At 38.0% G+C, this 57,066-nt stretch carries 44 protein-coding genes, 22 tRNA genes and 2 rRNA genes (2 of these 68 only partly in view); 16 read left to right on the forward strand and 52 right to left on the reverse strand.

Going from position 1 to position 57,066, the window contains the following annotated elements; genetic code table 11:
• Window positions 1–1,464 carry the 5' portion of an ABC transporter permease gene (locus BGI23_RS23440; protein ID WP_070807044.1) on the reverse strand. 486 nt of this gene lie to the left of the window's left edge, so 1,464 of the gene's 1,950 nt are visible here — the first part of the coding sequence; it begins with the start codon at window positions 1,462–1,464; its stop codon lies off the left edge, out of view.
• The gene (locus tag BGI23_RS23445) at window positions 1,451–2,221 is read right to left on the reverse strand and encodes an ABC transporter ATP-binding protein (protein ID WP_000859654.1); all 771 of its coding nucleotides are present in this window, start codon (window positions 2,219–2,221) and stop codon (window positions 1,451–1,453) included. Before BGI23_RS23445 ends, BGI23_RS23440 begins: the two co-directional genes overlap by 14 nt.
• 305 nt (window positions 2,222–2,526) lie before the next feature.
• On the opposite strand from BGI23_RS23445, the gene BGI23_RS23450 reads away from it, so the two are divergent.
• A complete protein-coding gene (locus BGI23_RS23450) occupies window positions 2,527–3,399 on the forward strand; it encodes an AraC family transcriptional regulator (RefSeq protein WP_070807045.1) in 873 nt (290 codons plus the stop codon).
• Window positions 3,400–3,444: 45 nt separating this feature from the next.
• On the opposite strand, the gene BGI23_RS23455 is transcribed toward BGI23_RS23450, so the two are convergent.
• Genes BGI23_RS23455 through BGI23_RS23465 form a run of 3 tightly spaced genes read right to left on the reverse strand, consistent with a single transcriptional unit; the run spans window position 3,445 to window position 5,005 of the window.
• Window positions 3,445–4,074: an SdpI family protein gene (locus BGI23_RS23455; RefSeq protein ID WP_000820682.1), complete on the reverse strand. Its 630-nt coding sequence runs from the start codon at window positions 4,072–4,074 to the stop codon at window positions 3,445–3,447.
• A gap of 23 nt (window positions 4,075–4,097) precedes the next feature.
• A complete protein-coding gene (locus BGI23_RS23460) occupies window positions 4,098–4,736 on the reverse strand; it encodes an SdpI family protein (protein ID WP_070807046.1) in 639 nt (212 codons plus the stop codon).
• The gene (locus BGI23_RS23465; RefSeq protein ID WP_001070526.1) at window positions 4,733–5,005 is read right to left on the reverse strand and encodes an autorepressor SdpR family transcription factor; all 273 of its coding nucleotides are present in this window, start codon (window positions 5,003–5,005) and stop codon (window positions 4,733–4,735) included. Before BGI23_RS23465 ends, BGI23_RS23460 begins: the two co-directional genes overlap by 4 nt.
• A 208-nt stretch (window positions 5,006–5,213) precedes the next feature.
• Between BGI23_RS23465 and BGI23_RS23470 the strand changes: the two genes are divergently transcribed.
• From BGI23_RS23470 to BGI23_RS23495, 6 genes are all read left to right on the forward strand, one after another.
• Window positions 5,214–5,909 (forward strand): response regulator transcription factor, encoded by a 696-nt coding sequence (locus BGI23_RS23470; RefSeq protein WP_000276737.1) that lies wholly within the window; start codon window positions 5,214–5,216, stop codon window positions 5,907–5,909.
• Between the two features lie 2 nt (window positions 5,910–5,911).
• Window positions 5,912–6,934: a sensor histidine kinase gene (locus BGI23_RS23475; protein ID WP_000765332.1), complete on the forward strand. Its 1,023-nt coding sequence runs from the start codon at window positions 5,912–5,914 to the stop codon at window positions 6,932–6,934.
• Window positions 6,935–7,028: 94 nt separating this feature from the next.
• Window positions 7,029–9,002 (forward strand): FtsX-like permease family protein, encoded by a 1,974-nt coding sequence (locus BGI23_RS23480; RefSeq protein WP_000145041.1) that lies wholly within the window; start codon window positions 7,029–7,031, stop codon window positions 9,000–9,002.
• Window positions 9,003–9,076: 74 nt separating this feature from the next.
• The gene (locus tag BGI23_RS23485; RefSeq protein ID WP_000144899.1) at window positions 9,077–11,032 is read left to right on the forward strand and encodes an ABC transporter permease; all 1,956 of its coding nucleotides are present in this window, start codon (window positions 9,077–9,079) and stop codon (window positions 11,030–11,032) included.
• Window positions 11,033–11,052: 20 nt separating this feature from the next.
• Window positions 11,053–11,805: an ABC transporter ATP-binding protein gene (locus tag BGI23_RS23490; protein ID WP_000393244.1), complete on the forward strand. Its 753-nt coding sequence runs from the start codon at window positions 11,053–11,055 to the stop codon at window positions 11,803–11,805.
• Entirely contained in the window at window positions 11,802–13,775 is a 1,974-nt protein-coding gene (locus BGI23_RS23495) for an FtsX-like permease family protein (RefSeq protein ID WP_070807047.1), read from the forward strand. The genes BGI23_RS23490 and BGI23_RS23495 overlap by 4 nt, the downstream gene beginning before the upstream one ends.
• A 50-nt stretch (window positions 13,776–13,825) precedes the next feature.
• Here BGI23_RS23495 and BGI23_RS23500 read toward each other — a convergent pair whose 3' ends face one another.
• The gene (locus BGI23_RS23500) at window positions 13,826–14,017 is read right to left on the reverse strand and encodes a YjcZ family sporulation protein (protein WP_001290393.1); all 192 of its coding nucleotides are present in this window, start codon (window positions 14,015–14,017) and stop codon (window positions 13,826–13,828) included.
• A 277-nt stretch (window positions 14,018–14,294) separates the two neighbouring features.
• On the opposite strand from BGI23_RS23500, the gene BGI23_RS23505 reads away from it, so the two are divergent.
• Together BGI23_RS23505 and BGI23_RS23510 are read left to right on the forward strand one after the other, a co-directional pair.
• The gene (locus tag BGI23_RS23505) at window positions 14,295–14,888 is read left to right on the forward strand and encodes a TetR/AcrR family transcriptional regulator (RefSeq protein ID WP_070807048.1); all 594 of its coding nucleotides are present in this window, start codon (window positions 14,295–14,297) and stop codon (window positions 14,886–14,888) included.
• Between the two features lie 47 nt (window positions 14,889–14,935).
• Entirely contained in the window at window positions 14,936–15,607 is a 672-nt protein-coding gene (locus BGI23_RS23510; RefSeq protein WP_070807049.1) for a YqeB family protein, read from the forward strand.
• Window positions 15,608–15,695: 88 nt separating this feature from the next.
• Here BGI23_RS23510 and gntP read toward each other — a convergent pair whose 3' ends face one another.
• The 15 genes from gntP to BGI23_RS23590 all read right to left on the reverse strand — a co-directional run bounded on the left by gntP (window position 15,696) and on the right by BGI23_RS23590 (window position 32,879).
• Entirely contained in the window at window positions 15,696–17,021 is a 1,326-nt protein-coding gene (gene gntP, locus BGI23_RS23515) for a gluconate permease GntP (RefSeq protein WP_000356148.1), read from the reverse strand.
• A 48-nt stretch (window positions 17,022–17,069) separates the two neighbouring features.
• The gene (locus BGI23_RS23520; protein ID WP_000539272.1) at window positions 17,070–17,795 is read right to left on the reverse strand and encodes a GntR family transcriptional regulator; all 726 of its coding nucleotides are present in this window, start codon (window positions 17,793–17,795) and stop codon (window positions 17,070–17,072) included.
• Complete coding sequence (locus BGI23_RS23525; RefSeq protein ID WP_070807050.1) at window positions 17,795–18,811, reverse strand: sugar kinase; 1,017 nt, start codon at window positions 18,809–18,811, stop codon at window positions 17,795–17,797. The genes BGI23_RS23520 and BGI23_RS23525 overlap by 1 nt, the downstream gene beginning before the upstream one ends.
• A complete protein-coding gene (gene dagF / locus BGI23_RS23530; RefSeq protein WP_070807051.1) occupies window positions 18,804–19,559 on the reverse strand; it encodes a 2-dehydro-3-deoxy-phosphogluconate aldolase in 756 nt (251 codons plus the stop codon). The genes BGI23_RS23525 and dagF overlap by 8 nt, the downstream gene beginning before the upstream one ends.
• 1 nt (window position 19,560) lies before the next feature.
• A complete protein-coding gene (locus BGI23_RS23535; protein ID WP_070807052.1) occupies window positions 19,561–20,664 on the reverse strand; it encodes a DgaE family pyridoxal phosphate-dependent ammonia lyase in 1,104 nt (367 codons plus the stop codon).
• Window positions 20,642–21,742, reverse strand: coding sequence for an amidohydrolase/deacetylase family metallohydrolase (locus BGI23_RS23540; RefSeq protein WP_070807053.1), 1,101 nt, complete (start codon window positions 21,740–21,742; stop codon window positions 20,642–20,644). The genes BGI23_RS23535 and BGI23_RS23540 overlap by 23 nt, the downstream gene beginning before the upstream one ends.
• 276 nt (window positions 21,743–22,018) lie before the next feature.
• Window positions 22,019–22,879, reverse strand: a complete 861-nt coding sequence (locus BGI23_RS23545; RefSeq protein WP_070807054.1) for a M15 family metallopeptidase — start codon at window positions 22,877–22,879, stop codon at window positions 22,019–22,021.
• A gap of 82 nt (window positions 22,880–22,961) precedes the next feature.
• Complete coding sequence (locus BGI23_RS23550; protein ID WP_070807055.1) at window positions 22,962–24,068, reverse strand: sensor histidine kinase; 1,107 nt, start codon at window positions 24,066–24,068, stop codon at window positions 22,962–22,964.
• Window positions 24,061–24,759, reverse strand: coding sequence for a response regulator transcription factor (locus BGI23_RS23555; protein WP_070807056.1), 699 nt, complete (start codon window positions 24,757–24,759; stop codon window positions 24,061–24,063). Before BGI23_RS23555 ends, BGI23_RS23550 begins: the two co-directional genes overlap by 8 nt.
• Before the next feature lie 401 nt (window positions 24,760–25,160).
• Complete coding sequence (menC, locus tag BGI23_RS23560) at window positions 25,161–26,267, reverse strand: o-succinylbenzoate synthase (protein ID WP_070807057.1); 1,107 nt, start codon at window positions 26,265–26,267, stop codon at window positions 25,161–25,163.
• The gene (locus BGI23_RS23565; protein ID WP_070807058.1) at window positions 26,268–27,713 is read right to left on the reverse strand and encodes an o-succinylbenzoate--CoA ligase; all 1,446 of its coding nucleotides are present in this window, start codon (window positions 27,711–27,713) and stop codon (window positions 26,268–26,270) included. It abuts the gene before it with no gap.
• Window positions 27,714–28,036: 323 nt separating this feature from the next.
• On the reverse strand, window positions 28,037–28,855 hold the full coding sequence (menB, locus tag BGI23_RS23575; protein ID WP_000963874.1) for a 1,4-dihydroxy-2-naphthoyl-CoA synthase: 819 nt from the start codon (window positions 28,853–28,855) through the stop codon (window positions 28,037–28,039).
• 69 nt (window positions 28,856–28,924) lie between these two features.
• The gene (menH, locus tag BGI23_RS23580) at window positions 28,925–29,737 is read right to left on the reverse strand and encodes a 2-succinyl-6-hydroxy-2,4-cyclohexadiene-1-carboxylate synthase (RefSeq protein ID WP_070807060.1); all 813 of its coding nucleotides are present in this window, start codon (window positions 29,735–29,737) and stop codon (window positions 28,925–28,927) included.
• On the reverse strand, window positions 29,734–31,488 hold the full coding sequence (gene menD, locus BGI23_RS23585) for a 2-succinyl-5-enolpyruvyl-6-hydroxy-3-cyclohexene-1-carboxylic-acid synthase (RefSeq protein WP_070807061.1): 1,755 nt from the start codon (window positions 31,486–31,488) through the stop codon (window positions 29,734–29,736). The genes menH and menD overlap by 4 nt, the downstream gene beginning before the upstream one ends.
• Window positions 31,485–32,879 carry an isochorismate synthase gene (locus tag BGI23_RS23590; RefSeq protein WP_044793638.1) on the reverse strand — a complete coding sequence of 465 codons (1,395 nt, stop codon included), beginning with the start codon at window positions 32,877–32,879 and terminating at the stop codon, window positions 31,485–31,487. Before BGI23_RS23590 ends, menD begins: the two co-directional genes overlap by 4 nt.
• 194 nt (window positions 32,880–33,073) lie before the next feature.
• Here BGI23_RS23590 and BGI23_RS23595 point away from each other — a divergent pair, with 194 nt between their 5' ends.
• Window positions 33,074–34,027: a 1,4-dihydroxy-2-naphthoate polyprenyltransferase gene (locus BGI23_RS23595; RefSeq protein ID WP_000425747.1), complete on the forward strand. Its 954-nt coding sequence runs from the start codon at window positions 33,074–33,076 to the stop codon at window positions 34,025–34,027.
• Between the two features lie 109 nt (window positions 34,028–34,136).
• The gene (locus tag BGI23_RS23600; protein ID WP_070807062.1) at window positions 34,137–34,868 is read left to right on the forward strand and encodes a yteA family sporulation protein; all 732 of its coding nucleotides are present in this window, start codon (window positions 34,137–34,139) and stop codon (window positions 34,866–34,868) included.
• Window positions 34,869–34,912: 44 nt separating this feature from the next.
• On the opposite strand, the gene cspD is transcribed toward BGI23_RS23600, so the two are convergent.
• On the reverse strand, window positions 34,913–35,113 hold the full coding sequence (gene cspD / locus BGI23_RS23605; protein WP_001193054.1) for a cold-shock protein CspD: 201 nt from the start codon (window positions 35,111–35,113) through the stop codon (window positions 34,913–34,915).
• Between the two features lie 390 nt (window positions 35,114–35,503).
• On the opposite strand from cspD, the gene BGI23_RS23610 reads away from it, so the two are divergent.
• From BGI23_RS23610 to BGI23_RS28810, 3 genes are all read left to right on the forward strand, one after another.
• Window positions 35,504–36,286, forward strand: coding sequence for a TIGR00266 family protein (locus BGI23_RS23610; RefSeq protein ID WP_070807063.1), 783 nt, complete (start codon window positions 35,504–35,506; stop codon window positions 36,284–36,286).
• A gap of 167 nt (window positions 36,287–36,453) precedes the next feature.
• A complete protein-coding gene (locus tag BGI23_RS23615) occupies window positions 36,454–37,176 on the forward strand; it encodes a lipase family protein (RefSeq protein ID WP_001260122.1) in 723 nt (240 codons plus the stop codon).
• A 76-nt stretch (window positions 37,177–37,252) separates the two neighbouring features.
• Entirely contained in the window at window positions 37,253–37,387 is a 135-nt protein-coding gene (locus BGI23_RS28810) for a hypothetical protein (RefSeq protein WP_000911070.1), read from the forward strand.
• Between the two features lie 133 nt (window positions 37,388–37,520).
• On the opposite strand, the gene glgP is transcribed toward BGI23_RS28810, so the two are convergent.
• The 5 genes from glgP to glgB all read right to left on the reverse strand — a co-directional run bounded on the left by glgP (window position 37,521) and on the right by glgB (window position 45,559).
• A complete protein-coding gene (glgP, locus tag BGI23_RS23625) occupies window positions 37,521–39,929 on the reverse strand; it encodes a glycogen phosphorylase (RefSeq protein ID WP_070807064.1) in 2,409 nt (802 codons plus the stop codon).
• Between the two features lie 18 nt (window positions 39,930–39,947).
• Complete coding sequence (gene glgA / locus BGI23_RS23630; RefSeq protein ID WP_070807327.1) at window positions 39,948–41,378, reverse strand: glycogen synthase GlgA; 1,431 nt, start codon at window positions 41,376–41,378, stop codon at window positions 39,948–39,950.
• Between the two features lie 112 nt (window positions 41,379–41,490).
• Window positions 41,491–42,525, reverse strand: coding sequence for a glucose-1-phosphate adenylyltransferase subunit GlgD (glgD, locus tag BGI23_RS23635; RefSeq protein ID WP_000504147.1), 1,035 nt, complete (start codon window positions 42,523–42,525; stop codon window positions 41,491–41,493).
• An 18-nt stretch (window positions 42,526–42,543) separates the two neighbouring features.
• Window positions 42,544–43,674: a glucose-1-phosphate adenylyltransferase gene (glgC, locus tag BGI23_RS23640; RefSeq protein WP_000057612.1), complete on the reverse strand. Its 1,131-nt coding sequence runs from the start codon at window positions 43,672–43,674 to the stop codon at window positions 42,544–42,546.
• Window positions 43,622–45,559 carry a 1,4-alpha-glucan branching protein GlgB gene (glgB, locus tag BGI23_RS23645; protein ID WP_070807065.1) on the reverse strand — a complete coding sequence of 646 codons (1,938 nt, stop codon included), beginning with the start codon at window positions 45,557–45,559 and terminating at the stop codon, window positions 43,622–43,624. The genes glgC and glgB overlap by 53 nt, the downstream gene beginning before the upstream one ends.
• 469 nt (window positions 45,560–46,028) lie before the next feature.
• On the opposite strand from glgB, the gene BGI23_RS23650 reads away from it, so the two are divergent.
• Complete coding sequence (locus BGI23_RS23650) at window positions 46,029–46,634, forward strand: CalY family protein (protein ID WP_070807066.1); 606 nt, start codon at window positions 46,029–46,031, stop codon at window positions 46,632–46,634.
• A 32-nt stretch (window positions 46,635–46,666) separates the two neighbouring features.
• Complete coding sequence (locus tag BGI23_RS23655; protein ID WP_070807067.1) at window positions 46,667–50,890, forward strand: S8 family serine peptidase; 4,224 nt, start codon at window positions 46,667–46,669, stop codon at window positions 50,888–50,890.
• A 179-nt stretch (window positions 50,891–51,069) separates the two neighbouring features.
• Here BGI23_RS23655 and BGI23_RS23660 read toward each other — a convergent pair whose 3' ends face one another.
• The 25 genes from BGI23_RS23660 to BGI23_RS23780 form a co-directional block, all read right to left on the reverse strand.
• Window positions 51,070–52,014 (reverse strand): L-lactate dehydrogenase, encoded by a 945-nt coding sequence (locus BGI23_RS23660; protein ID WP_000715338.1) that lies wholly within the window; start codon window positions 52,012–52,014, stop codon window positions 51,070–51,072.
• 730 nt (window positions 52,015–52,744) lie between these two features.
• A tRNA-Glu gene (locus tag BGI23_RS23665) sits at window positions 52,745–52,816 on the reverse strand.
• A 6-nt stretch (window positions 52,817–52,822) separates the two neighbouring features.
• Window positions 52,823–52,913: transfer RNA gene (locus BGI23_RS23670), tRNA-Ser, on the reverse strand.
• 7 nt (window positions 52,914–52,920) lie between these two features.
• Window positions 52,921–52,995: transfer RNA gene (locus BGI23_RS23675), tRNA-Asn, on the reverse strand.
• Window positions 52,996–53,002: 7 nt separating this feature from the next.
• Window positions 53,003–53,079: transfer RNA gene (locus BGI23_RS23680), tRNA-Ile, on the reverse strand.
• A gap of 10 nt (window positions 53,080–53,089) precedes the next feature.
• A tRNA-Gly gene (locus BGI23_RS23685) sits at window positions 53,090–53,160 on the reverse strand.
• Between the two features lie 13 nt (window positions 53,161–53,173).
• Window positions 53,174–53,249 (reverse strand) — tRNA-Lys (locus BGI23_RS23690).
• 10 nt (window positions 53,250–53,259) lie between these two features.
• Window positions 53,260–53,335, reverse strand: a tRNA-Thr gene (locus tag BGI23_RS23695).
• Between the two features lie 14 nt (window positions 53,336–53,349).
• Window positions 53,350–53,425, reverse strand: a tRNA-Phe gene (locus tag BGI23_RS23700).
• 12 nt (window positions 53,426–53,437) lie between these two features.
• Window positions 53,438–53,513, reverse strand: a tRNA-Asp gene (locus tag BGI23_RS23705).
• A gap of 1 nt (window position 53,514) precedes the next feature.
• A tRNA-Met gene (locus BGI23_RS23710) sits at window positions 53,515–53,591 on the reverse strand.
• Between the two features lie 27 nt (window positions 53,592–53,618).
• A tRNA-Ser gene (locus tag BGI23_RS23715) sits at window positions 53,619–53,711 on the reverse strand.
• Between the two features lie 17 nt (window positions 53,712–53,728).
• Window positions 53,729–53,805: transfer RNA gene (locus tag BGI23_RS23720), tRNA-Ile, on the reverse strand.
• A 4-nt stretch (window positions 53,806–53,809) separates the two neighbouring features.
• A tRNA-Met gene (locus tag BGI23_RS23725) sits at window positions 53,810–53,886 on the reverse strand.
• 20 nt (window positions 53,887–53,906) lie between these two features.
• Window positions 53,907–53,979 (reverse strand) — tRNA-Ala (locus tag BGI23_RS23730).
• Between the two features lie 16 nt (window positions 53,980–53,995).
• A tRNA-Pro gene (locus tag BGI23_RS23735) sits at window positions 53,996–54,069 on the reverse strand.
• A 10-nt stretch (window positions 54,070–54,079) separates the two neighbouring features.
• A tRNA-Arg gene (locus tag BGI23_RS23740) sits at window positions 54,080–54,153 on the reverse strand.
• 3 nt (window positions 54,154–54,156) lie between these two features.
• A tRNA-Leu gene (locus tag BGI23_RS23745) sits at window positions 54,157–54,245 on the reverse strand.
• Window positions 54,246–54,261: 16 nt separating this feature from the next.
• A tRNA-Gly gene (locus BGI23_RS23750) sits at window positions 54,262–54,336 on the reverse strand.
• Between the two features lie 29 nt (window positions 54,337–54,365).
• Window positions 54,366–54,446 (reverse strand) — tRNA-Leu (locus BGI23_RS23755).
• A 22-nt stretch (window positions 54,447–54,468) separates the two neighbouring features.
• Window positions 54,469–54,544: transfer RNA gene (locus BGI23_RS23760), tRNA-His, on the reverse strand.
• Window positions 54,545–54,553: 9 nt separating this feature from the next.
• A tRNA-Thr gene (locus BGI23_RS23765) sits at window positions 54,554–54,629 on the reverse strand.
• Window positions 54,630–54,633: 4 nt separating this feature from the next.
• Window positions 54,634–54,709: transfer RNA gene (locus BGI23_RS23770), tRNA-Val, on the reverse strand.
• A 4-nt stretch (window positions 54,710–54,713) separates the two neighbouring features.
• A 5S ribosomal RNA gene (gene rrf / locus BGI23_RS23775) occupies window positions 54,714–54,829 on the reverse strand.
• 101 nt (window positions 54,830–54,930) lie between these two features.
• A 23S ribosomal RNA gene (locus BGI23_RS23780) occupies window positions 54,931–57,066 on the reverse strand (it continues 787 nt past the right edge of the window).

Consider the following 57,066-nt stretch of genomic DNA (forward strand, 5'->3'; position numbering starts at 1 on the left):
ACCTTTTACATCAATATTTTTTACAGTGCGCGTTTCGTTTACTTGTTTCACTTGCTCATATGTTTTATCAGGAACGATTACAAATAATTCATTTAAATTTGTAAGGCTTCTATTATTCACACCTTTAATTTTTAATTCTTTTGCCTCATTTCCAACAGGGATTACAGCTGTATTTCCTGTATAAAGAGGACCAAAATCCAGTTTCTCAATATATAAGCTATCATATACGAAAGCTTCATTCGCACTTAAATTTACAGGTTCTACATCTAAATGTTTCACCTGTTTATTAAAGCTTGATTGAGAAATAAGCTGGTACTGATTCGTAACATTATAGTGTGTGTTCAGAACTTGATCAGCTCTTTCACCTTTAAATGTTCCTTTCACAGGAATCATTTCAACTTCTGATTCATATGTGACTGGATGATTATTCTTCTCTCCAGCAAGTATTTCATTTACTTTTTTATCTAATGCTGCATCTTTTTTCTCATAGGAATAACTATACGGTGCAGCAACTTTTGATTGCGTAAATGTGTTGTAATACATCGTAACTGACGTACCAACCGCTGTTAATGTAACTGCACTTAAAATAGCGATTGTCGCCAGTGATTTCGCATTTCCTTTAATACGATATAGTAACTGCGATGTCGTTACCATATTCATACCATTATAAAATGCTGACTTATTATTTCTTGCACGTTTCAATACAAATACTGTGAAGAACATGAACAGTAAATAAGTCCCTGCTACTGTCGCTAATAAAATGTATAATGCAACGACCATAAAGTCTGCATACATAACTGCTTTCATGTACATTAGCGCTAAAAAATAACCTGAACCGATTAAGAAAACTGAAATGAATGCCATAATGACAGATCCTTTTGGCATTGTTTCTCCTTCACGTTCTGCACGGAAAAGTTCAATTAACTTAAAGCGATAAATTAAACGATATCCTTGAAGTGATGTATATAAAATAATCACAAAGAAAATAAGTGCTGTATCAATAATGGCAGCTATCGGTACTTCAAAATGAACATTTAAATTTAATCCCATCATATTTACTAATAACTCAAGGAATAATTTTGAAAGGACACTACCAATCGCAATCCCGATTACTAATGACATTAATCCCATTAACATATTTTCATAAAAGAGCATTTTACCAATTTGTCTTTTACGAATACCTAATAAGGAATAGAGTCCAACTTCTTTTTTACGTTTTCTTGTAAAGAAACCGTTCGAATATATAATAAACACCGCTACGAAAATAATAAGCATCACACTGGAAACTTGGAATGCCCCGCTAATTTTTTTAGAAGCTTCCGCTGCTTTTTCCATTTGTGAATTATATTGCAGTGCTTTAAATGTAAAGTAAATAACGATACTAAAAATCATAGATGCAAAATATACAAAGTAGTCTTTAAAGTTCCGCTGTATGTTGCGGAGGGCAATGCTAGATAAGGTCATCAGCCATACCTCCGGAAATAGAAGACATTACATCAACGACTTGTTGGAAGAACTGTTTACGCGTTAACTCGCCGCGGTGCAATTCTTTATATAACTCACCATCTTTAATGAAAATAACTCGTTTACAATAACTTGCCGCAAATGCATCGTGCGTTACCATTAAAATTGTAGAGTTATCATACTCATTTAACGACTTCATACTTTCAAGTAAATCTGTTGCTGATTTCGAATCAAGCGCTCCGGTTGGCTCGTCCCCGAAAATCATACTTGGGTTTGTAACGATTGCACGTGATGCCGCACAGCGCTGCTTCTGTCCGCCTGATACTTGATATGGGAACTGACTTAAAATATGATCAATACCGAATTTCTTTGAAATTTCAAGAACGCGGCGATCAATCTCACTCGCTTTCACTTTTGATAACGCAAGAGGTAACGCAATGTTCTCTTTTACAGTTAACGTATCTAATAAGTTATAATCTTGGAAGATGAAACCTAAATGATCGCGGCGGAATAACGCTAACTTATCATCATTCATTTTCACAATATCTTTTCCATCAATTAAAATTTCACCGTTCGTCGCATTATCAATTGTAGAAAGAACATTTAGTAAAGTCGTCTTACCAGAACCAGAAGGTCCCATAATTCCAACGAACTCACCTTCTTTTACTTGTAAGTTAATACCTTTTAACGCTGCAAATTTATTACCACCTGTGTCATATACTTTTTCAATATTTTTTGCTTCTAACACTGTTTTCATCTCGACATCCCTCATTTCATCTATTCTCTATTTTCACTATATACATTCTCTACTCTTGCCACTATCGATGTTTCTTACACAAACATGACAGTTATGTAAGACCAGTAAGCAAAGAAATCAAAATTTAACCTAATGAATCAAAGTACTTTGTTACTATAACATTGGGATATCATGCCATCCATTCATTCTCCTTACAGGAACATTACAATTTTGTAAGGTACAAAATGTACCCTACAAAGTTGTGCACGAAATGTCGGATGGAGCTATTTCGTTCCTGCTATTCTATGTACAGAGGAGGTCATCATATGGATTCACTTAAAAATATGAATGCTGCAATGCACTATATTGAAAACAACCTAACAAATGAAATTAATTTTAAAGAAGTTGCGAAGCTAGCTTACTGCTCGGAATATCATTTCAAAAGAGTGTTTTCTTTTCTAGCTGGCATATCACTATCAGAATATATTCGTTGTAGACGTCTTACTCTCGCTGCTTTTGAACTAAAAAATAGCGATGCAAAAGTCATTGATGTCGCTATCAAATATGGGTACAACTCACCAGATTCTTTTGCGCGTGCCTTTCAGAACTTGCACGGCATAACACCTTCAGAGGCCCGAAATAGTAGTCATTCCCTAAAAGCCTATTCACCAATGACCTTCCAATTATCCATTCAAGGAGGAAATGAAATGAACTATCGAATTGAAGAAAAAGAGCCATTTCGAATTATAGGTATTACAAAACGAGTACCGATCGTTTTTAACGGTGTAAATGAAGAAATCGCTTCTATGTGGAAAAGTTTAAACCCAGATTCTATTCAAACATTAAAGTCCCTTTCAAATATGGAACCTACTGGAATTATTAGTGCTTCTACTAATTTTTCTGAAGGAAGAATGGAGGAAAAAGGAGAACTCGATCATTATATTGGAGTAACCACAACAAAGGATTGTCCAGAGCAGTTTAAACAACTTGAAGTTGCTGCTTCAACGTGGGCTATATTCGAAGCTGTCGGTCCATTTCCTGATGCACTACAAAATGTATGGGGACGTATTTATTCTGAATGGTTCCCTTCTTCGAACTATGAACTAGCGGAAGGACCGGAGATATTGTGGAATGAACAGAAAGATACATCCTCTCCAAACTTTAAAAGTGAAATTTGGATACCGGTTTTGAAGAAGTGATAAAAAAACAAAGCTGCTCTTCCCTAAAAGGAAAAGCAGCTTTATTTACATTTTCAACTCTTCTTTATAAATGCTATATGACTTTATTGTTGATACGATAATACATATTAATATGATTCCAATCCCCATAAAAATATTAAATGGATCTGGAAGCAAAGCCCCGGCATATATACAAAGTGAACCTATTACAAATACCCTCGAAGCAAATCTATGTGTTTTTCTCCAAACTACAGGATTTTCTAATGTCCAGTCCATTCGAATGCCTACTAACCCGTTCGGCTTCGTTTGTTGCATGTAATTACCTAATACAAGAAACAATGTTCCAAGTCCAAAATTAAATGCAATTGAGCCCGATGCAATATAATTAGACGCTGCTAATAGTGCAAATATGTTACATCCAAATCCGATAAAGAGAATAGCATAATTAATCGCTGAAAGAACTTTGGATTGCTGTATAGACTTATCTTTTATGAATCCAAAAACTAGCCATATCATATAGAGCACTACCATACTACCTATCGAGAATGAACTTGCTTCTATTTTAGAAAAATATCCATCTACTACTCCTGCAGCATTATAATGGCGTGGAATTTGTTTTGGTAAATATGGCCATACAATATACCATCCAATTGCAATGCCACTAATTAAACTCCATGGTAATACGTGTCTTTTCATCCTCTCTCCCCCATAATTTTTTATTAGGCCCCTATTTCTTTTTTATAAGCAACATATGAATATCCCATCGTTAATCCTACTGCCCCGACAATAATTCCAATGATTAGGAAACCTTTCCACGCTACGGGGGCAAAAATACTTAAAATCATAATAACCCCTAATACAACAAACACTTTTCCGCTAAAACGGTGTGTCTTTCTCCATACTTCTTCGTTACTTAACGTCCACGGTGTTTTTATGCCTACAAAATAATTCGGTTTACATTGTGGTAAATAGTTGCCTATAACTATAAATAAAAGACCAACAAGAATATGCGGTGTACTATTCATTGGAATGTCATAGCCTAATCCAGCTCCAATTCCAATGATATTTACTAAAAATAATAAGATTAATACACTATAATTTATTACATTATACCCCTTAGAAAACTTATCATAATTCTTATACTTCGGATCTATCTTAGGCAATACAGTCAATAAAGCATATATAAAAACCATAATTGCCACATCAAAAATCATACCTCCCATTTTAGACATATGTCCATCTACTTCACCCGAAACATTCCAGTGACTCGGAACTTCTTCTGGTAAATTCGGCCAAGCAACGCACCATGCAATAATCGTTAAAGCAATTAATAATAACGGAAATATATGCTTCCTCATTTCCCCTCTTCCCCCTTATTCGTAAACGTAAACACCCAAGTTAATAAATCTTGAAATACAGTTGTGTTTAAAGAGTACACAACGAATTGCCCTTTCTTTTCATCTTGAATAAGTTCAGCATTTTTAAGTGCGTTTAAGTGGTGTGAAATACTTGGTTTTGTCATATTGAAATGTTCAGCGATCTCACCAGCGGTTAGATCACCTTCTTTTAACAAGTCTAAAATTTTTCGCCTTGTTGGATCTGCTAATGCTTTGAACGCTTGATTCAATGTCTTTCTTCCTTTCGATAATTAGACATTTAGATATTTATCTAAATGTTAAAATGATTTCAGTTGATTGTCAATTATATACGAGGCCCTTTTTACTTTTTACGCTTTTGCCCTATACTGTTTATTAGCTTATCTTTCAACATAATGAAAAGACTTGAAACACATGATACACTATAGCTACAATTGTTTTTTTAGGAGGAATATACATATGTATAAAATTTTAATCGTTGAAGACGATCCAAATATTTCATCATTACTGCAATCTCACATTCAAAAGTATGGCTATGAGGCTGTTGTTGCGGAGAATTTCGATGATATTATGGAATCGTTTAACGCAGTGAAACCACATCTTGTGTTACTTGATGTAAACTTACCGAAATTCGATGGGTTCTACTGGTGCCGCCAAATTCGTCATGAATCTACTTGTCCAATTATTTTCATTTCAGCTCGTGCTGGTGAGATGGAACAAATTATGGCGATTGAAAGCGGTGCGGATGATTATATTACAAAACCGTTCCACTATGACGTTGTAATGGCAAAAATTAAAGGTCAATTACGCCGTATTTACGGTGATTATGCGCCAAATATTTCTGAACGTATCGTTGAAGTAGAAGGTTTAAAACTATTCCCAGAACGTCCTGAAATTCACTTCGGATCTGAGCAAGTTCTTTTAACGAAGAAAGAAGCTATTTTAGCAGAAATGTTATTATCTAAATTCCCTCGTACAGCGAGCCGTGAAGATTTACTAGCTGCCCTTTGGGATGACGAGAGCTTCGTTGAAGAAAACACATTAAACGTAAACATTACGCGTCTTCGTAAAAAGTTCAATGAGCTTGGTATTGAAAATGCTATTGAAACAGTGCGCGGACTTGGGTATCGTTTTAACGCAACTTGGAGTGAATAAGCATGAAGCTATTTTTACGTGATCATTTTGCATTTTTTCTACTGTACATATTAAACTTCGGTATCATCTTCGTTCTTTATGATGCAGTAGATGGATTCCAAAACAATAAATTTTACTTCGTCGTTTTAAGCTTATATTTATTTATTTGTTTCCTCGCTTATCGTTACGTTCGCAATCGTAGAATGTACCATAGATTAAGTGAACAACCAGAAAAAATGGAAGATGCGTTTATTGAAAGAGCAACTGCTCCGATGCCTCACGGTGTAAATGAACTTGTGCGCACGCAGTATCGTCTCTTCCAAAAAGAACTACAATCGTATGAAGTAAAACAACAAGAACATCAATTATTCATTAATCACTGGGTGCATCAAATGAAAACGCCCGTTTCTGTTATGCAACTTATGGTACTCGAAATGGAAGATGAACATTTAATTCCGAAATTCAAAAAAGAATTAGAACGTCTAAACCAAGGACTGGATATGGCTTTATACATGGCAAGGTTAAATAACTTCCATGAAGACTTCCATGTTGAGACGATTTCATTAAAAGATACGGTAACGAAAAACATTAATGGATTAAAAGAACTATTTATCCGAAACGGAGTCTTCCCTGTTTTAGAAGTTCATTCTGATTTACAGGTTGCTTCTGATGCGAAATGGCTAAAATTTATCATCTATCAGTTAATGACAAATGCCGTTCGTTACTCTGGTGAGCGCGGAAAGAAAGTATTCTTATCCGCTTATCGAAACGGAAAAGATATTATTTTAGAAGTTCGTGATGAAGGTGTTGGTATTCCGCAAGAAGATATTCGACGAGTATTCGAACCGTTTTACACTGGGAAAAATGGTCGTACATTCGGAGAATCTACTGGTATGGGACTTTATATCGTAAGTAAAATTTGTGATTATTTAGGTCACTCTGTCAAACTAGATTCTGAAGTTGGGAAAGGAACGACGATTAAAATCATCTTCCACAACGCTGCAAATAATCAATCAGAACATACGGAGAAGGTGACCGAAGCATGATCGTAACATATGCAAGCAAAATGTATGAGAACTCACTCTCATACATTTTTTGCAATAAAACTACTTCTATATCTTCTAACCGGAGGTATAATTTATGACCTTTTGGCAATTTGCATTTAAAAACGTCACGCGCAACTCGAGAGCTTATTTTGCTTACTTTGTAAGTAGTTCTTTTTCGATTGCCGTTTTCTTTTCATTTGCTGTTTACTTATTCCATCCGAAATTACAAAAATTTGGCATGGTCTCTGAAATTTCAGGATTAATGATATTTTCAGAAGTAGTAATTGTATTTTTCTCTTTCTTCTTTTTACTATATTCCATTGGTACTTTTTTAAAAGTTAGAAAAAAACAATTCGGCGTCTTGACCGTTTTAGGAATATCTAGAAAACAATTACACCGTCTCGTCTTCATGGAAAATATGTTAATCGGTATTTTATCTATCTTTTTCGGCATGCAGTTTGGACTTGTCTTCTCGCAATTTTTCTTATTAGTGACAGCAAAAATTACGCACGTACCGGGCATATATTTATACTTGCCTATTAACGCGTTTATTTTAACGACAATCGTCTTCCTTAGTCTTTTTATCGTTGTATCTACATTGACACCGATGCTCATTCGTACAAAAAAAGCGGTACACCTTTTAAAAATAAATAGTAAAAAACGAAAAGAAAGAAAACCGTCCATACTTATTTCTTTATTTGGTGCGATTTGTTTATTTGGTGGCTATGCGTTAGCTGGAAATCCTAAATATTTCGTATCAGTAAGCCCACAAATAGGTGTTATATATATGGTTTCAAGTATTTTCGTCATTCCAACGCTCGTTACAATCGGTACATATTTCTTCTTTTCACAAATTAGTTTCTTACTTATTTATATTTTAAAGAAAAGAAGAAAGTTTTATATGAAACAGATTAATATGCTTTGGATTTCTGATTTAGCAAACCGTATTCGAACGAATATTAATATGCTTTTTATTGTAGCAATGCTATCTACTATCGCTTTCACAATGATTACGTTCCTATATGGGTTCGGAAAATTTATTAAGCTAGACGTTAATAGAACTTCGCCTTTCCCAATTTCTTATTTTTCTTATGATGCGAATCCTTTTGTTACAGAGCATTTAAATTGGCTTGAGCAACAATTACAAAAAGAACATTTTCCCTATAAGAAAATAAAAGCTGATATATATAAAACACCACTAAAAGAAGATAAAGATGTAGCTATTTATGATGATGTATACGCAATTAAGCAAAGTGACTATAACAAGCTTGCGAATTCTTTACGAATGAAACAACTATTTATAAATGATAACGAAGCATATGTTTTAACGGGGACGTCTTATATCACTATATTCAATGAATTTGAGCAAAGCTATAAAAGAGATTACATTACACTCTCTAGTACAAATACGAAATTAAAAGTAAAAGGCTATGAACATATCAGTGCAATTCCATCTGACTTTTCATATCAAACGATCGTATTGCCTGATATTGTCGTGAACAACTTACCTAACACGGTAAAGCATATATCAGCATATAATTACAAAATTCAAAACTGGGAACAGACGTATGAGATTGCTGATAATTTTATAGAAAAAGTGCAAAAAGATCGAAACAAATTCCAGTATGAAGGACCTCTTATTCGATCCTTTGAATCAGCAGGATCGTTATATAGAATAACATCTGGTAGTGCTGCATACTTCTTAATCGGTACATTTTTAGGAGTTATTTTCTTCATTGGTGCTGGTAGTGTTCTTTATTTTAGAATGTATACCGATTTAACGAACGAACAAGAGAAATATATAACAATTTCTAAGATCGGTGTGACAGATAAAGAGATGAAACGATCTGCAACCATTCAGCTTAGTATTTTATTTTTCGTTCCGTACATTATGGCATCCATTCATACAATGTTCGCAACGAAAATGCTGCAAGATGTAATTGGCTTATCGTTGTTCAAAGAAATTTCAGCCGTTCTTATTATTTTTGGATTCGTTGAAATCGTATTTTTCTTATTCATTCGTTCACTTTATATGCAAAAGCTATCACAATATACTAATACACATTAAAAAGGTTATTACATAAAAAAGGTGGGATCTCTTCCCTCCTTTTTCATGCTCATTATATTAGGAGGTTTAGGTGAATGACATTTTGGCAGTTTGCATTTAAAAACGTCTCGCGGAACGCCAGAGCTTATTTCGCCTATTTTGTAAGCAGTGCGTTTTCCATTGCTATTTTTTTCTCATTTGCAGTTTACTTATTTCATCCTAAATTGCATATGACAGACGTAAATTATGCTCTGAACATATTAATGACAATTTCAGAAGTTGTCATCGTATTCTTTTCATTTTTCTTTTTACTATATTCAATCGGTACTTTCTTAAAAGTACGAAAAAAGCAATTTGGGATTTTAACAGTACTTGGCATCTCTCAAAAACAATTAAAACGACTCATATTTATAGAAAACATGTTAATTGGTGTTCTTTCTATATTTTTTGGCATTCAACTTGGACTTGTCTTTTCACAGTTCTTTTTATTAGTTACCGCCAAGATTACACATGTACCTGGCTTATATTTATATTGGCCTACAAGCGCCATTATTTTAACTATCATCATCTTTCTCGGACTCTTTATTCTCGTATCATCTTTTACACCGATGCTCATTCGTACGAGAAAAGCTGTACGTCTTTTAAAAGAAGGAACAAAACAAAAAGAAAGAAAAGCATCTGTGCTCATCTCTCTATTTGGTGCAACATGTTTAATATCTGGATATGCATTAGCCGCAAATCCATTATATTTTCTGTCGCTAGGTGATATCATTGGACTTTTATATGCCGTCTCTAGTATATTTGTCATCCCATCGCTTATTGCAGCTGGAACATATTTTTTCTTCTCGCAAATTAGCTTTTTACTCATTCGTATATTAAAAGCGCGAAGAACGTTTTATATGAAACGCATTAATATGCTTTGGATTTCTGATTTAGCATCACGTATTCGGACAAACATTAACATGCTTTTTATTGTAGCGATGCTATCAACACTCGCTTTTACAATGATTACATTCTTATACGGTTTTGGGAAATTTACAAAGTTTGATGCGATAAGGGAAAACCCTTTTCCTTTTACATATTTATCACATACTGAAAATACGTTAGCGGATGAGCATTTAAACTGGTTAGAGCAGAAGTTTAATGAAGAACACTTTACTTATACAAAATTTAAAACGGATATATATGAAGTATCTTCAGCTGAAAATAATACGCAACTCTATTACGCAATTAAACAAAGTGACTATAATGTACTTGCTAAAGCATTAAATTGGGAAAAACTCACGGTGAATAAGAATGAATCTTATATTCTTATGAAAGACTTAGATGATCAAGTTATTGGAACACTTCACAATAAAGAACAGAAAAATACTCTTACACTTACTCAAAACAATTTACAACTACACGTGAAAGAATATAAAAGTTATAGTCCATTCCCAAACAGCTTAATATACCAATTACTTATACTATCTGATGAAAATGTAGAAGCCTTATCGACCGTTTCCAAGCAAATGAGTGTATATAACTTCAAAGTTACAGATTGGGAAAAAGCACATAATATCGGTTCATCGTTTATAACAAAAATCCATAACGACAATGCAGCAATTCAAGCAGAGCACCCGCCTTTCCATGCAAGTGAAGCGAGCGATTCTCTATATAAAACAAAACTAAATGTCGCTTCATTTTTCTTAATTGGTACTTTCTTAGGTGTTATTTTCTTTATCGGAGCTGGCAGTGTTCTTTACTTCCGGATGTATACAGATTTAACAAATGAGCAAGAAAAATATATAACGATTACGAAAATTGGTTTAACGGAAACTGAAATGAAACGTTCAGCGACAATTCAGCTTGCGATTCTTTTCTTCGTGCCTTACATTATGGCATCCATCCATACGATGTTCGCGACAAAGATGTTACAAGAAGTTTTACATCTCTCGTTCTTCGCTGAGATTACAGTCGTACTTATGATTTTTGGAACAGTTGAAATTTTATTTTTCCTTTTAATTCGTTCCTTTTATATGCAAAAATTATCACAACACATTAAGTTTTAAAAGATAGAAAGGTGATTACTATGGAAGAAGTATTACACATAAAAAACGTCTCAAAAGTATATGAGGGAAAAGTCCCTCATACAGCTTTAAAAAATATAAATTTACATGTAGATAAAGGTGAATTTGTCGCTATCATGGGACCATCTGGTAGCGGGAAATCTACGTTTTTAAACGTTATTTCTACAATTGATTCTCCGACTGCTGGTGATGTCGTGATTAACGGAAAAAAACCACACACATTTCGTAGAGAGAAGTTAGCTATTTTCCGCCGCCAAGAGTTAGGATTTGTTTTCCAAAACTTTAACCTACTAGATACACTAACAATCGGTGAAAATATCGTACTACCTTTAACATTAGATAATGTTCCATTAAAGGAGATGGATGAAAAGCTTGATAACATTTCCAAGAAACTTGGAATTGATCATATTTTGGATAAACGTATTTTTGAAGTTTCTGGCGGACAAGCACAGCGTACCGCAGTAGCTCGTGCTGTTATTCATCACCCTTCACTTCTACTTGCAGATGAACCAACAGGAAACTTGGATTCAAAAGCGGCAATTGACGTAATGGAGCTATTTACAAAATTAAATAAAGAAGAAGATGCAACAATTTTAATGGTTACTCACGATCCATTCGCAGCGAGTTATTGTAACCGCGTCATTTTCATTAAAGATGGCGAGCTTTACAACGAACTACACCGCGGGCTATATCGCGAGAAGTTTTATCAAGAAATATTAGATGTTTTAGCATTATTAGGAGGAAGACGTGGATGACATTTTGGCAGTTCGCATTTAAAAATGTCTCGCGTAATTCTAAAGCATATTTCGCTTATTTTGTAAGTAGTGCGTTTTCGATAATGGTTTTCTTTTCATTTACTGTATACGCGTATCATCCGCGCTTACAAAGTGTACAAGGCTTTCAAGATCGGGATCCTCTAATGAACTTAGCTAGTACAGCACAGCTTGTGATCGTTATGTTCTCGTTCTTCTTTCTCTTATATTCAATTGGAACATTTTTAAATGTTCGGAAACAGCAATTTGGGATACTCACGATTCTCGGTATCTCACAGAGACAATTAAAAAAACTTTTATTTACTGAAAACATGATAATCGGGCTATTATCTATTTTCATCGGCATTCAAGGTGGTCTTGTATTTTCTAACTTTTTCTTATTAGTCACTTCAAAATTAACAAGTGCGAAAGGCCTTTATTTATATTGGCCAACAGAAGCGATTATCGTTACAACCGTAACGTTTATCATTTTATTTTTAATCGTTTCTACGTTTACACCAATGTTTATTCGTACTCGAAAAACAACGAAGCTTATTAAGGGCGTTAACAAAGAAAAGAGCGAAAAGAAACCATCTATACTCATTTCACTATTTGCTGTAATTTGTTTAGGGCTATGCTATTATATCGCTGGTTATCCGCGAGGCTACGTAACGGAAAAAAATGTGCAAAATGGATCTGTCTTTTTTATTATGTTATCTATTTTACCACTCGTAATAGTCGGGACATATTTATTCTTTTCACAAACATTTCTTCTTTTTATCTATATTTTAAAGAAGCGTAGAAAGTTTTATTTAAAACAAATAAATATGTTATGGATTTCAGATTTAGTTTCTCGTACCCGCAGTAATATTAATGTACTCTTTATCGTTTCTATGCTATCTGCACTTGCATTTACGATTATTATTGGATTATTTGCTGCTAATAACAATACGAAAGCATCAGTACTAGAGCGACATCCTGTCCCCTTCACTTATACGTCAGAAGGTGACAATTCCCTTGAACAAAAGCATATTACTACAATTGAAACTGAACTTACAAATAATAATTTTCCTTACAGAAAATATAAGTTTACAGTATTAAAAGATACAGCTTCAAAAGAAGACATTATGCTTATGAAGATGAGTGATTATAACGCAATTGCTAAACAATTGAAAAGGTCGGAAATAACAATCGATTCTACAGAAGTGTATATTATTTCTCGCCACTCACCAGAACTTCTCGATCTTGTATCTAATCCATTTGCAAAGCAAAATACGATTACACTCGGGTCTAATAAAAAAGAATTTTATATTAAAGGGTTTATTAATAAGGGGATCGAACCATCCTTTGCATTCCCACATTTAGTTGTCGTACAAGATTATGTATTTGATAATATGATTCCTCATATTGAAACAACCGTAATCTACAACTACTTCGTAGAAAACTGGGAAAATGCAATAGTTCCAACCAAAAATATGTTACGTGTTATTAGTAGTGATGCACGTACGTTCTACGAAAAGCATACAGAAGAGAACGCTCAAGCTCCTTTCTTCATACATACGGCTACGGATGAACTCATTTACGGTAAAGGAAATGCGGTCGCTCAATTCTTTATTTGGGCATTTCTCGGTTTTATTTTCTTTATCGGTGCAGCTAGTGTTTTATACTTCCGTATGTATAACGACTTAACAAATGAAAAACAAAAATACATTACCATTACAAAGCTTGGTTTAACAGAATCAGAAATGTTTCGCTCCGCAACGATTCAATTAGGAATTTTATTTTTCGTTCCTTACATCGTTGCTGGTATTCACACATTATTTGCGGTTAAATTTTTACAAAGCATGTTCGCTTTTTCTTTACTAAAAGAGTTATTAATTGTACTCACCTTTTTCGGGATTATCGAGATCATTTTCTTCTTCTTAATCCGTTCTCTGTACATTAATAAGTTATCACAGCATATCAAAATATGAATAAAATGGCCTTGTGCGTATTGCACAAGGCCATTTTCAATAGTTTTTAATTAGCAGCAATATCCGCCGTAGCCGCCGCCATAACCGCCGTAACCACCATAACCACAACCGCCGCCTCCGCCGAAGCAGCTAGCACCGATGATAATTAATAAAATAAACAATACGATTAGAAGCGCAAAACCGCCTCCGCATCCATGTCTGCGGTTACAATCATCATGTCTGTGTTCACACTTTTCGCTCATTACTCTATTCCTCCTTTAGTATCATTCATAACAAGTTCACCTTGCTCTAAATGAGGGGATTCCATTTATAGTATGTTTTCAGGGCGAATCGGAAGCTTGGCTTACTTAAAAACGGGCTTGTTTTAGGGATTAGGCTTGATCAATAGGCGAATTACCCTTATCAAGATGTAAGCATAAAGCATTTGACATACTTCTAATTTCTTACTAAAATTTAATTGAACGACCAATCAATTTTTTGATTATACATTCAAATTTTAAAAATCAGGAGTTGAATAGCGTGACTGATTCTTTTATTGCAGAGGCTAGACGTGAACAAATTATTCTTGCATGTATTGATACATTAGAAGAAGTTGGATATAACAACTTAAGCTTAACGAAGGTAGCAAAAAAAGCTAAGATTAGCACTGGACTTATTTCTTATCATTTCAACGATAAGCTTTATCTTATGAATCGGACATTACAATTTTTAGTTGAGAAACAACATGAATTTATTAGCAATCGAGTACTATTAGCCCAATCTGAAATAAACAAACTAGAGGCTTTTATTGAAGCACATTTGGCTTATCAAGAAACTCATTACAAAAATAATATTGCCTTAATTGAGATTGTCTTTAATGCAAGAAATGAAGAGAATATTCCTTATTACAGAATCGAAGACGACGAAGAAGATGATGCTCTTAGAACGATGTTATTCGATATTTTGAAGACTGGTCAACAAAATGGAGTCTTTTCTAACTCTTTCCGAATTGACACATTGGCTTCATTTATTTTAGGAGCAATCGAAGAAAGAATGCTAAAGGCGAATTCATCTATATCTATAGAAAATTACTCAGATGAGCTCATAAAAATGGTGAAGAAACTCACTATTTAAATGCCCTGATTTTGAAAAAATATATATTTAGAAAGGATGAACTACAAATGAAAAAGGTATCTGTCATTGGATTAGGTTTTTTAGAAAAATTACTTGCTATAGTAAGTCCAATCCTTTTAGGCGTTATTGGATATTTTTCACCTAAATTAATAGAGATTATAAAAAAGATTCCTCTCTTTTCTGATTCAAAAATTATAGAACTTTTACATTCTATTAACCCTTTCTGGCTTTCAATTATCCTCATGTCAATTGGCGCTATTGCAGGGATTTTCTTTTCTTTAATTATTTATAGTGAAGCTTTAAAGATGAAAATCAATTCAGAAGGTATTCATATGAGTAAAGATGAGCAAGAAAAACAAATTACAAAGGCGAATGTAAAAGTCGTTTTTGTAGAGAATCGTCAAGTGGTGGTCATTGATCAAGAAGACCGAGAATGGCTACGTGAAACATCTGATATAAATCCACGTAAAATTAAAGATATTTTCTTGCTGCACGGTTTTCCATGGGTGGAACAAGATCCTTATAAACAGGACTATAGTCTATGGAAATTAGAGGATGGGCGATTTAGTAAAAGTGTAAATACGATTTTATATAAAAGACGAAATGCCCTTCGAGAAGGAAACTCGAAAAAAAAGAAGCATTTACGCAAAGATTTGAATGAGCTAGGAGTCTTTGTCAAAGACGATGGAGAAGATCAGTATGTCCGTTCCATTAAGTAATAGAACGATAGAAAGCATAAAAAAACGAATAAAGCACGCAGAGAAATTACATTTTCTCTGTGTGCTCTATTCGTTTAAATCGGCTCTTCTAAATAAACATATTCAATAAAAGCGCAAAACCAAATGCAATAAATGATAACAATGTCTCGAGTACCGTCCACGTTTTAAACGTTTCCTTCACCGTCAAACCTAAATACTCTTTTACAAGCCAGAACCCTGCATCATTTACGTGAGAAAACATTAATGAACCTGCTCCGGTTGCAATAACAAGCAACTCTAAATTTACACCAGACATGTGCTGAATAACCGGTGAAACAATCCCTGCCGCTGTCGTTAATGCTACTGTCGCTGAACCTGTTGCAATTCGAATTAATCCAGCTACCATGAAAGCTAATACGATTGGTGATAACGATATATGTTCTGCCATTTGCGCGATCGCCGTTCCAACGCCGCTTTCAATTAATATTTGTTTAAATCCACCGCCTGCACCGATAATTAAAATAATGGAACCGACCGGTAATAAACTTTCGTCTGTTAATTTTTTAATCATCTTTTTATTAATTCCTTGTCTTATTCCAAGTAAATAAAATGCTGCGAAACATGAAATAAGTAAAGCAATTACTGGACTTCCAATAAACACAAAAAATTCAGTCATCTTTTTCGGTAATGAAATATATGGTGCAACGACCGATAAAATCATCAATACAACTGGTAATAAAATAATAAAGAATGAAACTTTACGACTCGGTAAATCAGTTGAGACAGTCGTAACTCGAATAAGCTCTGGTTCATTTTCAGGTATAACCCTTTTATGTACCCACTTTGCAAATATCGGTCCTGCGATAATGGCTGTTGGTAACGCGATAAGTAATGAATATAAAAGTACCTTTCCTAAGTTCGCGTTATAAATACCGATTGCTGTCATCGCCCCTGGATGTGGTGGCACGAGCCCGTGAACAATAGATAACCCAGCAATAACAGGTAAAGCAATTAATAATATGTTTTGCTTCGTTGTTTTTCGAATTGAAATAACAAGTGGTAATAAAATGACAATCCCTACTTCAAAAAAGACGGGAATCCCTATAACAAACCCTGCAAATAACATAGCCCAAGGTAATTTTTTTACGCCGAAAAATCGAATAAAGAAATCTGCAACTTGCATGCCTGCCCCTGAATCAGACATCATTTTCCCTAAAATTGTTCCGAGAGCTAAAATACCAACTAAATGCCCTAGTACACTACCAACACCAGTTTCATAGGCAGCCACTATTTTCGTTAAGTTCAGTCCAGACATAATAGCTAAAAATAAACTCGCAACTGTTAAACTAATAAATGCATGCCATTTCCACCATGATACCCCTAAAATAACAATCGCAATTGCAAGTAACGTGACGATTAATAAGTATATATCCATCTCTCATTCCCCTTACTTTATAAAAAAAGAGGGAACATCCCCTCTTTTTTATACGTCATAATTCACTACATAATGCTGCATTTCTGTATTGTAGTAGCCTTCGCTATATTCAATTACTTCGCCAACTTCATCGTAAGAATAGCGCATTCGTTTTAATAACGCTGTGCCCTCTTTTTCACCTAATGCTTCTGCAACGAAACTAGGCGCAAGTCCAACAGCGAATTCATCTCTGAAGTTTTCTAAATGAATGCCTCGGTCTTCAACTAAATCATAAAGCGATTGCAAGTCAAAGTCCGATAAATCTGTACTTGCCATTTTCGCTGAGAAATAGTGCGTATAATGAATGTACGGTGCATCATTTAACGTATATAAACGTTCAATGCGAAAACTCTCCTTACCGAATAATTGAAATGGCACTGTTCCTTCTTCATTCTGAACGATTTCTGCTTTTAGCAATTTCTTCTGTACTTTATATCCTTCTTCCACTAACACTTCAGTAAATTTCTTACCCTTTGACAGTTTTGTCGCAGAAGTGTTACGGATGACTTTCGTTCCTTTACCGCTTTTCTTTTCTAAATACCCTTCTTGAGCGAGTTCTTTAATCGCATTTCGTACTGTAATTTTACTCACTTTGAACTCTTCTTCTAACTGCGGTTCGGAAGGAATATTCGTATGAATCGCATATACACCATGCAATATTCGATCACGAATAATGTTTTTTATTTGTAAATATAATGGTCCTTTTTTCCTCGTTACGTTCACCGTTACACCCACTACCTTTCTACATCACCTACTGATGCCGTCATTGCCCGAAGTATATCCTTCTCTGATGACATTGGCGTATCACCGACGATTGTATGTGCAAGCATTCCAGCTGCTGACGCAAATGAAACAGCTTTCTCTGGTGCAAACTCTTCTATCTCGCCATGAATAATCCCGCTCGTATAAGCATCTCCAGCACCTATTCTATCATATACAGAAAACGTAAGTGTTTTTGCAAAAGTGAACGCACCATCTTTACATATAAATCCACGCAGCGAGTGTGTATTATCGCTATTAATAGAGCGATGTGTACCAGCAATTGTAGTGATATGATATGTTTCAGCTACTTGTGGAATAAGATCAACAAGTTGAGCTTCTCGCTCTGTCTCTTCTGTTTTCATTCCAAGAACGAACATTGCATCTTTTTCATTCATCATTACAATATCAGCTAGCCCTAACATTTCTTCATAATGCGGTTTCGCCTGTTTATATCCGTCTTCTCCCCAAAGTGATGGACGATAATTGCAATCCAAAACGACAGTGCCTCCGTTTTGTTTAACTGCTTTCGCTAAAGATTTCATATGATGGCGCACAGTATCATTCATCGCAAGTGTAATCCCGCAAAAATGAACGATATCAATTTCCTTCGCGATTTCTTCAAATTGATACATTTCTTCACATGCCGTATTAAAGCTACTTTCTAATCGATTCGAATATGTAACGCGGCTTGCACGTGCGCCAAATCCATTTTCTAAAAAGTACATGCCGACATATTTACCGCCTCTTGAAACAAGCGAGGTTTGCACGCCTAATTTTTGAATGTAAGATAATGCAGCATCTCCAACCGAATTTTCCGGTAAAGTTGAAATAAGAAGCCCTTCATGCCCTAGATGAGAAAGTGCTGCTGCCACGTTCACACCTGTACCAGAAAATGAGTAATTTAATGTGTTAGCTTGCGACAACAATTCATATCCTGGTACTTGCAAGCGCATCATTACTTCACCGAACGCTGCAATTTTCTTACGCATATTGATCAACTAACTTCTTCACGACTGCTAATAATTCACGAACATCTTCTGTTTTCGTATTGCCAGTTTCTTTATCAATAATAGAAGAGTACACGTGCGGAATAACTTGCTCTACATTTGCTTCAAGCGCGATACGTAAAATTGTTTCAAAGTTTTCTTTATCAATTCCGCCTGTTGGCTCTAATGCGAATCCTTCTTCCGCACAAGCTTTCGCAACTGCACGATATTCTTCTTCATGAGCTAGCCCTTTCATTGGGAAGTATTTCAATGAATTTCCGCCCATATCACGTACAAGTGCAATCGCTGTTTTAATTGGAACGATTGCTTTTTCTTCTCCAGCTGCACTAATTGGACCAGTAGAAATATTTACGTACCCTACTTTTCCTGTTGGCGATACTAAACTATTAATCCAGCTATTTTTTCCGCCAAGATTTGCACGTGTCGCTCCAACTGAAGGGAACACTTGGTTAATATGGCTACCAGGATAATGTTTCGCAATTTCAGCTACAACTGCTGCTTGGCGATTATCTCCTGCTCCTAGTCCGATCGATACAGCGTCATCAATTTCTTTTCCGTATGCTTTCATCGCTGTAACTGCTTCTTCTACTGTTGGATAATCTTTTGATAACACTCCCACTACTACATAACCTTCTGCTGCTTCAAAAATATCTTTTGCATTTTCGATATTGTTCGCTAATACATTTAATGCTACGCGGCCTTTATAAAAACGTTTTTGAATGTTTGTCATTTTAGTTTCCCCCTACAATTTCTCTCAATTTTTCTTCAATCACATGTATATCATCACCTTGAAGTGGACGTGGATCAATATCAAAGAATCCTTGTCTTACTCCGTAATCACGTGTGTAAATTGCGATTTCCCCTTTGCGTAATGCTGTCACAACGTCTTTTGCCGATTTATTTAATTCATTCTCGTTAATATGAATACGTGCTCTAAAGATTGCTCTTCCCGCTTCATCTTGAACGATCGTTACATTTACACCGTTTAATTCTTTTAGCGGCATAAGTACTTGTAACAACTCTTTTTCTTGCTCACTCTTATCTTCTTTTACTCCGTACTCATCAAGCGCTTGAAGTAAGCCAAATGTTGTTTCTTTCCCAACTTTCATACTTCTTCCGATGCAATGCAATTGCACTTTCAGCCACTCAATATATTTTCGTTTCCCGCCAACAATACCAGAAGTAGGTCCTTCAATTGCTTTTGAACCGCTATAAATGGCAAGGTCTGAATACTTCACATATTTTTGAATATCTTCTTCAGCTGCCGCATCGACGATAAGTGGTACGTTATTTCGCTGCGCAACTTCCCATGCTTCTTCAACAGAAATCATATTTTTTTGCACGGCATGATGTGATTTTACATACAGAATCGCTGCTGTATTTTCACCAATCGCATCTTCAATATGCTCTGCTTTCCCTTCATTTGCGTAGCCAACTTCTACAAGTTTTCCTCCGCCTAAGTAAATCATCGTTTCAACAGGAGCACCATACTGAACGTTATGACCTTTTAACATGATCACTTCATTTTTCGCGATGACCTCTTGATGAAGTCTTTCACTTTTACGGCGATTTCCTTCTGTCACGATACCAGCAATAGAAAGTGCAATTCCGCTCGATGCTGAATTCACAACAACAGCTGCCTCTGAATCTAGAATTCTCGCAATATGGTCTCCCGCTTTATCTACTAAATCAGCAATTTCCACATAATTTTGTCCCCCATGTTTCATCGCATCCATAACTGTATCTGTCGGAGCGGATACACCTAAAATACTCATTCTACCGCTCGCATTTATTACTCTTTTTAATCCGTACTTAGCATTCAATGAATGACCCATTGACTACAACCCCTTTCGTATCAATTCTTCTTTCAGCAATGCGCTGATCCCCTTCTGAATCTATTAACGTAATCTTCTCATCTTTCACCGTAAATAAAGTTAAATTTGCAATATCACCTTCTTGAATACGGCCAAGCTCAGGTTTCTTAAGCCATTCTGCCGCATGTTTCGTCACCGCATCAATCACTTCTTCTAGCGGATAACCTAAGTAAAGGAATTTCGAAAGAACATGAGCCATACTATACACTGGACCGTGCACGCGATTCTTCCGGTAAATATCTGTACTAATTGTATTAAAGGCAATACCGTGACGCTTTGCCGCCTCTGCTACTTTAAAAGAAAAACTAGCATTACCATGCCCAACATCTAAATGAACACCGCGCTTCACTGCATCTAGTAATACAGGTAGCGGTTTGCCTTCTTCATCAAATAAATTATTTTCTTTCCCGTTTAAGTAATGTGTAATCACATCGTCTTTTTCTAAAAGAGGTACAACTTCCTCAATGCGAGGAGGTGCTGAACCGATATGTACCATAATCGGTAATGATGTTTCACGGGATAAAGAGCGCGCTACATGTAGCGGTTCAATTCCACTATCACAAACGACGCTTTTACTCATTCTCGCCTTTAACCCAACGACTACATCTTTATACTTTTCTACTGCTTCTATTACTTTCTCTTTATCTATCCATTCCATGTTGGATAATTCATCAATTCGTTTCAAACCGATGCGAGAAATATTTAAAAAGGCAAATAAATTCGTTTTTGCCTGTTCTCTACTTTTTACTAAATCTGCAATGCGATCAGCACCGCAGCTACCTGCATCAACAATTGTCGTTACCCCTTGCTTAACGCCAATTTCATCCACCTCATCGCCATACGGATCAAACTCTGGAAAAGCATGAACGTGCAAATCAATCCAACCACTCGATACGTAAGTACCTGAGTAATCAAGAACCTTTCCACCCTCGCCAGCACCAGCTTTCGTCACCTGTGCGATTTTATTATTTTCAATTACAATGTCAATCTCTTCCCCGTTCACACGTTTCACATTACGTAGTACGAATCGTTCTGTCATTGTACTTCCACCCTTTTCTATAAGAAGCCATAAGAATACGCTTACATTAAAGTTTCATTTTATATCTCTTTCACACGTTTAGCGTAACACAAAAAAAGGGAGAAGTAAATATAACGTTATAATGTTTAAAATTAAATAAAAAGATGCACCTCAAAAATGCTGATAGTACAAGAAATTATATCAACGATTCGACAAGGAATATTGATTTACCGACAAAAATGTCCATCCCTTTCTTATATACGAAAAGGCTGCTCCAAATCGGAACAACCTCTTTATCTATTCCTGAACCGTCACAATAACCCCATCCATATTATTCCCTGAAATTTCATACTGCTTATTCGCTGGAACATTCACTTTCCTATTCCCGGACACTTTATAATAAGAAACCGTATATTTCTTACCTTCCACATCCGTTGTTATTTCTTTTTTCTCTTTTAAGAAGTCCAAATATTCCTCTAATGTAATTTTCTCCTTTTGCATAATAGCACTATGCGGTAATCCTACATAACGTATATGCCACGGCTCATATTGAATGCCTGTAATATGACTTTTATTCTTCGGATAACGTAATACAAAACCGTGCTTCCATACATTCTCTGCAACCCACTTACCTTCAGGCGCTTTCTCCATTTTCTTTTGCGTTGATCCAACGTCCAGTGATAATCCTAAATTATGTTCACTGTATCCTGCTGGGAGTGCGTAATCAGATCCCATTTCTTTATATAATTTACTTTGCTCTTTAAAATCTCGATACCCACTACTCATTAAAAAATGCTGTACTCCGTCTTTTCCAGCCGCATCGACCACGTTCAAAAACTTTTTTACAACTCCCTTTGATAAGCGAAGGTTTCTATCAAATATGACGTAACCTCTTACTAATTCACTATTGTGATTTACATTTATAATATCAGACCTAATACTATCTTTTTTAACTGGGTAGTCTTTATTAACTAATAATAGATCCCCTTTATAAATTTGTTCTTTTGTAACCTCTACCTTTTTCATATTTTCATTCTTTACTGCACTATTTTCCCCGCCGATTTTCACATCAATTTCTTTTTGAAATAACGGTGATATATAAACGCCTACACAGATTGTGCATGCGATAAAAAAAGAAATAAATACCCACTTTTTCATTTCTAGTTCCTCCTTAACGTAACTTACGTCTAGAATAGAAAAAACTATTAAAATAAAAAGTGGGGTAAAGTTTAAATTTTTATTAAATTGTTACGTTCTCGTCTTTTGGCAATCGCACTTCAAACATTGTTCTAACTACATTACTTTCAGCAGAAATCATACCGTTATGCTGTTCAACAATATTTTTCGCAATAAATAGCCCAAGGCCTGTCCCGCCACGGTTCTCTGACCTCGATTTATCACCTGTATAAAACATATCAAAAAGATACGGTAAGTCTTCTTCTGGAATGCTATCTCCGTAATTCATAACTTGTACGACAACTTCTCCATTATCGATATACCCATTCAGATCAACAAATTGCCCATCATATCCGTAACGAACGGCATTTGTTAACAAGTTTTCAAATACTCTAGCTAACAATTTTCCATCACCGTTAATCGGCAAATGAGGATCAACATTCAATCTAGCTTCTAAATGATGTTTTTCTAATAACGGATACAATTCCTCCTCTAACTGTATAAGTAGCTCACTTATATCAATCGGCTTTTTATCCAGCTTTAACATGCCATAATTCATACGTGTAATTTCAAATAACTCATCAATTAAACTTTCCAGCCTTTGCGATTTCGTATACGCAATTGTGGAGAAATGTTTAATTTGTTCTTTTGTTAAATTCTCATCTTTAAGAATTAAATCTAAATACCCTAACACGGATGTTAATGGCGTTCTTAAATCATGAGCTAAGTTTACAACGAGCTGGTCTTTACTACTTTCAGCAAAGTCTCCTCTTTCCACCGCTTCTTTTAACTTTTCACTCGCAACATTTATTTCACGTGCGATCTCTCCAAACTCATCGTTTGATGAAATGCGCACTTCATTTGAAAAATCTCCGTTCGCCAAATGATGAATCCCGCTTGAAATCTCATCAAAGTATTTTAAGTATGGTTTAGTAAGGAAGAAGAAAAATATAATGGATAGCGGGATGAAAATAATTAAAAAGAAATTAACATCCCCAATTTGTTTTATCATGAAACGCACTTGAGCTAACGGATCCTCATAACGAACGACTAATTTGTAATAAATCCGTAACCCTTGATAAATGATATACGTTACGCCACCAGCAAATATCATACTTAACGCAAATAGCATAACCATCTTCGAGCGAAAGCTTCTCATCTTTTTAGCCATTGAAAGTATAACCTACTCCCCACACTGTTTTGATTAACTTGTTCTTTCTTTTATCTTCCCCAAGTTTTTTCCGTAACGTACGAATATGTACCATAACTGTATTTCCGCCTTCATAATAATCATCTGCCCATACTTGCTGAAAAATATTTTCTACATTGTACACTTTCTTCGGATGGCTCGCTAATAAATATAAAATATCAAACTCTTTCGGTGTTAATTCAACTTGTTCTCCGTACACATTTACCGTTCTTCGCTCAGGATCAATAGTAACTCCGCCTACCTGTAAAGCAGATTTATTCTCTGCTACTTTCGGCTGATTCAATGTAAGAAATCGGCGTAATTGTGCATTTACACGTGCGACTAATTCAATCGGTGTAAAAGGTTTCGTCATATAATCATCTGCACCTAATACAAGACCTGTCACTTTATCAAAATCCGAAGTTTTCGCACTCAAGAAAATAATTGGCATATGATGCTTCGCGCGAATTTGACGCGTCACCTCATACCCATCCATTTTCGGCATCATAATATCTAAAACCACTAAGTCGATTGGTTGCGTTTCAATAATATGAACAGCCTCTTCTCCATCAGCTGCTTTCACGACGTGGTACCCTTCTTTTTCTAAATGTATCTCAATTAAATCAGCAATTTCTTCCTCATCATCCGCTATTAAAATGGAAATGCGCTTCATTTTACTCCCCCTTTTCCCCCGCTATTTGCGGGCAGTAAGACTCCCACCTCAAAATTCGGGTGAATCAAATAAGTTAGGTGGAAGATCAACTGCCCATAAAAGCCCGATTGGTGCGGGCTAATAATCAGTGGGGATGCCCCACTGATTAAAGTTTCACTTTATACGCTCGATTGTAAACTAGTCTATCCAATTTGTACAATACGAAAAGGTTACTCGTGGGAGTAACCTTAGTAAATGAAATTTATATCGGTGATTTTCGAAATATATCGACCACAACCTGAATTATATCAGCGATTATTGAAATATATCGACCGTAACTCGAATTATATCAGCGATTATTGAAATATATCGACTTACCGACAATTAACGACGAAATTCGCCCGCTATTTGAAAGACTCAACCTACCGCTCCAAAACAATTCGCTGCTTCGTAATTTCAGCCAACCTTCCGTGGTCTACTTCATACTCAGTATCAACGCTTTGCGGTACAATCACTTTCCCTCCCTCAAGCGTCACTTCTGGTGAAATAATATCCTTCTCCCAATGTCTACTAGAAGCGGATATATCTCCTGGAATCGTAAAGTTCGGCAATGAGGCAAGCGCAACATTTTGCGCTCGTGAAATTCCCATCTCCACCATACCTCCGCACCAAACGGGTATGTTATGTTCCATACAATAATTATGAATTTGGATGGATTCTGTTAATCCGCCCACTCGTCCCGGCTTAATATTAACGATTTGGCAACTGCCAAGTGTAATCGCAACGCGTGCGTCTTCTACACTATGGATACTTTCGTCTAAACAAATCGGCGTTTCAATCTTCTTCTGCAGCTGTGCATGATCAAGAAAATCGTAATCCGCTAGCGGTTGCTCAATCATCATCAATTGAAATTCATCTAATCGTTTCAATTTCTCCGTATCCGCTAATGTATAGGCTGAATTTGCATCAGCCATTAACGGGATGTGCGGGAACTCTTTACGAATTTCTTTCAATAACTCATAATCATGCTCTGGCTTTATTTTCACTTTAAAACGCTCGTATCCTTCTTCTGCATACTTCTCGATTTGTTTTAACATAACCGGTATTGTATTGATACCAATCACAACACCAACTTCAATTTCATCCCTGGTTCCGCCAAGTAACGTCGCTAACGACTTCTTTTGTCGCTTCGCATATAAATCCCAAACAGCTCCTTCAATTCCGGCCTTTGCCATTCGGTTTCTCTTTATATGCTGGAACAAACCAGGTACTTCATTCGGGTGGGAAATTTCAGCTTTCAATAAATCAGGTAATAAAAAATCCTGAAGTACATGAAGCGCTGTCTTCACTGTTTCTTCCGTATACCACGGTTCAGAGAAGGCAACGACTTCACCAAATCCAATATGTCCATCCGTATCTTCTAATTCAATAACGATGCTCTCACGCTTTTCATAAGTTCCGTAGCTTGCAGCAAACGGGATTACGAGTGGCATTTCTGTTATATGAAGTGCCGCTTTTTTTATTTCCACCTACATCTCCTCCACTAATTGTCTTAACTCTCGTCTTAACAATTTTTTCGAAGCATTTCGTGGTAATTCCTCTAAGAAACATGCTTTTTTCGGCACTTTGTATTTCGCTAATTTCCCCTCGCAAAAATGAAGAATTTCCTCTTCTGTTACTTCTCCATTTTTTACAACAAAAGCAGCCGGTACTTGTCCCCATTTATCGTCAGTCATCCCGACGACACCTGCTTCCGCTACCATCGGATGAGAAAGCAACACTTCTTCAATTTGAGCCGGATATATATTTTCCCCGCCAGAAATAATTAAATCACTGCGGCGATCTAATACGTATAAAAATCCTTCTTCATCTAAATAACCGAGGTCACCAGTATGAAGCCATCCGTTTTGAATAGTTTCGCGCGTCGCATCTTCACGGTTAAAGTAACCGCCTGTTACATTTGGTCCTTTTACTACGATTTCGCCTTCCGCAAATGGCGGTACTACGACGCCATCTTTTTCGATACGAAGTTGGCACTGAAATAGTGGTTTTCCGGCTGAACCTACTTTTGTTAACATGTAATCCGCGGATAACGTACAAATTTGCGAAGACGTTTCTGTCATACCGTACGTTTGATATACAGGAATCCCTTTATCTACACACGTTTCTAATAACGGTTTCGGCGCTGGTCCTCCGCCAAGTAACATACATCGTAAAGAAGATGGATATGTTCCTTCTCCAAGTCTCTCTAATAAATCAGTTAACATTTTAGAAACGACAGAAATAATCGTTACGCCTCTCGTTTGAAGTGCTTTATGAATAAAATCCGCATCATATTTCGGAACGAGTAAAATGCGCATGCCGTACATAATGTTTTTCATTAAAAGAGATAAGCCGCCAACGTGGAACATCGGCATACAAGCTAACCAGCAATCATCATCACGAAGCCCTAAATTAAGCGAAGAGCCAACCGCGCTTGCCCAATGATTGCCGTACGTTAAAATAACGCCTTTCGGTTTGCCTGTCGTCCCAGACGTATAAATAATTGTCATCGCTTCTTTTAAAGAGAATTCTTCTTGTATAGAGGCTTCCTCTTTTGGTCCATTCATCATTTCGGCGAATGAATAGACAGGAATATCTTTAGCGTCAAAATCTTGATCCGTCACTAAACAAATAACTTCAGCATCATCCATTTGCCAAAGTAGCTCTTCTCTTGAAAGACGCGTATTTAAAAGCACAGCTACTGCACCTACGTACGATAGGGCGTGAATAACTGTAATCATCTCCATACCATTTTTCATCAGAACAGCCACCTTTTGCCCACGCTTCACTCCTATATGTGTGAGGTGTTCACAAACAGATACTACTTTTTCATGTAGCTGCATAAAAGTAACTTTCTCTTCCTCTATTTCAATTGCAGTGCGATCTGGTGTTAAAAATGCACGTTGCATTAACCAATTTGGCATCGTCTCCATCACTCATTCTCCTTTCATGAAAGAAAGAGACTTGATATGACATCAAGTCTCTTAGTTGTTTTGTTTCCGGTTTGATCTTATCCAGCTGCGCCTCCTAGCCCCTTCCGTCTAAGAACCTTCCGCACGAGAAAGTAAAAAACACTTTCTGTGCGAAAGAACCTTAGCCAACGGAGCTAAACAGTCGGCTCCGCTTTTAAAACATCCAGCTACAGCAGCTAGAATGTTCGGTGGCTTCACTTCTTCCTACGAGGCAAAAAGCGCCTCTACGTCAGAAGCTCCATCCCCCTCACATTCTGAACGAGCTGCTTCCGCTTTTAGTTTGATCACGGGAAACGAGGGAATTGACCGAAGTCTGGACGGCGTTTTTCTTTGAACGCGTCGCGACCTTCTTTTGCTTCGTCAGTTGTGTAGTACAATAACGTTGCATCTCCAGCTAGTTGTTGAATACCAGCTAGACCGTCTGTGTCTGCGTTGAATGCAGCTTTTAGGAAACGAAGTGCCATTGGGCTGTTTGCTAAGATTTCTTCTGCCCATTGTACTGTTTCTGCTTCAAGTTGTTCTAATGGTACTACTGTATTTACTAAGCCCATATCAAGCGCTTCTTGCGCGTTGTATTGACGGCATAGGTACCAAATTTCGCGAGCTTTCTTGTGGCCTACCATACGAGCTAAGTAACCAGCTCCGTATCCACCGTCAAAGCTTCCTACTTTAGGACCTGTTTGTCCAAATACTGCGTTGTCTGCAGCGATTGTTAAGTCACATACGATATGAAGTACGTGTCCTCCACCGATTGCATAACCTGCTACCATTGCGATAACTGGTTTAGGAATTGCGCGAATTAGACGTTGTAAGTCTAATACGTTTAGACGTGGGATTTGGTCGTCACCTACATATCCACCATGACCGCGAACTTTTTGGTCGCCGCCAGAACAGAATGCACGTCCACCTTCACCTGTTAAAATGATAACGCCAACATTTGCATCATCACGAGCATGTGCAAAAGCGTCGATTAACTCCATTACCGTTTTAGGACGGAATGCGTTATGTACTTCAGGGCGGTTAATCGAAATCTTTGCGATACCATTGTATGTTGAATAAATAATATCTTCGTAATTGCCTTCTTTTACCCATTCAATAGCCATTACAACTACCTCCTTGTATATTTCTGATCTCCTCTATAAGTGTAACTTCATTCTTAACTGAAAAAAGCATCACTGCATAGTTTTTAGAAATCCCTTTACTATTGTATCAAACTTTTCCGGTTGTTCCACATGAATTGCATGGCCAGCACCATCAATTTTGACAAATTTCGCGTCAGAGACGCATTTTTCGATATTTTTTAATATGCGAAAGAACTTTTCATCATGCTCACCGTTCATTAAAAGAACAGGCATTTTTAAATTTTTCAGCTCATTCCACCATGAAGGCTGAGCCCCTGTTCCCATGCCGCGCAAGCTATTTGCAAGCCCTTTTTGATTGTTAGCAAGTCGCTCTTTTCGTACTGCTTCTTGTACGTTTTGTGCTAAACGTTTTTGCGTTTCAAACAGCGGAATACTTTCCCACATCGATACAAAACTTTCGATGCCTTCTCGCTCAATTTTCTGAGCAAGTCGCTCATCTTTTTCACAGCGTTCTTTTCGCTCACCTTCACTTTCAAGTCCAGCTGTACAGTTTTCTAATAAAAGAGAACATACATATTCTGGATATAGACACGCCATCGTAATCGCCAGTCTACCGCCCATTGAATAGCCAAGTATGTGCGCTTTTTCAATATGAAGATAATCTAGTAGTTCTTTCATTTGCAACGCTACATTTTGAATATTATAATGCGTCACATCTTCAGGGCTTTCCGTTTTTCCGTGCCCAACAATATCTACTAAAATAACTTGAAATTGCTCACTCCAAGAAGGAACGAAGGAACGCCACGTCTCCATGCTTCCCGTAAAACCATGAAGAAGTAGAAGTGGTTCCCCGCTTCCGACTACTTCATATTCATACGATACACCTTGCAGCGTTACGTTCATTTTGATTCACCTTGCAACGATGTAGTAATTACATCCTGTGTTTTTGCCCATAACGTACGGTGCAATGTTAAGTTTTCATCACGGTTCGTACAAATTTCTACAACGTGTAAACCTTCTTTCGTTGCACCCTTTTGTACTTCTTCTCGGAACTGCTCCCAGCCATTTACACGGCTAAATGAACCACCGTACATTGTAACAACATGCTCATAATCAAGCCCAATTGGAGTTCCAAATAATGATTCGAAATGTTCCTTTTTCTCATACTGTGGTAAGAATGAGAAAATACCACCACCGTCATTATTTACAACGACAATCGTTATGTTTAATTCATGTAATTTTGCGGCTAGTAGTCCATTTAAATCGTGATAGAATGATAAATCACCAATCACTAATACGAGCGGATCGCAAATCATGCTCGCTCCTAAAGCTGTCGAAATGATTCCATCAATCCCATTTACACCGCGATTTGCCATTACTTGAATATCTTTATCCGATGTGAAGAAGAAAGAATCTGTATCACGAATTGGCATACTATTACTTGCAAATAACGTTGCCCCTTCTGGTAATACGCGGACAATATCTGTAATGACTCTTCCTTCAAATGCCGTATCATATGTTTCCATTTCACGAAGTGTTTCCTTCGTTTTTTCGTTTATATGTTGCCACATTTGGGACCAATCATTCTTTTTCATAACTGGCATTTTTTCTATTAGTGCACTGCAAAATGCAATATCACTCGCTTGGACAACTTCTGTTGCAACGAGAGCTGGATCTCTCCATTGTCCTGATTCGTCAACAACGATATGAACAGCTTTCGTCTGTTTTTTAATGAATTGCGTTAATGCTTTCGAAACAGGCATACCACCGAAGCGAATTATAACGTCCGGCTTCCACGTTTCTTTTAACAATTCATTTCGTAAAAATGTATCGTAACAGTCAATTACCATCGTTTTGTCGTGGTGCCCGCTACGAATGTTAGAAAGTGGATCCGCTAATATTGGATATCCCGTTTTTTCAGCTAGTTGCGTTGCAAACGTTGCGATTTCTGAATGACTATCATCTCCACAAATAATAAGCCCCTTTTCCATATGTGAAAGGCGCCCTACAAGAGAATCTACATATTCACTCGGCATCACCGCGTTCCCTCGCTGAACTACTCCTGTATATTCTCCGCGTCCTTTATCCCATAAACTTTCTAATGAGAAGTCCGGGATAAGCGGTTCGCGAACCGGAAAATTAAGATGAACAGGTCCTTGCGGTGCTAAAAGCGCGCTTGCTATCGTGCGCTGCGTTGTCATGCGAGCGTAATGATACATCGCCTCATTCGCTTCTGGAAGTGCCATCTCTGTAAATTGCTTCACAAACGTGCCGTATAAATTAATTTGATTCATCGCTTGTGGTGCACCGACATCTCTTAATTCATGCGGTCTATCTGCCGTTAAGACGATAAGCGGCACTCGCGAATGAAAAGCTTCACATACAGCTGGATAGTAGTTCGCTGCAGCCGTTCCTGACGTACATAATAATGCAACAGGACGTTTTTTCGCTTTTGCAATACCGAGCGCAAAAAATCCTGCAGATCTTTCATCTACATGTAAATATGTGTTCATTCCTTCATGTTGTTCCATTAGTAGAGCAATCGGCGTTGACCGTGAGCCTGGACTAATGACAACATCACATACATTTAGACGCGTCAGTTCATCCACGAACGCGCCTAAATAATATGATAATGCTTCTATATGATTGTTCATTTCATTAATTCCTCCAAAGCACCAAGCATCGGTCTAAACTTCAAACTTGTTTCTTCATATTCAAGTTGCGGTACTGAATCAATTACAATCCCGCAACCGGCAAATAAGGATGCTTTCTCTCCATTTAATAATCCGCAGCGAAGTGCAACCGCAAATTCACCATTTCCTTCATCATCTATCCAGCCAATCGGTGCACCATATAATCCTCTGTCTAACAATTCAACATCACGAATTAGTTTCATCGCTTCTAAACGAGGTGTCCCGCCAAGAGCTGGTGTTGGATGTAATTCTTCTACCATCGTTAAAAGACTCGCGTCGCCTTTTGCCTCTACAGGCGTATATAAATGAATTAAGTTTTTCGTTGTTAATAGACCGGGACTCTCCGGAATATTAACGGATTCGCAGTGCTCATTTAATACCGACCTGATCATGTTCACAACATAACCGTGTTCAGCTAAATTCTTTTCATCATGAAGAAGCGCATCACTATTTCGCTTACTTTCTTCTATAGATTGACCATGACCAGTTGAACCAGCAAGACACATTGAAGTAAACTTCTCATCTTCTTTACGAATTAATCTCTCTGGCGTCGCTCCTAAGAAGCATGCTCCTTTATAATCAAAAGAAAATACGTAACAATCTGGTTGCCCAATGCGAAGTGCTTCTAAAACAAGCGCAGAATCAATATGATGATCCATCTCTACTTTTAGCTCCCTCGCTAATACAACCTTCTGCACGTTCCCCTGCTTCATCTCATCTTGCACTTTCTCAATGGACTTCATCCAGCCTTTCGGATCCACTTCTACTTTAGAAGTAACTGTTAATTTCGATCCTTCTAGTGCACATTTACTCTCCTCAAAAATTTTCTCTTCTAAAGAAACAATTTCGTTATAAAGAGTTTCTGCACAATCTGTTGCTGAAACAAATGTATTCATTGTTAACCATGCTTTTTCATTTTTTACAGTTAATAAAAATGCCGGTAGTGAAAATGTCGTATCATCAAATTCTTTCCATAAATCTGTTTTCTCTTTTTCTTGGTCAAATGAAAATCCACCAAATAAAAGAGGACCTGTTCCAAATTCGTATCTTTCTCTTTGTACAAATGCTTTCTCTTTTACTTTATCCCACTCGTCACGAGCAGTTTGAAAGCGTTTGTGAGAAGCAGTTGCTATAGTGAAAACAGAACCAATTCCAGCAAATATTACATGCTGAGCTGGGTCTGCAAAATAACATCTATTTTCGAATGAGATCCTTTTTCCTGCTGCATAAAACAGAAGTGGATCCATCCAGTCTATTTTTTTAACAAAACTAACCAATATTTTTTCATCAGTTGCATGCTTAATGGCTGCACTTAGAACTTCCTGCAAGCCTTTTTGTTTCGTTTGAATCACAATTGTCTCCCCCCTATGGGCGAAAAATAGTCATAATTACGCTTGATTTTAAGATACACCTCAAACGAAAGGCCTGTCAACGTTTAGCATTTCTGAGAAATTCACCTTCTCTTCCTAGAAAATAAACGTTGACACTAAATGATGCTTTTTCTACACTTAGTTGTGTACAATATGTGACCAAAGGAGGATTCAACATGGAAATGAACGTCGAAACGAATTCCTCTCCTACGGCGCCAAAGCCAAGCAAGCAAACAGGCTGGCGCATTTGGTGGAGTTTACTACGTCCCCATACATTAACAGCAGCTTTCGTTCCTGTTTTCATCGGAACAGCCTATGCAATGCAGGTCGGAGGTATAAATCAAATACATCTCCCTCTTTTCCTTATAATGCTTCTTGCTTGTCTTCTCATTCAGGCAGCAACAAACATGTTTAATGAATACTTTGATTATAAAAGAGGACTTGATCACGAAGGTTCAGTTGGTATCGGCGGCGCTATCGTTCGCGATGGCATTCAGCCAAAAACAGTACTTAACTTAGCATTTGGATTTTTCGGTATCGCAATACTATTAGGTGTTTATATTTGTATGAATTCTAGCTGGTGGCTTGCTGCAATCGGTCTTGTTTGTATGGCCGTTGCTTACCTTTATACAGGCGGTCCACTTCCAATTGCATATACACCATTTGGAGAGTTAACAGCCGGATTATTTATGGGTGTCATTATTATTGGGATTTCATTCTTTATCCAAACTGGAACTGTAACATCAGAAGTCGTTTTACTATCTATTCCAAGCTCGATTTTAATTGGTGCCATTTTACTAGCTAATAACATCCGTGACTTAGATGGCGATAAAGAAAACGGTCGTAAAACGTTAGCCATTCTCGTTGGACGCGAGCGAGCGGTCGGTGTACTTGCTTCTATGTTCATCGTTTCCTACATTTGGACAATTGCTTTAATTATCGTGGGCATCGTATCACCATGGATGCTGATCGTATTTTTAAGTGCACCGAAAGCATTTAAAGCGACGAAAGGCTTTATCGGCAAAAGCATTCCAATGGAAATGGTACCTGCGATGATAGCAACAGCAAAAACAAATACAATCTTCGGTCTCCTCATGGGAATCGGATTATTGCTTGGATATTTCCTTTAAAAGGAGCTGCTAATGCGGCTCCTTTTTCATATACCAATTTCAGCTCATAATTCCTACTCGCAACGCTCATACTATGTAAAGAAACTGAATTGTAGGAAGGTGGACGACTATGTTAACTCCACAACAAATAAATCAATTTAAATCCGTTTTAGAAAAACAAAAACAAGAACTAGAGCAAACGATACAAACACACGAAAATGAAGATCGTGCATCTGAACGTGAATCTGTTGGAGAATTATCTAGCTACGATAACCATCCGGCTGATATGGCAACAGAGCTATATGAGCGTGAAAAAGACTTCGGGCTTATTGAACTTTGGCATAAACAGCTAGAGGATACGAAACATGCCCTGCAAAAAATAGAAGCGGGTACGTACGGCATTTGCGAAGTATCTGGTGAAGAAATTCCATTTGAAAGATTAGAAGCAATGCCGACTGCTACAACATGCGTTCAGCACGCAACAAATAAGTTAAATATGAATACACGACCAGTCGAAGAAGAAGTGTTGTCTCCTTCTTTTCACAAACATGACGAAGATCGTTCTGTTGAATATGATGCAGAAGATGCATGGCAAGATGTTGCCAATTATGGAACATCCGAAACGCCGTCCGATTTAGAAAGACAAGATTCAAAAAACTACAATGGCATGTACGTAAATAGCGAAGAAAATGTAGGCTACGTAGAGGATTTCGAAAACTTTATCGGTACAGATATGCATGGGAAAAATCTGCAAGTTTTCGCTACAGAAGAGCATGAAGAATATGAACAAATGCTTGATGACTTTGAAGACCGCACCTTTAAGGGCGAATTATCTTCAAATGAGTCGAGTTCCAAAGAATAAAAAAAAGCATTCCGAAAATCGGAATGCTTTTTATCGCTAGCTAATTAGTTTTTTGTAACGTTAGCAGCTTGTGGTCCACGGTTACCTTCAACGATTTCGAAAGAAACTTCTTGACCTTCTTCTAAAGTTTTGAATCCGTCACCTTGGATAGCTGAGAAGTGAACGAATACATCGTCTCCACCTTCAACTTCGATGAAACCGAAACCTTTTTCGCTGTTGAACCATTTAACTTTACCTGTTTGCATGTCATGTACCTCCTAAATAAAAATGAAACTATGAATCCACATGAAAAGGTGGATATAAAGGACATGAATGTATAACAAGCTTACAGCCTTTAATTCAACGTGCTTTATTTCCGTACCACATTATGTAGCTCAATAGTGATTTCACTATATCACGCTATATCCAAAACGTCAAATGAGAACACTTTCATTCCATTATTTTTTTATAATTTTAATATAATGTTGAACTTCCATATTCATATTTTATCTCGCTATTTGCGGACTGCTCGATTGGTGAGAGCTGACAACCAATTTTGGGTGCTCCCACTTTATTTAAAAATTAACAAAACTAAAGTATTCTAATCCTATTAAATTCTGTACAATATAAATATCTATTACATACGAGGTGAAAAAATGAGAGCACATGAAATCGAGTATAAATTATACGGCGATGATATGCAGTTTGTTGAAATTGAGTTAGACCCAGAAGAAAGCGTTATTGCAGAAGCTGGCGCAATGATGATGATGGAAGATTCCATCGAAATGGAAACAATCTTCGGTGATGGTTCTGGCCCATCTGGAGGTTTATTCGGAAAATTAATGGGCGCTGGTAAGCGTCTCGTTACAGGGGAAAGCATGTTTATGACTGTATTTACAAATACAGGTCACGGCAAGCGTCACGTATCCTTTGCTGCTCCTTATCCAGGTAAAATTATCCCTGTAGATTTAACAGAATATCAAGGGAAAGTAGTTTGTCAAAAAGATGCGTTTCTTTGTGCCGCAAAAGGCGTTTCTATCGGAATCGAGTTTACAAAAAAAATCGGAACTGGTTTCTTCGGCGGCGAAGGTTTCATCATGCAGAAACTCGAAGGTGATGGACTTGCTTTCATGCATGCAGGCGGAACTGTATACAAACGTGAATTAAAGCATGGCGAAAAACTTCGCATTGATACAGGTTGTCTCGTTGCCATGACAAAAGACGTTAATTACGATGTCGAGTTCGTTGGAAAAGTAAAAACAGCTCTATTTGGCGGCGAAGGTTTATTCTTCGCAACGTTAGAAGGACCTGGAACAGTTTGGATTCAGTCCTTAACACTTAGCCGCTTAGCAGCACGCCTGACAAGCCCAGCAGCGCAAAGCACTGGTGAAGGTAGCGTTTTAGGTGGACTTGGTCGTTTATTAGATGGGAAAGAGTAAATAGGGCCCTTATAGGGCTCTTTTTATTGAGGTGGACTATACAAACCACTTCGAATCATATAATACTCCCTCACGTAACTGTAGTTTTAAGGTTTTTTTCTAAAAGAATGAATCAAGTCCCTCACTGCATATATTGAACTATACCTTTTCTTAAGGAGGCTCCCTTAATGCGTACTCCTTTATCCTTTGATAAAGATACTGCCATACTGTTAGCTTCTTGTTGTGAGTTAACGTATGAACAATATAAACAAAATGGGATTTTTGAAATACCAGATGGTTTTCAATATGTACAAGGCTTTCAAGGAAAAACCATTCAAACGACAGAATGGTTCGGATTCATACTAGAATCTGAGGATACCGTTATTGTAGCTTTTCGCGGGACACAAACAGATACAGACTGGATTATCGATTCACTCGTTAACCAAAAACCATATCCATATGCTTTAAATAGCGGAAATGTCCATAACGGCTTTCTTTCCATTTATGAATCTTGCCGAGATTCTATTATGGATATGCTCGTATCATTACCAGCCCATAAGAAACTTCTTGCAACAGGTCATAGTTTAGGCGGCGCACTCGCTACACTACATATACTCGATGCGCGTATAAACACTGCCTTCGCACAGTACGGTCTGTATACATTTGCCTCCCCAAAAGTGGGAGATATCGCCTTTCGGAATTATTATAAACTGCAAGTAGCTAGTAGCTTTCGTTTCGTCAATTTATTTGATGTCGTTCCACTTCTTCCTCCTCGAAACATAAATTTTAATGACCAAGACTGGGAATATGCACACGTTCATCACAACATGACTTTTACAAAAAACACAAAATCGATTGCAAATAATCATGCCATGACAACATACAAAACATGTCTGACTTCTCATTTTTAACCAGTAAACAATTGGAAATAAAATATCCTTATACTATAATAATATATGAAATTATTTTTGGATGAGGGGACCTTACATGCTAAAATTTATCTTTGCACTTTTTCTCATTGTAATTTTTACGTTTACAGGTTTCTTTACATTTTCATACTTTGCGACAGGAGAATATGATGGAACAGGTATCATATATACTGCGATCCCATTTCTTTCTTAAGCAAAAAAGAAAACCGAGCTTAATGAGTTTAAGCTCGGTTTATTTATTAGTGTTAAATTTTGTCGGTAAACCGATATATCTTAAAAATCGCCGATATAAATTTCATATAATCTTTTCCAACGTAGCAATCTCTTTAAATTTGCGTAACTGTATTACCAATACCCCAAATCTCATTACTATACTGTAAAATCGTTCGATCGCTCGCAAAATGACCAGATTGTGCAATATTTAAAATCGACATTTCGAGCCACTTCGTTCGGTTCTCATAAGCTCTACCAACAGCTTCTTGCTTTTCCGCATATGGGCCAAAATCTCGCAGGACGAAATATTCATCATTTTGAATAACAAGAGAATCGTAAATTGCTTCAAATTCAGCTCCCGACTGTGCAAAGAAACCATTCGTTAACTGGTCTACTACCTTCTTAATGTGCCCATTGTGGTGATAATAATCACTTGCACGATATCCACCATTTTGATAGTAATGAAGAACTTCTTCGGCTGTTAAACCGAAAATGAAACAGTTATCATCACCGACTCTATCTTTTATTTCAATATTCGCTCCGTCTAACGTGCCGAGCGTAATCGCACCATTCATCATAAATTTCATATTGCCTGTTCCGGATGCTTCTTTACTCGCTGTTGAAATTTGTTCACTTACATCGGCCGCTGGGAATATATCTTCCGCTACAGACACTCGATAGTTTTCTAGAAAGATAACTTTCATATATTGGCTTACGTACGGATCGTTATTCACTTTCCTTGCAAGTTCATTTATTAATTTAATAATTTTTTTCGCATAGTAATAGCCAGGTGATGCTTTCGCTCCAAAGATAAAAGTACGCGGATAAAATGTAAAACTAGCATCCTCTTTCAAACGGTTATACAAGTATAAAATATGAAGAACATTTAATAATTGTCGCTTGTAAGCATGCAGTCTTTTTACTTGCACATCAAAAATAGAATTAGGATCAATTGTAATCCCCATTGTATGATGAATGCGCGCTGCTAAAATCTCTTTACGCTCTTGTTTTACCTCTGCAAATTTCTCTTGGAAACTCGCATCGTATTGAACTAATTGTAGCTCTTGAAGCTTAATCGGTTCTTTCTTCCACTCTGTTCCAATCGCCTCTGAAATAAGGTTTGTCAGTTGCGGATTCGCCTTCATTAACCAGCGTCTATGAGCGATTCCATTCGTTTTATTATTAAACTTATCTGGATAAAACTCATAAAACAATCGCATTTCACGTTGTTTTAAAATCTCCGTATGAATTTTTGCTACACCGTTTACACTATGGCTACCGACAATTGCTAAATGAGCCATTTTCACAAGATCATGCGCAATAATCGCCATCTCTTCAATGCGATGCCATTCATACGGATAACGTTCCCAAAGTTCATGACAGAAACGTTCATTAATCTCTTCAATAATCATATAAATTCTCGGTAATAACGGTTTAAAAATGTGAATTGGCCACTTTTCAAGAGCTTCTGATAACGTCGTATGATTCGTATAAGAAATCGTTTGCGTCGTTATGTGCCAAGCTTCTTCCCATGCTAGTTTTTCTTCATCTAATAAAATACGCATCAGTTCTGGAATCGCCAAAACTGGATGGGTATCATTAATATGAATCGCAATTTTCTCATGTAATTGACGAAGGTCACCATATCTTTCTCTATGCATACGAACGATATTTTGCAAGCTTGCTGATACGAGGAAATACTGTTGTTTCAAACGAAGTATTTTCCCCTCATCATGCGTATCATCTGGATATAAAAACTCCGATACCGCCTCTGTTTCACGCTTATATTTCAAAATATCTTTGCAATTTTGTGGGAAAGGAACTGGTTCCGCATTCCAAAGTCTAAGTGTATTTACAGTACTCGTCTCATAACCTACTACTGGAACGTCATATGGTACGGCCATAATTACTTCTGCATTTGTATGCCTGAATTCTAAACGCCCATCAATGTAGAGCGGTTCAACATTGCCGAAATAACTTACTTCTACAGCTTGATCATGCCTTCTTACTTCCCATACATTTTCATGAAGAAGCCACTGTTCTGGAAATTCAACTTGATAACCATCAACAATTTTTTGATCAAATAAGCCGTGTTTGTAACGAATTCCGCACCCATGACCTGGTAAGTTTAAAGATGCAAGTGAATCAAGGAAACAGGCTGCTAACCGTCCAAGTCCACCATTTCCAAGACCTGCATCTGCTTCCACCTCTTCTAATTGTTGCAACGAAATTCCAAGCTCAGAAAGCCCTTGCTCACATACATCCTTGATGCCTAAATTTAATATGTTACTTCCAAGCAAACGCCCAAGTAAAAACTCAATGGATAAGTAATACATTTGCTTTCGCTCTCCAGACCGATAACTTTCATTCGTTGCAATCCATTGACTATTCATATACTCACGTACCATGTACCCAAGCGTATTGTATTGATCACGAGTTGTAGAGTCTTTGAAACTTTTACCATACATCGTCTCTAACTTTTCTAGAAAAGCTGATTTGAAACTTTCAACATGAGTAAACATCTCTTCACCACCTACATGTTATTCCATGAGACTTTTATACAATTTTTTATAAGCAAGAGCTGATTTCTCCCAGCTATAATCTTCAGTCATCGCTTGTTTTACAAGCTGATCCCATACCGGTTTATCATGATAAAATTCAATTGCACGACGAACTGTGTGCAACATATCATGTGCATTAAAGTTCGTGAAACTGAAACCATTTCCTTCTCCAGTTTCTTCGTCATAAGATTGTACCGTATCATTTAATCCGCCTGTTTCCCTTACAATTGGAATCGTACCATACGCTAATGCGATAAGTTGTCCAAGGCCACACGGCTCAAACAGTGATGGCATTAAAAATAAATCACTTCCCGCATACACTTGGTGCGCTAACTCCTCATTAAAGCCGATATACACTTTTACCTTCTCAGGATACTCATATGCCATCCACTCAAAGAATTGTTCATATTCCGAATCACCTGATCCTAAAATAATACATTGTACATCTTCTTCCATTATTTCTCGGAATACAGTACGTACTAAATCAAGACCTTTTTGCTTCGTTAATCTCGTTACCATTGAAATAATTGGTGTATCTTCTTTTTCTGGCAAACCAAAATAACGCTGCAACGCGCGTTTATTTTCATTCTTTTCATATAATGAACCTGCATCGTACTGAGCATTAATATACGAATCCGTTTCTGGATTGTACACGCTCGTATCAATTCCATTTACAATGCCACTAAGCTTATCATTATATTTTCGCAGTAATCCATCTAACTTCTCACCGAAAAATTCATATTGAATTTCTTCTTTGTACGTCGGGCTAACCGCTGTAATTTGATCAGAAGCGATAATACCGCCCTTCATAAAGTTCACATTTCCATAAAACTCTAACTGCTCACTATGAAAATATTCATCACCAAGTTCTAACAAGTCGTACATCACTTCAGGAGGAAATACACCTTGGAACTGCAAGTTATGAATCGTATATACCGTTTTAATATGCTCATATAACGGGTTATCTTGATACTTTTCACGCAGTAAAAAATTCACCATGGCTGTATGCCAATCGTGGCTATGAAGAACATCCACTTCGAAATCAAGATGCGGAATACACTCTAATACTGCTTTCGAGAAATAAGAAAAACGCTCTCCATCATCATAATGACCATACAGAGAATCCCTCTTAAAATAATATTCATTATCTATTAAGTAATACGTAATCCCGTCTTGCTCACCTTTTAAAATTCCACAATATTGATTTCTCCAGCCAAGCGGGACGTTAATTACTTTATGTAGCGTACATCCGTCCCTTAATTTTTGCGGAATAAGACTATAATTCGGGAGTACAATGCGAACGTCCACACCTAATTTTTTTAGCTCTTTTGGGAGCGCACCTGCTACATCAGCTAATCCTCCCGATTTAACAAATGGTACACATTCTGATACTGCAAATAAAATATTCACTTGTTGTCCCACTGCACGAAAAGCTTATACTACTTCCCTTGCAGCTTCCTCCCTTCGAGTTTTCATTTAAATTAAAATTTGAATCAGTGGAGGAAAAACCCCCACTGATTTCTTAAGAATAACTATTAATCGTACTGTTTTGAATGCTTCCTTTTTCTACAACGTATGGCTCATCGGCAGTTCCTTTTAAAACAACACCGTCACCAATTTTCACATCTTTATCAATAATAACACCGTCTATTATACAATTATCTCCAATTTGGCTCTTTTGCATAATAATGCTATTACGAACAATTGAACCTTTTCCAATTTTAACAGAACGGGAGACAACGCTATTTTCTACTTCACCTTCAATAATACTGCCGTTTGCAATCATTGTGTTTTTCACAGCTGCACCCTTTACATAACGAGTTGGTGGTTCATCTTTTACTTTCGTAAAGATCGGTGCTTCTTTCTTAAATAGTTGCTTCCAAATAGCAGGTTGCAAAATTTCTAAGCTATGTTTATAGTAACTTTCAATCGAATCAATAATAGCTACATATCCTGTATGCTCATATGTAGCAATATGTAGTGATTTTCCGCGCTTTTCTCTCACTACATCGAATAAGCTATATTGCTCCACATCTTTATATGACTCAAATAAATCTAACAATAATTGTTTCTTTAACACGTATGTTTGAAGCGAAACCCCTTCATGGCAAACTTCCGTAATATCAGCTGCCGTATGTATATGTCGCTCTAACACTGCTTGAAAATGTAATGCTGTTACGAGATGGCTATTCGTAATCACGACGTACTCTTCTCTGCTTCTTAGAAAATAATCAATATGTCTTCTAAAATGTGCAAAAGATCCAAATTCATCTTGATCACATTGGCAATTTGGCGGGAATAAAAACAGTCCGTCTCGTTTTCTATCTAAATCCCACTGTTTGCCTGAACCAACGTGATCCATTAGTGAACGGTTTTTATGGCTTGTAAAAACTGCCACACTATGAATATTAGAATTCACCATATTTGAAAGCATGAAATCAATGAGTCGATAACGGCCCCCAAACGGTAACGCCGCTAGTGAACGATGCCCTGTTACTTTCTTTAAGGAAGGAAAACTTCCCGTTGCATTAATAATTCCTAACATTTTTTCTCCCATTCATTTCATCCCCCTTTTCTATTTCCCTTCAGCAATAAGTACTACATCGTCAACATTTTTTTCCGGACGAATAATTGTTCCATCTTCAATAACCATTTCCGATCCAACAATTGCCCTTTCAATCACAACATTTTTGCCAATCTTCGCTCCTGGCATAACGACAGAATCAATAACCATACTACCTTCTTCCACCGTCACCCCTTGGAATAATACAGAATGCTTCACGTCCCCTTCGATGACGCATCCTTCGTTAATAAGTGATTCTTCTACTCTTGCCTTTTCAGCAATATATTGAGGCGGTTCGTTTGGATTAACAGAATAAATACGCCAGTCACGGTCGTTTAAATTTAGTGATGTTTCATCGCGCAGTAAATCCATATTCGCTTCCCATAAGCTCTTCACTGTACCAACATCTTTCCAATATCCTTCAAACGGATACGCCATTAGCTTCTTCCCTTCATCTAATAAAAGTGGAAGCACATCTTTTCCGAAATCATTACTAGATTCAGGGTTTCTTGCATCCATTTCTAAATACTCTTTCAAAATTGCCCAGTTAAAAATGTAGATCCCCATTGATGCAAGATTACTTCTTGGAAATTGCGGTTTCTCTTCAAATTCAACAATCTCCATCTCTTCGTTCGTATTCATAATGCCAAAGCGACTCGCCTCATCCCAAGGCACTTCAATAACAGAAATCGAAACGTCCGCTTCTTTCTCAATATGGTAATCTAGCATTTTACTGTAATCCATTTTATAAATATGGTCGCCTGATAAAATGAGAACATACTCTGGCTCATACTGACTTAAATAGTTTAAGTTTTGATAAATGGCACTTGCCGTACCTGTGTACCATTTCACACCTGAAGACTCCGCATAAGGAGGTAATACTGTGACTCCACCACTTACTCGGTCTAAATCCCACGCATTGCCAATTCCGATATAATTATGAAGTTCTAGTGGTTGATATTGCGTTAAAATCCCAACCGTTTCAATACCAGAATTCGCGCAGTTACTTAGCGTAAAATCAATAATGCGATATTTACCACCAAATGGAACAGCTGGCTTGGCTAAATTTTTTGTTAATGCACTTAATCGACTACCTTTTCCCCCTGCTAGTAACATTGCTACACACTTTTGTTTTTGAGCCATCTTGTTTTTTGCTCCCCTTTCTCGTCTTCACTGGTCGTAATATGGATACGCCAAATGGTGGAATTGTAATTTCTACATGTGCTGCTTGATTATGAAACGGTTCTTGAATCGCCTTCAGACGTTTCTTATTTACTTGCCCTGATCCGCCATATTGCTCAGCATCACTGTTTAAAATCTCGTTATAATACTCAAAATCTGGTACACCTACTTTATAGTTTTCATATGTAGCTTTCGTAAAATTACATACGACAACTAACGCATCTTCTTGTTTATCCCCTTGGCGAATAAAAGAGAAAATACTTTGCTCATTATTATTAGCATCAATCCACTGAAAACCTTCAGGCGAATGATCAAGCTGCCAAAGTGGTTTGGAGCGCTTATACAATGCTATGAGCTCTTTAAAGTAATCATGCATATAACGATGCATTTCAAAATCATGTAAATTCCAATCTAAATCTTCAAGGTCTTTCCACTCATCAAACTGCCCGAATTCTCCTCCCATGAAAAGTAATTTCTTTCCTGGGTGAGTAAAGAAATATCCATATAATAAACGAAGTTGAGCAAACTTATCCCAGTAGTCTCCTGGCATTTTATTTAATAACGACTTTTTCCCATGAACGACTTCATCATGAGAAAGCGGTAATATGAAATTTTCAGAGTAAGCATATAGTAAAGAGAACGTCATTTTATCATGAATATATTTTCTGTACTCTGGCGCACATTCCATATATTTCAGCACGTCATTCATCCAGCCCATATTCCATTTGTAATTGAATCCAAGCCCACCTTCATACGTTGGAGCTGTTACAAGTGGCCAAGCTGTTGAATCCTCTGCTGTCATAAGAAAATCTTCATCCTCTGCAAACACAGCTTCATTTAACTCTCGTAAAAATGAAACAGCGTGCTCATTACTTTGCTCTTGTCCTTCTTTATTCCAGTACAGCATGTTCGCAACTGCATCTACCCTGAAACCATCAATATGGAAATATCTCATCCAAAATAACGCATTTGAAATTAAGAAATTACGTACTTCCCTCTTTCCTAAATCAAAGTTGACAGTTCCCCATACTGGATTTTCTTGCACATCTTTATCTTTATATTCATAAGTCGGTGTCCCATCAAACAAATATAAACCGTGAGCATCTTTACAAAAATGCCCCGGCACCCAATCTAAAATGACACCGATTCCATATTTATGACATTCATCGACAAAATGCATCAAATCATATGGCGTGCCGAATCTACTCGTTGCGGCATAATATCCCGTCCCTTGGTATCCCCAAGAACGATCATATGGATGCTCAACAAGCGGCATAATTTCAATATGTGTAAATTGATGTTCCACCACATAAGGAATGAGTTCTTCTGCCATTTCTCTGTAAGAATACAGTGTTCCATCTTCTTTCTTTTTCCAAGAACCGAAATGTAATTCATAAACTGTCATCGCTTCTTTATAAACCGATTTTTTCTTTTTCTTACGACTCCAGTTTTTATCATTCCATTCGTATCCCTTTATATCAAAAACTACAGATGCCGTATTCGGTCTTACTTCTGCATACACAGCATACGGATCTGCCTTGAGAATGACATCACCAGCCATCGTTTCAATCGCATATTTATATATTTCTCTTTCTTCTATATGCGGTATAAATAGGGACCAAATTCCCTCTTCTGTCACTTGCAGCATCTTATGTTGCTCATAATCCCATTCATTAAAATCTCCAACAACACTCATTGCTTTCGCATGAGGAGCCCATACTGTAAATCGTACACCTCGCATCTCATCTTCCGTCACAACATGTGCACCAAAGATGTTATAACTGTCATAGTACTTTTCTGTATGAAACTCATCTCGTTTCACTTCTTCACAATTTATTACACTCAATATGCTCACCTCACTAAGATGACAGAATTTTTTATACTTTACCAATTCTGCGAAAAACTGAAATATCCTTGTTAATTTATAAAAAATATACGTTTTTTTCTTAAATATGTTTAATTTTTTTCACATTTCTATATAAAATATCGAATTTTGACGAATATTCATTGAAAACGCTTCATTTTTCACTAGTCTTTTATCTTACTATTTATTTCTCAACCTCTATTTTATTAGCTTTATCCTCTTTTTTATCCTATTTTCCACTTGAAATCGTAACAAAATAATCTGTCATAAAAAAATGTTTCTCAACATTTTTCGTCACAATTGTATTGAAATGGAAAATTGATAAGCATATACTTGTTCTCAATAAAGAACAGCAACTTTTCGTAACTATAATTCATAGTGGACTACTATGTTTACTTATTTATCCTTGTTACGAGCAGTCGCTATAAAAATTTAATTAGGGGGCTTTCTTATGTCATTAAAACAAAAGGTTGGAATGGGAGTTGTCACCGCAACGCTCGGCTTATCCCTTACATTCGGCGGTGTATTCGCCTACTTCAGTGATTCTGAAACATCTAGTAACTCATTTCAAGCTGGAACACTAGACCTTTCTATTAATCCAAGTGTAATCGTTGATGTGAAAGATTTAAAGCCAGGTGACTTTATTGAAAAAAATTTCACGCTTGAAAATAAAGGGTCATTGGATATTGCAAAAGTAGCACTTGAAACATCCTATGAAGTTACAGATGCAAAGAAAAATAATGATGGTGAAGATTTAGGCGATCACATCATCGTCAAATTTTTAGTGAATGATGGAAAGCCATCTAATCCAAACGATGATCATGAAATTTTGTGGGAAACAAAACTATCACAATTAAAAACTATGAAACCTGAGGATGTGGCTACTTCTTTAGAACGTCATAACTTAATAGACGGTATTAAATCTGGTGAAACAGATTATTTACACGTGCTCTTCTCCTTTGAAGACAACGAACAAGATCAAAATAAATTCCAGGGTGATTCCTTACAGCTAAACTGGACATTCCATGCAAAGCAAACACCAGGCACGGAGAAATAAATTTTAAAATATAAATTATCGGAGGCTTATACATGAAAAAGAAAAATCGTTTTGTTACCGGAATTGTAACGGCTGGCGTTCTATTTTCAACTGCCCTTCCGTTCAATGTACTGGCTGAAAACCCTATTAACCAAATTGACTCTTCAAACGCCCAGTCTTTACTATCAAAACTTTCTAAAGAACAGCGCCAGGCATTACAAACGTTAGATGCCAACCCTGGTTTTACTATCTCGCCAGATATTAATACGAGTAGTTCTGAGCCTGTAAATATCATTGTAGAATTTCAAACAGCTCCAGTAAAGATTAATGAATTAAAACAAAAAGAAAAAGGGTTACAAGTTGCTCCTGAAAATATAAAGGCACGTATTGATCAAGAACATGAGGAATTTCAAAAAGGACTAAAACGTCTTTATCACTTCAGTCCATCAGTAAAGTCAGGGAATTTCCAGTCTGTACAAATTAAACGTTCTTATAAGCATGCGATAAATGGGGTTGCGCTGACATTACCTGCAAATACAGTGGAAGAATTGTTGCGAATTGGTGTTGTAAAACGGATTTGGAAAGATTACGAAGTGAAATTAAATTTACCAAAACAATCTGAGCAAAAAGCACCTCAAAAACTAACAGATAGTATTCCGCAAATTGGGGTCGATAAGTTACATAGCGAAGGCATTACCGGAAAAGGAATTAAAGTTGGTGTATTAGATACAGGTATTGATTACAATCATCCTGACCTAAAAGACGTGTATAAGGGCTATCGCGCAAAACCTGGCGAAGACTCTAGCAAGGTAGATCCAAACTCCGTAAAAGGTTGGGACTTTATTAATAACGATGCAGATCCGATGGAAACAACTTATACAGAGTGGCAACAATCTGGCGCTCCTGAATTTGATGATCGTGGCTCTTCCTTCTACACAGCCCACGGTACTCACGTAGCAGGTATCGTTTCTGCTCAAAAGAAAAACAAATCAGATTCAGCAGTAAAAGGTGTTGCACCTGACATTGAACTATATAACTATCGTGTACTCGGTCCATACGGAAGCGGCGCTAGTTCAGGGATTATTGCTGCAATCGATAAATCTATTTCTGACGGTATGAACGTCATTAACTTATCGTTAGGTGACGATAGCAACAATCCGCTTGATCCTACTTCTATCGCTGTCAATAACGCGATGCTTTCGGGCGTTGTTACAGTCGTTGCTGCTGGAAACTCTGGTCCAAATCCAGCAACACTCGGATCACCAGGTGCTTCTCCATTTGCGATTACGGTCGGAGCAAGTGATAGCTCTATTTCCTTACCAAAACTATCAGGTCATGCTGGGCAATTACAATTTCCTAACCTAATTTTATTCGGCAAAAACTTCACTGATAAAATAGAAGATTTCAAGGGGCAAACTTTACCTATTGAATCTGTAGGAATTGTTACGCCTGACGAGTTTAGTAAAAAAGATGTAAAAGGAAAAATCGCTCTCGTTGCACGCGGTACACTGTCATTTGATGAAAAAATTGCGAATGCAAAACAAGCCGGTGCAAAGGCCGTTATTATTTATAACAATGTGGACGGAGAAATTCCTTTCTACGTTGGTGAAAGCACAAAGTATATTCCAGCATTCCGCCTAACGAAAGCAGATGGAGAAAAACTAAAAGCTCAAATTGAACAAGGCAAAACATCCTTAACTTTCGATGAAATTAATTACATTCAAACAGAAGGCGATCATCTTGCAGACTTTAGCTCACGCGGCCCTGTTACATCAAATGATGATATTAAACCTGATATTACAGCGCCTGGTGTTGCTGTACTTTCAACAGTACCTGAATATATTAACGACCCACAAAAGGGCGAAAACTATGACGTTTCCTACGAGCGTATGCAAGGAACATCTATGGCTTCTCCACATATCGCGGGCGTTGCTGCTCTTATTTTACAAGAACACCCAGACTACTCTCCATTCGATGTAAAGGCGTCTCTTATGAACACAGCTGATGATTTAAAAGAAAAGTATTCCGTATATGAAGTTGGAGCTGGACGAGTAGATGCGTACAACGCTGTTCATACGGAAACAAGTTTTAAAGTGTTAGATACGACAAAAACAATTGTAAATGATGAAGTAATTGAAGTACCAGAAGAAACTGGATCTATTGCATTCGGCAAGTTCTATCAAAAAGACAGGGAATCAATTGAGCAAAAACGAAAAATTAAAATTGAAAATCGTAATAAACAAGATAAGAAAGAATTTAAAACAGAAATTTCTTATACACCAGCATCTTCTGCCATTAACGATGCTACCGCAAACGGTATAAAAGTTTCTACTGCTGAAACAATTACGATTGATGCTGGTAAATCAGATGAAATTGAAGCAAAAATTAATATTCCAGCTGGCGTGAAGCAAGGCCGATATGAAGGATATATTCATATTACAAACACGAAAAATAAAGAAGAAACGTATCAAATTCCGTTCTCTATTCGAGTATCAGAGCCTGGTATTGAAAATGCACTGTTATCAAGAAAAACAATCTCAACTGATACATCTAAATTCAATCCATACCGTGAATCGTATTTGCACGGGGCATTCCAATTAAATAGCGAACTTGAAACGTTAGATCTTATCGTAAAAGATTCGAAAACAAATAAAGCACTCGGCTTCATTGGAACGTTAAACACGAGTGGCCTAAAAACGGATGTGTATTACTACTTAGAATCCTTCTTTAACGGAAAAGTGTATCCTTTTACAAATGATCCTGCAAAACCAATTGGTGATGAGAAAATCGACTTACCGGAAGGTGATTACACAATTGAGTTTGTTGGCTATGATAAAGCGGGAAAAGCACGTGTGAAAGGTGATTATGTCGTAATTGATAATACACCGCCAGAAGTGAAATTAACTGGATTACAGCCTGGTATTTATGAATTAAATGAAGAAAACTATACAGTAGAAGACGGTAAAAAAGCTCTATGGATTAAAGGAAATGTATATGATTCTAACGTTGACTACTTAAAAGGAAAAGGATTTAACATTACGCAAGAAGCGAACGGTGTTATGTATTATGATTATTCTCCATACTTGCACAAATTTTTACCGATTACGGAAAATGGTGACTTTAAAATTGGCATTACTCCTGAATCCTTTAAGGTGGAAGGTCCAATGAATACAGGCTTATATATTTTCGATTATGCAACTGCAGGTCCTGACTACCCGAGCGGCGTAAATAACTATTGGTTTATCCCGCAAGGTGCTCAATATGCGAAAGCTAGTTATGATAAAAAAGAATTATATAAAGATGATGAATTCACTGTGACACTAAACGCTAAACATGTAAAACAATTTGTATCTGGAGCATTTAACGTAAAATTCCTAGAAAAGAACTTCAAGTTTGCAAATGCGAAATTGAATCCTGCTTTTGAAAAACTCCTTTCTGAAAAAGGGGTGACCGCAAAAGTAAATGAACCGAAACTAGAAGAAGGTTCTGTTACAGTTGGCGGAGCTATCGATGACAAAAACTTCGCTGGATTAGATGGTGATTTCCCGTTCATTGATGTAACGTTCAAAGTAGAAAATGATGAGTTTTATGAAGCAAATGCTCAATTAGAATCAGCAGTGTTTGCATACTGGAAACAAGGGGAAACAGAGCCAAATAGAATGCGTGTCCTTCAAGATCAATCATTCTCAGTAATGTCCTTAAACTCACTAGTAGAAGGAAATATTAAGCCTGGTGCATTCTTAAATGAACGTGGATATTTAGATGAGAAATTCGATTATACAAAGCTTGGCGTAAAAGTATATGCAACAGATTCTTACCGTCATAAGTTTGAAGGCTCACTAGATAAATACGGATACTTCAAACTAAATGGACTTCCTGTTAATAAACGCGACTATAACTTATATGTAGAGGTTCCAGGGCATTTAACAAGCCGACTAACAACGAAACTTGGTACTGAAAAAGACGGTAAGCTAATTGGCCAATATTATTATGCACGCCTTGATGAAAACCTTGCCGGTGATGTAAATGGAGATAAAGTAATTGATATAAAAGATGCTGAAATTATCGCTAGCAACTATGGTAAAAAAGGAGTATCTGTGAAAGACGGTGACCTAAATAAAGATGGTATTGTTGACGAAAAAGATATTCGCTTCGTTGAAAAGAACTTCTTGAAGAAAGGTCCTGATGCATCTAAATCACAAACACCTGTTGAAAAATCAAAAAGCGGTACACTGGCAGATATTTTAAAGAAATTAGGATTAACGCCTAAAAAATGATAATAATAAAGAGCACTCTACGCAAAGTAGAGTGCTCTTTATTATAAACGACCCTGATCCAGCAAAAGGGGTATATTGGGGATATACAAGGGAAACCGGAAAAGGAATTTATATTAAATTATATATAAACCCAGAAGTAAGAAGTAGTTCCCCACTTCTGGATTATTTAGCAATTATTATTATAGTACTGGTGCCATTGTTTCTTTTAATACTTTTACAGAATGAGCAAATTTCGCTTTTTCATCCTCATTTAACTCAAGCTCTACGATTTCACGTACACCTTCACGGTTAATTACAGCTGGAACACCTACGTAAGCATCTTTTTCACCGTATTGACCTTCAAGGTATGCAGATACAGTTAATACGCTGTTCTCGTTGTTTAAGATTGCTTTAGTTACACGAAGTAGTGACATACCGATTCCGTAATAAGTTGCACCTTTACGCTCGATGATATGGTAAGCTGCATCACGTACGTTTTCGAAGATTTTGTCTAAGTCTTCTTGTTTGTACTGTTCGTTGTTAGCTAAGATTGTTTCTAGTTTTTGTACACCGATAGTAGCGTGACTCCATACTGGAAGTTCAGTGTCACCGTGTTCACCAACGATGTAAGCATGAACGTTACGTGGATCTACATCTAAGTAGTCACCTAACATGTAACGGAAACGAGCAGAGTCTAAAGTAGTACCAGAACCAATTACGCGCTCTTTTGGTAGACCAGATTCTTTCCAAGTTACGTAAGTTAAAATATCAACTGGGTTAGTTGCGATTAAGAAGATTCCATCGAATCCGCTATCCATAATACCGCGAACGATTTGTTTAAAGATCTTTGTATTTTTCTCAACTAAGTCTAAACGAGTTTCACCTGGCTTTTGTGGTAATCCAGCAGTGATGACTACTAAATCTGCATCTTTACAATCTGCATAGCTACCGCTCCAAACTTTTGTTGGTGATGGAGAGAATGGTACCGCATGGCTTAAGTCCATTGCTTCCCCTTCTGCTTTTGCTTCATTAACATCTACTAATACGAATTCTTCAGCTACACCTTGGTTGATCATTGAGTAAGCGTAACTACAACCTACAGCTCCTGTTCCTACTAATACTACACGATTGATACCTTTTTTCATGGTAATTTCCCCTCTCTATTGTTCACATATATTTTTTATGATTGTTTAAGTAATTAATTAAAATACTAATTTAATGTTGTTTAACTTCTTTACATTCATATTGTAGCACGTATTATTGTGAAAAAGTTCACAAATTATGACCTATTTGTGAACTTTTTCACATAGAGTGTAAAGTTATTAGATCAGGTATGGAATCCATTTCAATGGAGGCGTTTTCTTTAGATTGTGAAAGGGATTTTCTATGGTTTTTGTCGGTAAGTGAAATTATATCGGCGATGTTTAGAATATATCGACTGTAACTCCAAATATATCAGCGATTATTGAAATTTATCGACCGTAACTCAAATTATATCGGCGATTTTTGCAATATATCGACTTACCGACAAAACTCGACAATAATGACAACATAAAAAAGCTGTCTCCAGTAGATCACCTATTGAAAGACAGTTTCTTCTATTTATACTATTTGTTTTCCGTGGTAGCACCTAATACAGCAATTTCAATATTAAAAAGCTCAATTAAAGCATCCTTTAGTTGAGCGCCCCATATTTCAATTTTTATTATTCAACTGTATCTAATAACTCTACAACTAATTCCTTAGAATCTTCCCAGCTATGATATATTTCTAAGTGCCATTTCATTAATGACCTTGAGTATCCCTTTTTTTCTATCCAAAGTCCACTTTTACACAACAAAAAAGAGATAGCAGATTATGCTATCTCTTTTAATATGACCCGTACGGGATTCGAACCCGTGTTACCGCCGTGAAAGGGCGGTGTCTTAACCACTTGACCAACGGGCCAATTACTGGCAGAGAAGAAGGGATTCGAACCCTCGCACCGCGTTCGCGATCTACTCCCTTAGCAGGGGAGCCCCTTGAGCCACTTGGGTACTTCTCTATAAATATGGCTCCGCAGGTAGGACTCGAACCTACGACCGATCGGTTAACAGCCGATAGCTCTACCACTGAGCTACTGCGGAACAATTATGGTGGGCCTAAATGGACTCGAACCATCGACCTCACGCTTATCAGGCGTGCGCTCTAACCAGCTGAGCTATAGGCCCATAATTGAAAAGCGGGTGAAGAGAATCGAACTCTCGACCAGAGCTTGGAAGGCTCTTGTTTTACCACTAAACTACACCCGCATTAAATTGTAAATGGTGAGCCATGAAGGACTCGAACCTTCGACCCTCTGATTAAAAGTCAGATGCTCTACCAACTGAGCTAATGGCTCATTTTGAAAGTGGTGCCGGCTAGAGGACTTGAACCCCCAACCTACTGATTACAAGTCAGTTGCTCTACCAATTGAGCTAAGCCGGCTTGCGACTTCAAAATGGTGGCTCGGGACGGAATCGAACCGCCGACACGAGGATTTTCAGTCCTCTGCTCTACCGACTGAGCTACCGAGCCTTTATGTAAAAATGGCGGTCCCGACCGGGGTCGAACCGGCGATCTCCTGCGTGACAGGCAGGCATGTTAACCACTACACCACGGGACCTTGGTTGCGGGGACAGGATTTGAACCTGCGACCTTCGGGTTATGAGCCCGACGAGCTACCAGACTGCTCCACCCCGCGACGATAAAATATTTAATTAAGAAAAAATGGAGGAGGTAGAGGGATTCGAACCCCCGCGCGACTCTCGCCGCCTGTCGGTTTTCAAGACCGATCCCTTCAGCCGAACTTGGGTATACCTCCGAGATATAAACTTCTAATGGTGGACCTTGTAGGACTCGAACCTACGACCGGACGGTTATGAGCCGTCTGCTCTAACCAGCTGAGCTAAAGGTCCTTTATGGTAGCGGCGGAGGGGATCGAACCCCCGACCTCACGGGTATGAACCGTACGCTCTAGCCAGCTGAGCTACACCGCCATAAATGATATTAAAATAAGTGGAGCCTAGCGGGATCGAACCGCTGACCTCCTGCGTGCAAGGCAGGCGCTCTCCCAGCTGAGCTAAGGCCCCATGTTTTTTGGGAATATCGGGAAGACAGGATTTGAACCTGCGACCCCCTGGTCCCAAACCAGGTGCTCTACCAAGCTGAGCCACTTCCCGTTAATAAAAGCGCGCCCGAGAGGAGTCGAACCCCTAACCTCTTGATCCGTAGTCAAACGCTCTATCCAATTGAGCTACGGGCGCATATGGTGCCGAGGGCGGGGGTCGAACCCGCACGGTGGTCACCCACCGCAGGATTTTAAGTCCTGTGCGTCTGCCTGTTCCGCCACCCCGGCATGTCATATTGAAAATTGGAGCGGAAGACGGGATTCGAACCCGCGACCCCAACCTTGGCAAGGTTGTATTCTACCACTGAACTACTTCCGCAAGACATGTATGAGTTATTTAATTAAAAGTGCGGGTGAAGGGAGTCGAACCCCCACGCCAAAGGCGCCAGATCCTAAGTCTGGTGCGTCTGCCAATTCCGCCACACCCGCATATTAATTTATTTAAGAAAAATGGGGCGACTGATGGGAATCGAACCCACGAATGCCGGAGCCACAATCCGGTGCGTTAACCACTTCGCCACAACCGCCATGATTTCTGGTGCCGACTAGAGGACTTGAACCCCCAACCTACTGATTACAAGTCAGTTGCTCTACCAATTGAGCTAAGTCGGCTAAATGGTGGAGGATGACGGGATCGAACCGCCGACCCCCTGCTTGTAAGGCAGGTGCTCTCCCAGCTGAGCTAATCCTCCATTTGCCTGGCAACGTCCTACTCTCACAGGGACAAGGTCCCAACTACCATCGGCGCTAGAGAGCTTAACTTCCGTGTTCGGTATGGGAACGGGTGTGACCTCTCTGCCATCATTACCAGACTGTATTCATTTAAGACAAGAATTATTGTAACTCATTTAACTTTGAAAGTCAACAAGTTTTTTATATTCTTTCAAAACTAGATAACATTGCTTCATATTATATGGTTAAGTCCTCGATCTATTAGTATTCGTCAGCTCCACATGTCACCATGCTTCCACCTCGAACCTATCAACCTGATCATCTTTCAGGGATCTTACTAGCTTACGCTATGGGAAATCTCATCTTGAGGGGGGCTTCATGCTTAGATGCTTTCAGCACTTATCCCTTCCGCACATAGCTACCCAGCTATGCCCTTGGCAGAACAACTGGTACACCAGCGGTGCGTCCATCCCGGTCCTCTCGTACTAAGGACAGCTCCTCTCAAATTTCCTACGCCCACGACGGATAGGGACCGAACTGTCTCACGACGTTCTGAACCCAGCTCGCGTACCGCTTTAATGGGCGAACAGCCCAACCCTTGGGACCGACTACAGCCCCAGGATGCGATGAGCCGACATCGAGGTGCCAAACCTCCCCGTCGATGTGGACTCTTGGGGGAGATAAGCCTGTTATCCCCGGGGTAGCTTTTATCCGTTGAGCGATGGCCCTTCCATGCGGAACCACCGGATCACTAAGCCCGACTTTCGTCCCTGCTCGACTTGTAGGTCTCGCAGTCAAGCTCCCTTATGCCTTTGCACTCTACGAATGATTTCCAACCATTCTGAGGGAACCTTTGGGCGCCTCCGTTACACTTTAGGAGGCGACCGCCCCAGTCAAACTGCCCACCTGACACTGTCTCCCGGGTCGATAAGACCCGTAGGTTAGAATTTCAATACAGTCAGGGCGGTATCCCACCAGCGCCTCCACCGAAGCTAGCGCTCCGGTTTCAAAGGCTCCCGCCTATCCTGTACAAACTGTACCAAAATTCAATATCAGGCTACAGTAAAGCTCCACGGGGTCTTTCCGTCCTGTCGCGGGTAACCTGCATCTTCACAGGTACTATAATTTCACCGAGTCTCTGGTTGAGACAGTGCCCAAATCGTTACACCTTTCGTGCGGGTCGGAACTTACCCGACAAGGAATTTCGCTACCTTAGGACCGTTATAGTTACGGCCGCCGTTTACTGGGGCTTCAGTTCAGAGCTTCGCTTACGCTAACCCCTCTCCTTAACCTTCCAGCACCGGGCAGGTGTCACCCCCTATACTTCGCCTTACGGCTTCGCAGAGAGCTGTGTTTTTGCTAAACAGTCGCTTGGGCCTATTCACTGCGGCTTTCCGTTAAGAAAGCACCCCTTCTCCCGAAGTTACGGGGTCATTTTGCCGAGTTCCTTAACCAGAGTTCTCTCGCACACCTTAGGATTCTCTCCTCGCCTACCTGTGTCGGTTTGCGGTACAGGCACCTTTTATCTCGCTAGAAGCTTTTCTTGGCAGCGGGGAATCAAAGACTTCGCTCCATAAGGAGCTTCCCCATCACAGCTCAGCCTTTACGATAAGCGGATTTGCCTACTTATCAGCCTAACTGCTTGGACGTGCACAACCAATCGCACGCTTCTTCTATCCTTCTGCGTCCCTCCATTGCTCAAACGATAAAGAGGTGGTACAGGAATATCAACCTGTTGTCCATCGCCTACGCCTGTCGGCCTCGGCTTAGGTCCTGACTAACCCTGAGCGGACGAGCCTTCCTCAGGAAACCTTAGGCATTCGGTGGACGGGATTCTCACCCGTCTTTCGCTACTCATACCGGCATTCTCACTTCTAAGCACTCCACCAGTCCTTCCGGTCTGACTTCACTGTCCTTAGAACGCTCCCCTACCACTGATACCATTCGGTATCAATCCGCAGCTTCGGTGGTGTATTTAGCCCCGGTACATTTTCGGCGCAGAGTCACTCGACTAGTGAGCTATTACGCACTCTTTAAATGGTGGCTGCTTCTAAGCCAACATCCTAGTTGTCTAAGCAACTCCACATCCTTTTCCACTTAATACACACTTTGGGACCTTAGCTGGCGGTCTGGGCTGTTTCCCTTTTGACTACGGATCTTATCACTCGCAGTCTGACTCCTAAGGATAAGTCATTGGCATTCGGAGTTTGACTGAATTCGGTAATCCGATGAGGACCCCTAGTCCAATCAGTGCTCTACCTCCAAGACTCTTACACTTAAGGCTAGCCCTAAAGCTATTTCGGGGAGAACCAGCTATCTCCAGGTTCGATTGGAATTTCTCCGCTACCCACACCTCATCCCCGCACTTTTCAACGTG

The organism is Bacillus sp. ABP14 (assembly GCF_001831375.1).
GTDB lineage: Bacteria > Bacillota > Bacilli > Bacillales > Bacillaceae_G > Bacillus_A > Bacillus_A paranthracis.

Bases quoted from the DNA above. Each gene is read 5' to 3' on its own strand.
- BGI23_RS23445 (WP_000859654.1), bottom strand. From the start codon at position 2,221: ATGAAAACAGTGTTAGAAGCAAAAAATATTGAAAAAGTATATGACACA.
- BGI23_RS23450 (WP_070807045.1), top strand. From the start codon at position 2,527: ATGGATTCACTTAAAAATATGAATGCTGCAATGCACTATATTGAAAAC.
- BGI23_RS23455 (WP_000820682.1), bottom strand. From the start codon at position 4,074: ATGAAAAGACACGTATTACCATGGAGTTTAATTAGTGGCATTGCAATT.
- BGI23_RS23460 (WP_070807046.1), bottom strand. From the start codon at position 4,736: ATGAGGAAGCATATATTTCCGTTATTATTAATTGCTTTAACGATTATT.
- BGI23_RS23470 (WP_000276737.1), top strand. From the start codon at position 5,214: ATGTATAAAATTTTAATCGTTGAAGACGATCCAAATATTTCATCATTA.
- BGI23_RS23475 (WP_000765332.1), top strand. From the start codon at position 5,912: ATGAAGCTATTTTTACGTGATCATTTTGCATTTTTTCTACTGTACATA.
- BGI23_RS23480 (WP_000145041.1), top strand. From the start codon at position 7,029: ATGACCTTTTGGCAATTTGCATTTAAAAACGTCACGCGCAACTCGAGA.
- BGI23_RS23485 (WP_000144899.1), top strand. From the start codon at position 9,077: ATGACATTTTGGCAGTTTGCATTTAAAAACGTCTCGCGGAACGCCAGA.
- BGI23_RS23490 (WP_000393244.1), top strand. From the start codon at position 11,053: ATGGAAGAAGTATTACACATAAAAAACGTCTCAAAAGTATATGAGGGA.
- BGI23_RS23495 (WP_070807047.1), top strand. From the start codon at position 11,802: ATGACATTTTGGCAGTTCGCATTTAAAAATGTCTCGCGTAATTCTAAA.
- BGI23_RS23500 (WP_001290393.1), bottom strand. From the start codon at position 14,017: ATGAGCGAAAAGTGTGAACACAGACATGATGATTGTAACCGCAGACAT.
- BGI23_RS23510 (WP_070807049.1), top strand. From the start codon at position 14,936: ATGAAAAAGGTATCTGTCATTGGATTAGGTTTTTTAGAAAAATTACTT.
- gntP (WP_000356148.1), bottom strand. From the start codon at position 17,021: ATGGATATATACTTATTAATCGTCACGTTACTTGCAATTGCGATTGTT.
- BGI23_RS23525 (WP_070807050.1), bottom strand. From the start codon at position 18,811: ATGCGTAAGAAAATTGCAGCGTTCGGTGAAGTAATGATGCGCTTGCAA.
- dagF (WP_070807051.1), bottom strand. From the start codon at position 19,559: ATGACAAACATTCAAAAACGTTTTTATAAAGGCCGCGTAGCATTAAAT.
- BGI23_RS23535 (WP_070807052.1), bottom strand. From the start codon at position 20,664: ATGGGTCATTCATTGAATGCTAAGTACGGATTAAAAAGAGTAATAAAT.
- BGI23_RS23540 (WP_070807053.1), bottom strand. From the start codon at position 21,742: ATGACAGAACGATTCGTACTACGTAATGTGAAACGTGTGAACGGGGAA.
- BGI23_RS23545 (WP_070807054.1), bottom strand. From the start codon at position 22,879: ATGAAAAAGTGGGTATTTATTTCTTTTTTTATCGCATGCACAATCTGT.
- BGI23_RS23550 (WP_070807055.1), bottom strand. From the start codon at position 24,068: ATGGCTAAAAAGATGAGAAGCTTTCGCTCGAAGATGGTTATGCTATTT.
- BGI23_RS23555 (WP_070807056.1), bottom strand. From the start codon at position 24,759: ATGAAGCGCATTTCCATTTTAATAGCGGATGATGAGGAAGAAATTGCT.
- BGI23_RS23565 (WP_070807058.1), bottom strand. From the start codon at position 27,713: ATGGAGACGATGCCAAATTGGTTAATGCAACGTGCATTTTTAACACCA.
- menB (WP_000963874.1), bottom strand. From the start codon at position 28,855: ATGGCTATTGAATGGGTAAAAGAAGGCAATTACGAAGATATTATTTAT.
- menH (WP_070807060.1), bottom strand. From the start codon at position 29,737: ATGAACGTAACGCTGCAAGGTGTATCGTATGAATATGAAGTAGTCGGA.
- menD (WP_070807061.1), bottom strand. From the start codon at position 31,488: ATGAACAATCATATAGAAGCATTATCATATTATTTAGGCGCGTTCGTG.
- BGI23_RS23595 (WP_000425747.1), top strand. From the start codon at position 33,074: ATGGAAATGAACGTCGAAACGAATTCCTCTCCTACGGCGCCAAAGCCA.
- BGI23_RS23600 (WP_070807062.1), top strand. From the start codon at position 34,137: ATGTTAACTCCACAACAAATAAATCAATTTAAATCCGTTTTAGAAAAA.
- cspD (WP_001193054.1), bottom strand. From the start codon at position 35,113: ATGCAAACAGGTAAAGTTAAATGGTTCAACAGCGAAAAAGGTTTCGGT.
- BGI23_RS23610 (WP_070807063.1), top strand. From the start codon at position 35,504: ATGAGAGCACATGAAATCGAGTATAAATTATACGGCGATGATATGCAG.
- BGI23_RS23615 (WP_001260122.1), top strand. From the start codon at position 36,454: ATGCGTACTCCTTTATCCTTTGATAAAGATACTGCCATACTGTTAGCT.
- BGI23_RS28810 (WP_000911070.1), top strand. From the start codon at position 37,253: ATGCTAAAATTTATCTTTGCACTTTTTCTCATTGTAATTTTTACGTTT.
- glgP (WP_070807064.1), bottom strand. From the start codon at position 39,929: ATGTTTACTCATGTTGAAAGTTTCAAATCAGCTTTTCTAGAAAAGTTA.
- glgD (WP_000504147.1), bottom strand. From the start codon at position 42,525: ATGGGAGAAAAAATGTTAGGAATTATTAATGCAACGGGAAGTTTTCCT.
- glgC (WP_000057612.1), bottom strand. From the start codon at position 43,674: ATGGCTCAAAAACAAAAGTGTGTAGCAATGTTACTAGCAGGGGGAAAA.
- BGI23_RS23650 (WP_070807066.1), top strand. From the start codon at position 46,029: ATGTCATTAAAACAAAAGGTTGGAATGGGAGTTGTCACCGCAACGCTC.
- BGI23_RS23655 (WP_070807067.1), top strand. From the start codon at position 46,667: ATGAAAAAGAAAAATCGTTTTGTTACCGGAATTGTAACGGCTGGCGTT.
- BGI23_RS23660 (WP_000715338.1), bottom strand. From the start codon at position 52,014: ATGAAAAAAGGTATCAATCGTGTAGTATTAGTAGGAACAGGAGCTGTA.